General features: G+C 69.5%; 53 protein-coding genes (2 of these 53 only partly in view). 31 read left to right on the forward strand and 22 right to left on the reverse strand.

Features of this window, described 5'->3' with window-relative positions; all coding sequences use genetic code 11:
• On the reverse strand, positions 1-485 hold the 5' portion of the coding sequence (locus tag FLX08_RS21855) for a LysR family transcriptional regulator (protein ID WP_142620759.1). 406 nt of this gene lie to the left of the window's left edge; the window shows 485 of its 891 coding nt (coding positions 1-485); its start codon is at positions 483-485; the stop codon falls past the left edge of the window.
• Between the two features lie 86 nt (positions 486-571).
• On the opposite strand from FLX08_RS21855, the gene FLX08_RS21860 reads away from it, so the two are divergent.
• The 4 genes from FLX08_RS21860 (at position 572) to FLX08_RS21875 (ending at position 3785) form a co-directional block, all read left to right on the forward strand.
• Positions 572-1033: a VOC family protein gene (locus tag FLX08_RS21860; protein WP_244312803.1), complete on the forward strand. Its 462-nt coding sequence runs from the start codon at positions 572-574 to the stop codon at positions 1031-1033.
• Positions 1034-1123: 90 nt separating this feature from the next.
• The gene (locus tag FLX08_RS21865; protein ID WP_142620761.1) at positions 1124-2311 is read left to right on the forward strand and encodes a patatin-like phospholipase family protein; all 1188 of its coding nucleotides are present in this window, start codon (positions 1124-1126) and stop codon (positions 2309-2311) included.
• Positions 2308-3072 carry an NAD(P)H-binding protein gene (locus FLX08_RS21870; RefSeq protein ID WP_208761576.1) on the forward strand — a complete coding sequence of 255 codons (765 nt, stop codon included), beginning with the start codon at positions 2308-2310 and terminating at the stop codon, positions 3070-3072. Before FLX08_RS21865 ends, FLX08_RS21870 begins: the two co-directional genes overlap by 4 nt.
• A 122-nt stretch (positions 3073-3194) precedes the next feature.
• Complete coding sequence (locus FLX08_RS21875; protein ID WP_142620763.1) at positions 3195-3785, forward strand: dihydrofolate reductase family protein; 591 nt, start codon at positions 3195-3197, stop codon at positions 3783-3785.
• Positions 3786-3798: 13 nt separating this feature from the next.
• Here the strand turns inward: FLX08_RS21875 and FLX08_RS21880 are convergent, their stop codons facing one another.
• The 3 genes from FLX08_RS21880 to FLX08_RS21890 form a co-directional block, all read right to left on the reverse strand.
• A complete protein-coding gene (locus FLX08_RS21880) occupies positions 3799-4833 on the reverse strand; it encodes a LacI family DNA-binding transcriptional regulator (protein ID WP_244312804.1) in 1035 nt (344 codons plus the stop codon).
• A gap of 122 nt (positions 4834-4955) precedes the next feature.
• Positions 4956-5816: a helix-turn-helix transcriptional regulator gene (locus FLX08_RS21885; protein WP_142620767.1), complete on the reverse strand. Its 861-nt coding sequence runs from the start codon at positions 5814-5816 to the stop codon at positions 4956-4958.
• A gap of 15 nt (positions 5817-5831) precedes the next feature.
• Complete coding sequence (locus tag FLX08_RS21890) at positions 5832-6599, reverse strand: MFS transporter (RefSeq protein ID WP_341874342.1); 768 nt, start codon at positions 6597-6599, stop codon at positions 5832-5834.
• Between the two features lie 107 nt (positions 6600-6706).
• On the opposite strand from FLX08_RS21890, the gene FLX08_RS21895 reads away from it, so the two are divergent.
• Both FLX08_RS21895 and FLX08_RS21900 read left to right on the forward strand, forming a co-directional pair.
• Positions 6707-7957 carry an MFS transporter gene (locus tag FLX08_RS21895; protein ID WP_167530517.1) on the forward strand — a complete coding sequence of 417 codons (1251 nt, stop codon included), beginning with the start codon at positions 6707-6709 and terminating at the stop codon, positions 7955-7957.
• Positions 7954-8790, forward strand: coding sequence for a sugar nucleotide-binding protein (locus FLX08_RS21900; protein ID WP_142620771.1), 837 nt, complete (start codon positions 7954-7956; stop codon positions 8788-8790). Before FLX08_RS21895 ends, FLX08_RS21900 begins: the two co-directional genes overlap by 4 nt.
• Here FLX08_RS21900 and rph read toward each other — a convergent pair.
• Positions 8769-11342 carry a rifamycin-inactivating phosphotransferase gene (rph, locus tag FLX08_RS21905; RefSeq protein WP_244312808.1) on the reverse strand — a complete coding sequence of 858 codons (2574 nt, stop codon included), beginning with the start codon at positions 11340-11342 and terminating at the stop codon, positions 8769-8771. The two genes, FLX08_RS21900 and rph, sit on opposite strands and share 22 nt — an antisense overlap.
• Before the next feature lie 246 nt (positions 11343-11588).
• Here rph and FLX08_RS21910 point away from each other — a divergent pair, with 246 nt between their 5' ends.
• Positions 11589-12560 carry an ATP-binding cassette domain-containing protein gene (locus FLX08_RS21910; protein ID WP_142620773.1) on the forward strand — a complete coding sequence of 324 codons (972 nt, stop codon included), beginning with the start codon at positions 11589-11591 and terminating at the stop codon, positions 12558-12560.
• A complete protein-coding gene (locus tag FLX08_RS21915) occupies positions 12557-13417 on the forward strand; it encodes an ABC transporter permease (protein WP_142620775.1) in 861 nt (286 codons plus the stop codon). Before FLX08_RS21910 ends, FLX08_RS21915 begins: the two co-directional genes overlap by 4 nt.
• 6 nt (positions 13418-13423) lie before the next feature.
• Here FLX08_RS21915 and FLX08_RS21920 read toward each other — a convergent pair whose 3' ends face one another.
• The gene (locus tag FLX08_RS21920; RefSeq protein ID WP_142620777.1) at positions 13424-16534 is read right to left on the reverse strand and encodes an AfsR/SARP family transcriptional regulator; all 3111 of its coding nucleotides are present in this window, start codon (positions 16532-16534) and stop codon (positions 13424-13426) included.
• 29 nt (positions 16535-16563) lie between these two features.
• Positions 16564-17340 (reverse strand): fumarylacetoacetate hydrolase family protein, encoded by a 777-nt coding sequence (locus FLX08_RS21925; RefSeq protein WP_244312805.1) that lies wholly within the window; start codon positions 17338-17340, stop codon positions 16564-16566.
• A gap of 210 nt (positions 17341-17550) precedes the next feature.
• Between FLX08_RS21925 and FLX08_RS21930 the strand changes: the two genes are divergently transcribed.
• From FLX08_RS21930 to FLX08_RS21960, 7 genes are all read left to right on the forward strand, one after another.
• Positions 17551-19932, forward strand: coding sequence for a glycoside hydrolase family 3 N-terminal domain-containing protein (locus tag FLX08_RS21930; RefSeq protein ID WP_208761578.1), 2382 nt, complete (start codon positions 17551-17553; stop codon positions 19930-19932).
• A 94-nt stretch (positions 19933-20026) separates the two neighbouring features.
• A complete protein-coding gene (locus FLX08_RS21935) occupies positions 20027-21049 on the forward strand; it encodes a LacI family DNA-binding transcriptional regulator (RefSeq protein WP_142620781.1) in 1023 nt (340 codons plus the stop codon).
• 234 nt (positions 21050-21283) lie between these two features.
• Positions 21284-23434 (forward strand): alpha/beta hydrolase, encoded by a 2151-nt coding sequence (locus tag FLX08_RS21940; RefSeq protein WP_208761579.1) that lies wholly within the window; start codon positions 21284-21286, stop codon positions 23432-23434.
• A 196-nt stretch (positions 23435-23630) separates the two neighbouring features.
• Entirely contained in the window at positions 23631-25037 is a 1407-nt protein-coding gene (locus tag FLX08_RS21945) for an extracellular solute-binding protein (protein ID WP_142620785.1), read from the forward strand.
• A gap of 145 nt (positions 25038-25182) precedes the next feature.
• Positions 25183-26058 (forward strand): carbohydrate ABC transporter permease, encoded by an 876-nt coding sequence (locus FLX08_RS21950; RefSeq protein ID WP_208761580.1) that lies wholly within the window; start codon positions 25183-25185, stop codon positions 26056-26058.
• On the forward strand, positions 26058-26933 hold the full coding sequence (locus FLX08_RS21955) for a carbohydrate ABC transporter permease (RefSeq protein WP_142620789.1): 876 nt from the start codon (positions 26058-26060) through the stop codon (positions 26931-26933). Before FLX08_RS21950 ends, FLX08_RS21955 begins: the two co-directional genes overlap by 1 nt.
• 44 nt (positions 26934-26977) lie before the next feature.
• Positions 26978-28705 (forward strand): IlvD/Edd family dehydratase, encoded by a 1728-nt coding sequence (locus FLX08_RS21960; RefSeq protein WP_208761581.1) that lies wholly within the window; start codon positions 26978-26980, stop codon positions 28703-28705.
• 88 nt (positions 28706-28793) lie between these two features.
• On the opposite strand, the gene FLX08_RS21965 is transcribed toward FLX08_RS21960, so the two are convergent.
• The gene (locus tag FLX08_RS21965; protein WP_142620791.1) at positions 28794-29249 is read right to left on the reverse strand and encodes a hypothetical protein; all 456 of its coding nucleotides are present in this window, start codon (positions 29247-29249) and stop codon (positions 28794-28796) included.
• Between the two features lie 82 nt (positions 29250-29331).
• Here FLX08_RS21965 and FLX08_RS21970 point away from each other — a divergent pair, with 82 nt between their 5' ends.
• The 6 genes from FLX08_RS21970 to FLX08_RS21995 all read left to right on the forward strand — a co-directional run bounded on the left by FLX08_RS21970 (position 29332) and on the right by FLX08_RS21995 (position 35933).
• A complete protein-coding gene (locus tag FLX08_RS21970) occupies positions 29332-29712 on the forward strand; it encodes a YccF domain-containing protein (RefSeq protein WP_142620793.1) in 381 nt (126 codons plus the stop codon).
• 266 nt (positions 29713-29978) lie between these two features.
• The gene (locus FLX08_RS21975; RefSeq protein WP_167530518.1) at positions 29979-32435 is read left to right on the forward strand and encodes a helix-turn-helix transcriptional regulator; all 2457 of its coding nucleotides are present in this window, start codon (positions 29979-29981) and stop codon (positions 32433-32435) included.
• Positions 32436-32513: 78 nt separating this feature from the next.
• Positions 32514-33185 (forward strand): shikimate kinase, encoded by a 672-nt coding sequence (locus FLX08_RS21980; RefSeq protein ID WP_142620797.1) that lies wholly within the window; start codon positions 32514-32516, stop codon positions 33183-33185.
• Between the two features lie 157 nt (positions 33186-33342).
• Positions 33343-34248, forward strand: a complete 906-nt coding sequence (locus FLX08_RS21985; RefSeq protein ID WP_142620799.1) for an alpha/beta fold hydrolase — start codon at positions 33343-33345, stop codon at positions 34246-34248.
• A gap of 35 nt (positions 34249-34283) precedes the next feature.
• Positions 34284-34982 (forward strand): TetR/AcrR family transcriptional regulator, encoded by a 699-nt coding sequence (locus tag FLX08_RS21990; protein ID WP_142620800.1) that lies wholly within the window; start codon positions 34284-34286, stop codon positions 34980-34982.
• A 273-nt stretch (positions 34983-35255) separates the two neighbouring features.
• Entirely contained in the window at positions 35256-35933 is a 678-nt protein-coding gene (locus tag FLX08_RS21995; protein WP_142620802.1) for an HAD family hydrolase, read from the forward strand.
• A gap of 115 nt (positions 35934-36048) precedes the next feature.
• On the opposite strand, the gene FLX08_RS22000 is transcribed toward FLX08_RS21995, so the two are convergent.
• From FLX08_RS22000 to FLX08_RS40755, 4 genes are all read right to left on the reverse strand, one after another.
• Positions 36049-36387: a MerR family transcriptional regulator gene (locus tag FLX08_RS22000; RefSeq protein ID WP_341874341.1), complete on the reverse strand. Its 339-nt coding sequence runs from the start codon at positions 36385-36387 to the stop codon at positions 36049-36051.
• Positions 36320-36913, reverse strand: a complete 594-nt coding sequence (locus FLX08_RS22005) for a transposase family protein (RefSeq protein ID WP_167530519.1) — start codon at positions 36911-36913, stop codon at positions 36320-36322. The genes FLX08_RS22000 and FLX08_RS22005 overlap by 68 nt, the downstream gene beginning before the upstream one ends.
• 81 nt (positions 36914-36994) lie before the next feature.
• On the reverse strand, positions 36995-37855 hold the full coding sequence (locus tag FLX08_RS22010) for a hypothetical protein (protein WP_142620808.1): 861 nt from the start codon (positions 37853-37855) through the stop codon (positions 36995-36997).
• 109 nt (positions 37856-37964) lie between these two features.
• Positions 37965-38141 carry a hypothetical protein gene (locus tag FLX08_RS40755; protein WP_167530520.1) on the reverse strand — a complete coding sequence of 59 codons (177 nt, stop codon included), beginning with the start codon at positions 38139-38141 and terminating at the stop codon, positions 37965-37967.
• 46 nt (positions 38142-38187) lie between these two features.
• On the opposite strand from FLX08_RS40755, the gene FLX08_RS22015 reads away from it, so the two are divergent.
• The gene (locus FLX08_RS22015; RefSeq protein ID WP_142620810.1) at positions 38188-38469 is read left to right on the forward strand and encodes a site-specific integrase; all 282 of its coding nucleotides are present in this window, start codon (positions 38188-38190) and stop codon (positions 38467-38469) included.
• 297 nt (positions 38470-38766) lie between these two features.
• Here FLX08_RS22015 and FLX08_RS22020 read toward each other — a convergent pair whose 3' ends face one another.
• The 4 genes from FLX08_RS22020 to FLX08_RS22035 form a co-directional block, all read right to left on the reverse strand.
• Entirely contained in the window at positions 38767-39432 is a 666-nt protein-coding gene (locus tag FLX08_RS22020; RefSeq protein ID WP_167530521.1) for a 4'-phosphopantetheinyl transferase family protein, read from the reverse strand.
• Positions 39433-39500: 68 nt separating this feature from the next.
• On the reverse strand, positions 39501-40673 hold the full coding sequence (locus FLX08_RS22025) for an MSMEG_0565 family glycosyltransferase (protein ID WP_142620814.1): 1173 nt from the start codon (positions 40671-40673) through the stop codon (positions 39501-39503).
• The gene (fdrA, locus tag FLX08_RS22030; RefSeq protein WP_142620816.1) at positions 40673-42220 is read right to left on the reverse strand and encodes an acyl-CoA synthetase FdrA; all 1548 of its coding nucleotides are present in this window, start codon (positions 42218-42220) and stop codon (positions 40673-40675) included. Before fdrA ends, FLX08_RS22025 begins: the two co-directional genes overlap by 1 nt.
• Positions 42217-43170, reverse strand: a complete 954-nt coding sequence (locus tag FLX08_RS22035; RefSeq protein WP_142620818.1) for a carbamate kinase — start codon at positions 43168-43170, stop codon at positions 42217-42219. Before FLX08_RS22035 ends, fdrA begins: the two co-directional genes overlap by 4 nt.
• 74 nt (positions 43171-43244) lie before the next feature.
• On the opposite strand from FLX08_RS22035, the gene FLX08_RS22040 reads away from it, so the two are divergent.
• The 3 genes from FLX08_RS22040 to FLX08_RS22050 all read left to right on the forward strand — a co-directional run bounded on the left by FLX08_RS22040 (position 43245) and on the right by FLX08_RS22050 (position 45678).
• Positions 43245-43919, forward strand: coding sequence for a hypothetical protein (locus tag FLX08_RS22040; RefSeq protein WP_142620820.1), 675 nt, complete (start codon positions 43245-43247; stop codon positions 43917-43919).
• A gap of 132 nt (positions 43920-44051) precedes the next feature.
• On the forward strand, positions 44052-45212 hold the full coding sequence (locus FLX08_RS22045) for an MSMEG_0568 family radical SAM protein (RefSeq protein WP_142620822.1): 1161 nt from the start codon (positions 44052-44054) through the stop codon (positions 45210-45212).
• Positions 45181-45678 carry an MSMEG_0567/Sll0786 family nitrogen starvation N-acetyltransferase gene (locus tag FLX08_RS22050; RefSeq protein ID WP_142620824.1) on the forward strand — a complete coding sequence of 166 codons (498 nt, stop codon included), beginning with the start codon at positions 45181-45183 and terminating at the stop codon, positions 45676-45678. Before FLX08_RS22045 ends, FLX08_RS22050 begins: the two co-directional genes overlap by 32 nt.
• Positions 45679-45710: 32 nt before the next feature.
• Here FLX08_RS22050 and FLX08_RS22055 read toward each other — a convergent pair whose 3' ends face one another.
• Positions 45711-46673, reverse strand: coding sequence for an AIR synthase related protein (locus tag FLX08_RS22055; protein WP_167530522.1), 963 nt, complete (start codon positions 46671-46673; stop codon positions 45711-45713).
• A gap of 181 nt (positions 46674-46854) precedes the next feature.
• On the opposite strand from FLX08_RS22055, the gene FLX08_RS22060 reads away from it, so the two are divergent.
• From FLX08_RS22060 to FLX08_RS22085, 6 genes are read left to right on the forward strand one after another with little or no spacing between them, the layout of a single operon-like run.
• A complete protein-coding gene (locus tag FLX08_RS22060; RefSeq protein WP_208761582.1) occupies positions 46855-47613 on the forward strand; it encodes a phosphosulfolactate synthase in 759 nt (252 codons plus the stop codon).
• Positions 47610-48527 carry an XcbA family protein gene (locus FLX08_RS22065; protein WP_142620828.1) on the forward strand — a complete coding sequence of 306 codons (918 nt, stop codon included), beginning with the start codon at positions 47610-47612 and terminating at the stop codon, positions 48525-48527. The genes FLX08_RS22060 and FLX08_RS22065 overlap by 4 nt, the downstream gene beginning before the upstream one ends.
• Positions 48524-49726, forward strand: a complete 1203-nt coding sequence (locus tag FLX08_RS22070; protein ID WP_142620837.1) for a class-II fumarase/aspartase family protein — start codon at positions 48524-48526, stop codon at positions 49724-49726. Before FLX08_RS22065 ends, FLX08_RS22070 begins: the two co-directional genes overlap by 4 nt.
• Positions 49717-50709 carry a 1-aminocyclopropane-1-carboxylate deaminase/D-cysteine desulfhydrase gene (locus tag FLX08_RS22075; RefSeq protein WP_142620839.1) on the forward strand — a complete coding sequence of 331 codons (993 nt, stop codon included), beginning with the start codon at positions 49717-49719 and terminating at the stop codon, positions 50707-50709. The genes FLX08_RS22070 and FLX08_RS22075 overlap by 10 nt, the downstream gene beginning before the upstream one ends.
• Positions 50699-52255 (forward strand): argininosuccinate lyase, encoded by a 1557-nt coding sequence (locus FLX08_RS22080; protein ID WP_142620841.1) that lies wholly within the window; start codon positions 50699-50701, stop codon positions 52253-52255. The genes FLX08_RS22075 and FLX08_RS22080 overlap by 11 nt, the downstream gene beginning before the upstream one ends.
• The gene (locus tag FLX08_RS22085) at positions 52242-53681 is read left to right on the forward strand and encodes a YlbE family protein (protein WP_142620842.1); all 1440 of its coding nucleotides are present in this window, start codon (positions 52242-52244) and stop codon (positions 53679-53681) included. The genes FLX08_RS22080 and FLX08_RS22085 overlap by 14 nt, the downstream gene beginning before the upstream one ends.
• A 72-nt stretch (positions 53682-53753) precedes the next feature.
• Here the strand turns inward: FLX08_RS22085 and FLX08_RS22090 are convergent, their stop codons facing one another.
• The 5 genes from FLX08_RS22090 to FLX08_RS22110 all read right to left on the reverse strand — a co-directional run.
• Positions 53754-54167, reverse strand: coding sequence for an OsmC family protein (locus FLX08_RS22090; RefSeq protein WP_167530523.1), 414 nt, complete (start codon positions 54165-54167; stop codon positions 53754-53756).
• An 81-nt stretch (positions 54168-54248) separates the two neighbouring features.
• Entirely contained in the window at positions 54249-55082 is an 834-nt protein-coding gene (locus FLX08_RS22095) for an amidohydrolase family protein (protein WP_142620847.1), read from the reverse strand.
• A complete protein-coding gene (locus FLX08_RS22100) occupies positions 55082-55573 on the reverse strand; it encodes an MSMEG_0572/Sll0783 family nitrogen starvation response protein (protein WP_142620849.1) in 492 nt (163 codons plus the stop codon). The genes FLX08_RS22095 and FLX08_RS22100 overlap by 1 nt, the downstream gene beginning before the upstream one ends.
• Positions 55574-55648: 75 nt before the next feature.
• Positions 55649-55903, reverse strand: coding sequence for a hypothetical protein (locus tag FLX08_RS22105; RefSeq protein ID WP_142620851.1), 255 nt, complete (start codon positions 55901-55903; stop codon positions 55649-55651).
• 1 nt (position 55904) lies between these two features.
• A protein-coding gene (locus FLX08_RS22110) for an FAD-dependent oxidoreductase (protein ID WP_142620853.1) crosses the window boundary here: on the reverse strand, positions 55905-56738 show its 3' portion. 504 nt of this gene lie beyond the right edge of the window; 834 of the gene's 1338 nt are visible here — the last part of the coding sequence; its start codon lies beyond the right edge, outside the window; the stop codon is at positions 55905-55907.

A 56738-nucleotide genomic window follows, 5' to 3' on the forward strand; every position in this document is an offset into this window, starting at 1 on the left:
CGCAGCAGGACCGGCCCGCGGGCCATGCCGTCGAAGGGATAGGAGGCGATGAGGACGTCCACCGAGCCGTCGACCAGGCTCGCCCGCGAGTTGGACAGCTGCACCTCCTGGACCTCCACCTCGCAGTCCGGATGGCGCTCGCTGAACAGGGCGACGGCCCGCAGCAGCACCGGCGCCGTCCACTCGCCGAGGAAGGCCACGCGAAGCCGGCCGGTGACCTTGCGGCCCGCCTCGACGGCCCGGCGTACGGCGGCCTGCATCTGGGCGGCCAGGGGCGCCAGGTCGTCGGCGAACCGCCGCCCGATCGGCGTGAGGCGGACGACGCGGCTCGTGCGCTCGAACAGCGGCGCGCCGATGCGCCGCTCCAGCTTCTTGATCACATGGCTGACCCGGCCGGTCGTGACCCCCAGGCGCTCGGCCGTACGGCCGAAGTGCAGTTCCTCGGCCAGCGTCAGGAAGGTCTCGATCTCGTGCCGTTCGAGCATGTGGGGTCCGATCGTTGAAGATGAGTCAACGATCGTAGCGTGATCAGGGCTTGGTGCCGGCCGCCGCGACGAGCATCGTTGGATCCATGAGCACAACGAACATGCGGGTCAAGGGTTTCGATCATCTGGTGCTGACCGTGGCGGACGTCGAGCGGTCGCTGACGTTCTACTGCGACGTCCTCGGCCTGGAACCGGTGCGGGTCGACGAGTGGCGGGCCGGGAAGGTGCCGTTCCCCTCTGTGCGGGTGTCGCCGGACACCATCATCGACCTGCTGCGCGGCGAGCGGGGTGAGCCGAACGTCGACCACTTCTGCCTGGTCGTCGAGCCGCTGGACTGGCAGGAGGTCATCGACTCCGGCGTCTTCACCGTCATCGACGGACCCGGCCCCCGGTTCGGTGCCCGCGGCGTCGCCACCTCGGTGTACGTGAAGGATCCCGACGGCAATGTCATCGAACTGCGCTGGTATCCCCAGGACAGGGAGCAGGACAGGGAGCAGGACGGGGAGCAGGACAAGGAGCAGGACAAGGAGCAGGACAAGGAGGAATGAGAGTTCGGTCGCAACGGTGCGGCGCCGGGGCCCCGGCCGTCCGAACGCGGTAGATCCGGGTGAGGACGGCCGGAAGAAGGGCGGGCACCGATGGCGGGGGCGGACAACACGGCGGACAACAGGGCGGACAACAGGGCGGACAACAGGGCGGACAACAGGGCGGACAACAGGGCGAACAGCGGGACGGACAAGCGCGCCGACCTGGTGCTGGAGGGCGGTGGCGTCAAGGGCGTGGGCCTGGTCGGCGCGCTGCACGAGCTGCACGCCGCCGGCTACCGGTTCGGACGGGCCGCGGGCACCCGCGTCGTCGGCACCTCCGCGGGAGCGGTGGTGGGTGCGCTGGCCGCGGCCGGGATGCGGCCGGAGCGCATGCGCGAGCTCCTGTTCGGCGTCGACTATCGCAGGTTCAGGGACGCGTCCGCCGTGGAACGCGTCCCGCTGGTCGGCAGAGGGTTCTCGCTGCTGTCCCTGCTGTTCGAACGGGGTGTGTTCGAGGGCGACTACCTGCGGGAGTGGCTGGGCAACGAGCTGGCCGGCCTGGGCGTCGAGACGTTCGACGACCTGGCGCTCGACGACCCGGCGCCCTGGATGGGCGAAGACCAGCGCTACAGCCTGGTGGTGACGGCCACGGACGTCACCCTGGGCCGGCTGGTGCGCCTGCCGTGGGACTACCGGAGCGTCTACGGCGTGGCGGAGCCGGGCAGGCAGCGGGTGGCCGACGCGGTCCGCGCCTCGATGTCGATCCCCTTCTTCTTCGAGCCCGTCACGATCACCAATCCCGGCACGGGGCTGGTCTCGACCCTGGTGGACGGCGGGGTGCTGTCCAACTTTCCCATCGACACGCTCGACCGGACCGACGGGGAGCAGCCGCGCTGGCCGACGTTCGGGGTCAAACTGCTCCCCGCGTTCCGGGAGGACACGCTCAGGCTGCCGCTCGCCGGGGCTCCCCACCTGCCCGCGCTGCGGCTGCTGGCGTCGCTGGTCGGGACCGCGATCGTCGGCCACGACCAGACCTATCTGGACCAGCCCTGGGTCAGGGCCCGCACCATCCAGGTCGACACCGAACGCGTGGGGGTGGTCGACTTCGACCTCGACGAACGGCAGAAGCTCCACCTCTACCTCAACGGCCGGACGGCCGGGGCGGCCTTCCTGTCCACCTGGAACTGGGACGACTACCGCGCCCGCTTCCGTCCCCCGGCGAGAACCGGTGGGCGGAAAACCAGTGGGCGGAAAACCGGTGGCAGGGCCGAGACGGCCGGGAGTCTACTTGGCCCATGATCGTTATCTCGGCCGCCTCCGGCGCGCTCGGCCGTCTTGTCATCGAGTCCCTACGCACCCGTACGGAGGTGGTGGCCGCGGTGCGCGACCCCGGGCGCGCACCCGAGGGCGTGCCGGCACGCCGTGGTGACTACGACGACCCGGCGAGCCTGCGCGAGGCGTTCGACGGGGCCGCCCGTCTCCTCCTGATCTCCTCTCCCGAACTCGACACTCCCCGCAGGATCCGGCAGCACCTGAACGCGGTGACCGCAGCCAAGGAGGCCGGCGTCGGCGCGGTCGTCTTCACCAGCTTCCTGGGAGCCGGTGCCGGCGCGACCGGCATGACGGAGGCCTATCACGCCACCGAGCAGGCCCTGATCGGCAGCGGCCTGCCGTACACGTTCCTGCGCCACCCCTTCTACAGCGACGCGTTCGTCCCGCGGGTGGTCGACGGCGAGATCACCGGCAGCGCGGGCGGCCGCGGGCTGAACACGGCGTTCCGGTCGGATCTCGCCGAGGCGGCGGCCAACGTGCTGACCGGTGAGGGGCATCTGGGCCGGGCGTACGACTTCACGGGGCCGCTGTGGAGCCACCCCGAGGTGGCCGAGGAGCTCGGCGTGCCCTACCGCGAGGTGCCCGACGCCGGACCGGGCCCGATGAGCTGGATCAACGCGCAGATACGCGCGGGGCTGCTGGAGCAGCAGACCGACGATCTCGAACGGGTGCTCGGCCGGCCCCCCGTCACCGTCGCCTCCCATATCCGAAGCATTGCGTTGTCTTGACAATTTTATTTTTCGGTGCGACCGTGGGAACCACGACGGAGCCGACAACGGCGCCGGCAGGCAAACGGCAGACACGCGGAAGACACGCGGAAGACACGCGGAAGACACAGAGGAGCAGCGCCATGCGCATCGTGGTCATCGAGTTCATGAGCCTGGACGGCGTCGTACAGGCGCCGGGCGGTCCCGAGGAGGACACCGACGGCGGCTTCGCGCACGGCGGCTGGACACACCCGTTCTTCGACCCGGAGACCGTCGGCGGCGCCTTCGACGCCACGGTGAGCAAGGCGGAGGGGCTGCTCTACGGCCGTCGGACCTGGCAGAACATGGCCGCCGCCTGGCCCGGGCGGGCCGGTGACCCGTTCGCCGACAAGATGAACGCAATGCCGAAATACGTGGTGTCCGACACCCTGGGCGACGACGAGATGACCTGGAACACCACGCGAATCCCCGGCGACACCGCCGTCGCCCGCATCCGCGAACTGCGGGACACGGGCGACGGTGACCTGGTCGTCATGGGGAGCCCGAGCCTCGTGCGCACCCTCCTGCACGAGGACCTGGTCGACGAGCTCCGGCTGATCGTCTCGCCGGTGCTCCTCGGCGGCGGAAAGACGATCTTCCCGAACGGCGGCCTGCGGCGCAGGTTCGAACTCGTCTCCGCGGCCACCGGCGGCACCGGCGTGCAGGTGTGCACCTACCGCCGGGCCGTCGAGTGAATGCCGGAATCCTTCAGGGCTTCGGCGGGGCGGTGCTCTCCCGTACGACGAGGGTCGTGGCGAACTCCTTGCGGTGATGGGGGAGGGGTTCGCCCCGGGCGAGCGTCACCAGCATGGTGGCCGCCGCCCCGGCCATCTCGGCCAGCGGCTGGTGGATCGTGGTCAGCGGCGGGATGGCCCATCGCATGGGAGGCATGTCGTCGAAGCCGACGACGCTGAGGTCATCGGGGATGCGCAGCCCCAGTCGGTTGGCCGCGTGGTAGACCCCGATGGCCTGGCCGTCGTTGGAGGCGAAGACGGCCGTGGGCGGGTTGGGCAGGCGCAGCAGCCGGTGGGTGTGCGTCAGGCCGTCCTCGATCTGGTAGTCGCCCTGGCAGATCAGGTCCGGGTCGACGGGCACCCCGGCCGTGTCGAGCGCGGCGCGGTAGCCGTCGAGACGGGCCCGGCTCGACAGCGCGTGCGGCGGTCCGGTGATGATGGCGATCCGCCGGTGGCCCAGTTCCAGCAGGTGGCGGGTGGCGGTGAGCCCGCCGTTCCAGTTGCCCGCGCCCACCGAGGGGACGCGGTGTCCCGGGTCCCCGGTCGGGTCGAGGAGGACGAGAGGGATCTTGTGCGTGGCCAGCCGCTCACGCTGGAGGTCGGTCAGGCTGGAGAAGACCGCGATGACGCCGGCGGGGCGGCGGCCGAGCACGTCCTCAAGCCAGTCGGCGCCGGGGACGTGGTTGCCCTGCAGCTCGGAGATCGCCACGGCCATGTGGTGCTCGCGCGCGACCTGCCCCACCCCTCGGGCGATCTCCGTCGGGTAGTCGCCCGCCAGCTCGTGGAAGACCAGCTCCAGCACGGCGGCAGGGCTGGAGCGCCGCCGCTGCCTGCGGAAGCCGTGCTCACGGATGAGGCCCTCGATGAGGGCGCGGGTCTCCGGCGCCACCGCGGATCGGCCGTTCACCACCTTGGAGACCGTCGCCTTCGACACTCCGGCGAGTTCGGCAAGCTGCGCGAGGGTCAGCGGCTCTGGGACGGATGCGGACGGCTCGTCGACAACGGTCACGAACCGCAGTCTAACGTCGCTGTGGGGGCGAAACCCTGAATGTTTCGGTGATAAGCCGAATAATTTCAGTGTGTCATCAGGTTCGCGCTGCATGCCGAGTGCGAAAAGTTTCGGAAACCGGTTTAGACAGCCGGTGCCGGCGTGCTGAACGCGCTGGTAGCGGTGAGGGATGCGAGGCGCTCCGCGTCCTCGGTGCCGGGCTCGGCCGTGTAGACCATGATGCGCAGGTCGCTGCCCGTCACGGTGAGCACGTCGCAGTCCAGCGTCAGGGGACCGGCCTCCGGATGGTCGATGATCTTGTGCCCGGCCTCGTGCCGGCTGACGGCGCCGGAATCCCACAGCTCGGCGAACCGGCCGCTGTTCGCGCGCAGATCCGCGACCAGCCGCCGCAGCCGCTGGTCGGCCGGGTAGCGGTCGGCGGTCGCACGCAGGTCGGCGACCAGGGCCGCCTCGAACGCCCGCAGGGACTCCGGAGTGTGCCGGGTCCGGCCGCCGGGGCCGAGGAAGTGCCGCCAGACGGCGTTGCGCTGGTCGCCGCGCCACTCCGACGGGTCGCCCATCAACGCGGCGTACGGCGGGTTGGCCAGCAGCAGCGTCCAGCACGCGTCGAAGACCGCGACGGGCGTGCCGTCCAGCCGGTCGAGCAGCCGCCGTACGCTCGGGGTGATGTGCGCCGGCACCGTCTTCGGGCTCGGCGGCGCCAGCCCCGCCAGCCGGAACAGGTGCGCGCGTTCGGTGTCCGTCAGCCGCAGGGCCCGGGCCAGGGCCTCGACGATCTGGGCCGACGGATGGGAGGCCCGGCCCTGTTCGAGGCGGGTCACGTAGTCGACGGAGATCCCGGCCAGCAGGGCAAGCTCCTCGCGGCGAAGACCGGCCGTGCGCCGCTGTCCGCTCGCGGGCAGCCCCGCGTTCTCGGGCGCGACCCGGTCGCGCCAGCGGCGCAGCGCCTCGCCCAACGCTCTTGTCGTTCCCCCCGTCGCCATGCCCACCAGTCTGCATCACCGGTGCCGGTCGAGCTCCTCGAAGAGGGCGGCCGCCCGTACGGCGGTGCCCTGAGCCCTGCGCCCGGTGCTCAGCAGCGCGAGGACCAGGATGCCGGCGCCGAGCCCGAGCACCAGCCACCACACGCCGTGCACACCGGCGACGGCGACGCCCAGAGTGGTGCCGGTCTGCCGGCCGGCCGAGGCCAGCGAGGCCGCCACCCCGGCCATGGATCGGGGCATGCCGGAGACCGCCGTGTTGGTGATCGGCGGGTTGACGGTGCCCAGGAAGACGCCGAACAGCAGATAGGTCGCGAGCACGGCCGGCAGCGGGGTGGCCGGTCCGAGCCAGAGCGACACGCCGCCGCCCAGCGCCAGCGCGGTCCCGGCGACCACCAGCGGCAGCCGGGGGCCGCGCGTGCCGACCAGCCGGCCCGTGAGCGGAGACAGCAGCAGGACCACCCCTCCGACCGGGAGCAGGCACAGCCCGGTCGCCAGCGCGGACAGGCCGCGTACGTCCTGGAGATACTGCGTCGTCACGAACAGGAACACGCCGAACCCGCACAGGGCGAACAACGCCGTCAGCACCGCGGAGCCGAACGGCACGCTGCGGAACAGGCGCAGCTCCAGCAGCGGATCGGCCAGCGGATCGGCGCGGCGCGGCTCGTACGCGAGGATGCCCAGCGCGGCGACGACGGCGACGGCGATCAGCCAGCCGATGCACGGCGCCAGGCCGCACAGCTCGAGGTCAAGCGCGGCGGCGGGCGGTGTGGCCGCCTCGTCCAGTCGCCTCGTCCAGTCGCCTCGTCCGGGCCGGCCTCACCCGGTTGAAACGCATCCTCGAATAGGGGTTCATTGCGTGCATGCGCAGTCGCTTGAGGAAGCTCAAAGGCATGACTGGCGCCGCGGGCGGGTCTCTGGCGCGTAATCGCGAGTTCCGCCTGCTGTGGCTCAGCTTCACGATGTCCGTGGCGGGCGACCAGATCTTCCCCGTCACCGTCACCATCGCGGCCCTCAACGCGGGCGGCACCGCCTCGACCGTCGGCGCGATCTTCACCTGCCGGTGGATCGCGTTGATCGTGTTCGCGCTGCTCGGCGGGCTGTGGGCCGACCGGCTGCCCCGCCGTACGGTGATGGTCGCCTCGCTGGCCTTCCAATGCTGCGTCGCGGCCGTCGGGTTGAGCGGCGTCGCCTCGCCGTGGCTTCTCGCGCTGCTGGTCTTCCTCGTCGGAGGGGCGGAGGCGTTCCACCGGCCCGCATACCAGGCGTGCCTGTCCTCGGTCCTCACCCCCGCCCAGCGTCCGGCGGGCGCTGCGCTGACGGCCGTCTCCTGGCGGCTCGGCGCCATGATCGGGCCAGGTCTCGGCGCGTACGTCGTGACGGAGTGGTCCGCGAGGATCGGATTCCTCGCCGTGCTGACGGCCTATCTGCTCGGTCTCGTCCTTCTCCTGCCGTTACGCGAACCCGTCGTCACGCCGGGGCGGCGGGCGTCCGCCGTACGGGAGATCGCCGACGGCCTGTCCGAGGTCGTCCGGCGGCGGTGGGTCCTGGGGATCATCGTCGCCGTCGCGCTCCAGCAGATGTTCACGATCGCGCCGGCGCAGGTCCTGCTGCCGATCGTCTCCCGCGAGACCTTCGGCGGCGACACCGTGTATGGCTCCGCCCTCGCCCTGCTGTCGGTCGGCGGCCTGGCGGGCGGGCTCGTCAGCATGAGGTGGAAACCCGGCCGGCCGGGGCTCGCCGGCGTCGCCGGGCTCGCCCTCTACGGCCTCGTGCCGCTCGCGCTCGCCTGGCCGGTGTCGCCGGAATTCGTGTACGCGTGCTACGTCACGGTGGGCCTGGGGCTGGAGATCTTCGCCGTTCAATGGGTGGTGAACCTCCAGAGGGAGATCCCTCCGGAGCGGCTCGCCCGGGTCACCTCCGTGGACTGGCTGGCCGCCTCGGTCATGACGCCCCTCGGCCTGACGCTCACCGGCCCGGTCGTCGCGGCGATCGGCCGCCCGGCGCTTCTGGCCATCGGCGTGGTGGCCGGATTCGCCGTGCCGATCGCCACTCTTCTCCTCCGCGGCATGACCCGCTTCCAGAGCGACGCCCCCCGCGCTCGGCCTGAACTGAGATCGCCGAACTATGGTCGCAGCCCATGAGGATCCTCATCGTGGGCGGCAGCGGCTTTCTCGGCGACCCGCTCGTACGGCAGGCCGCGGCGGAGGGCCATGCCGTGGCCGCGACCTATCTGACCAGGCAGGGAACGGCGGCGGGGGCAGACTGGCTGCCGCTCGACGTCCGCGACCGCACCGCCGCACTCGACTTGATCGGCGCGTTCGGCGCCGACGTGGTCGTCAACACGGCCTCCGGCGGATCGGACTGGATGACGACGGCTGTCGGCGCCGCTCACGTGGCCGTCGCGACCGCCGCGCACGGGGCACGCCTGGTGCACGTGTCCAGCGACGCCGTCTTCTCGGGTGAGGCGATCACCTATGCCGAGGACCGCGTCCCCGATCCGGTCACACCGTACGGAGCGGCGAAGGCGGCCGGGGAGGCCGCTGTGCAGGCGATCATCCCGACCGCGGTGATCGCACGGACCTCCCTGATCATCGGGGACGGCGGCTCCGGGCACGAAGGACTGGTGCACGCGCTCGCCTCGGGCGGCGTGAAGGGGATGCTGTTCACCGACGACGTGCGCTGCCCCGTGCACGTCCGTGACCTGGCCGCGGCCCTCCTGGAGCTGGCGAGCTCCGATCGTGCGGGGGTCCATCACGTGGCCGGGGCGGACGCGGTGAGCCGATATGAACTCGGATGTCTCGTCGCGCGGCGCGACGGCATCGATCCGGCCCGGCTCCCGTACGGCAGGCGCGCCGACACCGACCTGCCCGGCCCGCTCGACGTGCGGCTCGACTGCCGCCTGACGCAGCGGCACCTGACCACCAGGCTGCGCGGTGCGCGGGAGTTCCTGACTCAGCCGAGGATCTCGACGTAGCCGTCGGTGCCGTGGACGCGGATCCGCTCCCCGTCCCGGATCAGCCGGGTGGCCTGTTCCACGCCCACGACGGCCGGCAGGCCGTACTCCCGCGCGATCACCGCGCCGTGCGTCATGAGGCCGCCCACTTCCGTCACCAGGCCGGCGGCGGCGACGAACAGAGGGGTCCAGCTGGGGTCGGTGTAGGCGGTGACCAGGATGTCGCCCGCGTCGAGGCCGGCCTGCGCCATGTCCATGACGACGCGGGCACGGCCCTCGACGGTGCCGGCCGAGACCGGGAGGCCCACCAGCGCGCCGGGCGGGGCGTCGTCACGCCGATAGCGGCCGGTAACGACCTCGCCGTCCGACGTGAGGACCCGGGGCGGGGTGAGCGCCTCGTACGACCGGAACGCCGCGCGCCTTTCCAAGATGAGCTCGGCGTCCACGTTGTTGGTGCGCACGACGTCGCGCAACTCCTGGAACCGGAGGAAGAAGATGTCGTCCTTCTCCCGCAGGACGCCGGAATGCACAAGGCGCTCGGCCTCCCGCAGCAACGCCTGCTTGTAGACGAAGTAGCGGCTGACCATGCCATATTTGGGATACTCCCGATATCCGGCGAAGGCGCGAACGCGGTCGATCATCCGCTTGGTCTCCTCGGCCTTGCGCTCGCCGTCGGGCAGGACGCGCAGGCGCGTCAGCAGGTCCCGCTCCTTGCGTAGCGACTCCTGGCGTCCCTGCTCGAAGCGCCGCTTGCCGGCGCCCGGCTCGAAGTTCTTGATGTTGCCGAGGATGGTGGGCACGAGCGTGGCGGGGTTCTCGCTCCAGCGCGTCCTGGTGATGTCGATCTCGCCCGCGCAGCGCATGCCGTACGCGTCGAGGTAGCCCCGGACGGCGTCACGCGCCTCCCGTCCGCCGGGCAGCCCCGACAGTTCGCCGAGGAAGCCGTCGCCCTCCCGGCCCTCGTCCACGACGCGCTGCAGGAACGCCACGACGTCCGGGTACGGCCGGATCGCGTCGGCGACGTCGAGGAGCGCCAGCCCCATCTCCGACGTGACGTTGTGGGGGACGGACTGCGCGAGCACGTCGGCGGCGTTCTTCTCGCCCAGCCACGCCTCGATGTGGTCGTTGAGCCACCAGGTCGCCTCCATCCCCGCCATGATCACCTGGGTGCTCACCGGGTCGAACAGGACGCGCTTCAGCTCCGCGATGTCGGCCAGGATGAAGTCGAGCAGCGCCGGCCCGGAAAGTCCCTGGATCTCGTGCCGGAGGGCGGCGACGGACGCCTCACTGTTCTGGATCAACCGCGTGACGACGCCCGGATCGATCTCGATCGGGGCAGGCGCGTCACCTGCAGGTGCGGAGCCGGCGGATGGGGGGCGGGCGGGTGGGGGGCCGGCGGGTGCGGGGCCGGGATCTTCGTCGGGGAGCGTGCGGATGACGTCGCCGCGGTCGAGGAGGGTCTGCAGCGCGTCCCGGATCAGCGGGTCGGACCTCCCCAGGGTCCCGACGAGCCGCTCGCGACCCGCGGCCGTCGCCAGGATGGGGGCGACGTCGACGAACAGCCGTCCGCCCGCCTCGTGCATGGGCCGCGGGGTCGTGAGCTGCCACAGGGAGAGCCCGAGAGGCTTCATCGCGTCGGTCATCATCTGCTGGTGACCCACGGAGACGTAGACGTGGTTCTCCTGGTCATCGGTCGCGGGAACGGGGAACAGGGTGGTGATCGCCCGGCTCTGCACGATGTGGAAGTCGTCGCCGGCCAGGCACCATTCGATGTCCTGGGGCCGGCCGAAGTGCGCTTCGATCCGCCGGCCCAGCCGCACCAGGCGTACGGCCTGCGCGTCCGTCAGAACCGGCTCGCCAGCGGTGACCGTTCTGGAGACGACCTGGTCGTCGCGCACCGTGTAGCCGTCCCCGGAAACCCGGCCGGAGACGAGCGCCTCGCCGAGCCCTCGGACGGCCTCCACGGTGGCGGTCTTCCGGTTCGAGGTCACCGGGTCGGCGGTGAACAGGATCCCCGCCGCGTCGGGGAACACCATCCGCTGCACGACCACGGCCATCCGCACCTTCCGGTCGTCGAAGCCGTTGCGGCGCCGGTAGGTCACCGCCCGTTCGGTGAACAGCGAGGCCCAGCACCGCCGTACGTGCCGGAGGATCTCCTCCAAACCCACGACGTTCAGATAGGAGTCCTGCTGGCCGGCGAAGGACGCGGTCGGCAGGTCCTCGGCCGTCGCGCTGGAACGCACCGCGTAGGAGTCCTGCTCCCCGAGCCGTACGAGCGATTCGCGGATCTCCGCCACGAGGTCGTCCGGCATCGCGACGTCTTCCACTGCGCTGCGGATGTCCGCGGTCAGGGCGCGGATCGCCGCGTGGTCGTCCGCCTCCACGCGCGACAGCAGGTCGAGCCGAGCGTCGATCGACGGCGTCTCGGACACCACCCGCTGGAAGGCGTCCGTCGTGACGCAGAAGCCGTCCGGCACGCGGACGCCGTCGATCCGCGAGAGCTCGCCCAGGTGCGTTCCCTTGCCGCCGACATCCGCGAGATTCGTCGCGTCGATCTGCTCGAAACCCATCACGTAGCGCAATTCGGTCGCTCCATCGTTCGCCGGGCCGGTTCGCAACGGGCAAGTATGGAGCACTTTCCGGCGCCTCATGAGGCGCCCGCATCCGCTATACAGTGAAAGTGGAGGGGTGAAACCGGGGGAGCCCGCGTGAAGCCCCCTGGAGCCCCCGTGAAGCCGCACTGAAGCCACCGTGAAGCCGCACGCGCGGAAGCTCTTCTCGAACGCCGGGAGACACCCGGCGGAGAGAGGAGACGCGCCATGGCGGACCTCAGTGCCGTCCGGGCCGACGGTCTGGTCAAGAACTTCGGCGACTTCCGGGCCGTGGACGGCATCGACCTGCACGTACGGCAGGGCGAGATCTTCGGGGTCCTCGGCCCCAACGGAGCCGGGAAGACCACGACGCTCCGGATGCTCGCCACCCTGCTCCCGATCGACGGCGGCCGCGCGGAGATCTTCGGCGTCGACGTCCGGCGGGAACCCCACCGCATCCGGCAACTGGTCGGCGTCACCGGCCAGTACGCCTCGGTGGACGAGGACCTGACCGCCCGGGAGAACCTCTGGCTGTTCGCCCGTCTGCAGGGCGTGACGAGCGCCCGGGCCAAGAGCATCGCCGGTGACCTGCTCGAACGCTTCGGCCTCCAGGAGGCGGCCAACCGTCCCCTGTCGCAGTTCAGCGGTGGCATGCGCCGCCGCCTCGACCTGGCGTCGAGCCTGATCACCCGCCCGCCCCTGATCTTCCTGGACGAGCCCACGACCGGCCTCGATCCGAGGACGCGGGGTCAGATGTGGGACACGATCCGCGAGCTGGTGACCGACGGTTCCACGATCCTCCTGACGACCCAGTATCTGGACGAGGCCGACCAGCTGGCCGACCGCATCGCCGTGATCGACCGGGGCCGCAAGGTCGCCGAGGACACCCCCGACGCGCTGAAGACCCAGGTCGGCGAGTCGACGCTGCAGCTCCGCCTGGCGGAGGGCGCCGACACCGCCCTGGGTGCGGACGTCGTCCGCCGGCTGCTGGGCGAGGAACCGGTCCTCAGCCCGGAGTCAGGACGCATGAACATCCCCCTTCCCGACCCCGACCGGGCCGCGGACGTCCTGATCGCCCTGAGGCAGGCAGGTCTCGGCATCTCCTCGGTGAGCGTCGCCAAGCCGACGCTTGACGAGGTCTTCCTGGCGCTGACCGGCCACGGCGCCGACGTCGAATCCCAGATGGAGGCGGCCCGATGACCACCACGACCACCGCGACGACCGTCACCACCGGCACTCCCGGCTCCCGGCGGGTCGACCCCGCCGCCGCGGTCGCCCGCACCACGCCCCGCAGCTCGCTGCAGGAGGCCTGGGTCCAGACCCTGTCGATGGCATGGCGCGCCCTGAAGAAGATGCGCCGCAAGCCCGAGCAGTTCTTCGACGTGCTCATCCAGCCCTTGTTGTTCACCGCGATGTTCGCGTTCATCTTCGGCGGCGCGATCTCCGGCAGCGTGTCGAACTACCTCCCGATCTTGATCCCCGGCATCCTCGCCCAGACGGCCCTGACGGTCTGCATGGCGACGGGCGTGCAGTTGCGCGAGGACATGGACAAGGGGGTGTTCGACCGCTTCAAGTCGCTGCCGATCGCGCGGATCGCCCCTCTGGCCGGCCCGATGATCGCCGACCTGATCCGTTATGGCATCGCGTCGGTGCTGACGGTCGTCACCGCCCTGATCATCGGTTATCGCCCCGGCGGCGGCGTGCTCGGTTGTATCGGCGGTGTCGCGCTCACCATCATCGCGGGCTGGTCGCTGGCGTGGATCTTCACGTGGCTGGGCACGATGGCGCGCTCGGCGCAGAGCGTCCAGGGCATCTCCATGATGATCATGTTCCCGCTCACCTTCCTGTCCAACGCCTTCGTCCCCGCCAAGACGCTGCCCGGCTGGCTGGAGGCGTTCGTGAAGGTCAACCCGGTGTCGCACGTCGTCTCCGCGGTGCGCGATCTGTTCAACGACGGCGCCGTGACGGCCGAGGTCGGCTGGGCGGTCGTCGGCTGCGCGGTCGTCGTGGTGGTCTTCGCGCCACTGGCGGTCCGCTCGTACTCCCGCAAGATGTAGCCGGTATCAGACGATCCGCTCCAGGACGGCATGAGCCTCGGCCAGCAGGCCGGGGCCACGCCGTTCGCCGTATTCGGCCTGGATCCCGGCCATGACGCCGGGGGCGACCCGCTCGGCGTGCGCGGACAGCTTGGGCCAGTGCATCGTCGGGACGAACCGGTGATAGGCGAAGCGGTCGGCGAGCACGAGCAGCCGCACGGCGTCCTCGGCCGGCAGCGCCCCCTTCAGCAGGCTCCAGATGCCCAGCGCGGCGAGCACCATCCCCATCACCGGGTAGTCCTTGTTGGCGGAGTCCTGGCCGAACACGGCCAGGGCCTTGTCGCGCAGTGACTCGAAGAGGTCCGCGCCGTCGTCGCCCTCGCCGTACTGCGCGAACGCACAGAGCGCGACGACCTCGCCCAGGACGGCCCACGGGGCGGACTCCTCGGCCATTCCCGGGACGCGCCGCTGCCGGAGCACCTCGGTGGTCTCGCGGTGCCGCCGCAGCCCCTCGGCGATGTCGCCGTCGGCGAGGGCCAGCTCCGCCCTTCCGGCGGCGACCACCAGGGCCTCGCCGTACGTGCCCTGGGTGGCGATCGACTCCATCTCGTCGAGCATCCGCGCGGCCTCGTCGCGGCGGCCCTCGGCGAGCGCCGTCATGGCGAGGGAGGCGCGGAGCTGGATGACGTCGTCCATCGCCCCGAGGCGTTCGAGCACCGGGAGCGCCTCGGTGGCATGCCGGAAGGCCGCCGCGGAGTCGCCGAGGTGCGCGTACAAGCCGGCCAGGTGGGTGTGCAGCAGCGCCCGATGCCAGGGACCGCCGTCGTCGCCGACGAGTTCGAGGGCGGCCAGGGCCGTGTCGACCGCACCGACCGGGTCGCCGGTGTTCTCCCGGCCGTGGCTCAGCCAGTGGAGCACGACCTGGCGGATCAGCGGGTCGGGATCGGCGACCAGCTTGTCCAGGCCGTTTTCGGGATCCGACACCATGGTGAGCAGGGCGGTCACCAGCGCCCGTATGGCGGGGTTCGCCGAGTCGGTCCCCAGATCGGACAGCAGCCGCGTCAGGGGCGCCGACTCCTCGATGGAGACCATGATGCTGTTGAACAGCGCGATGCTCACGGCCAGCCGGGTCCGGTCGAGGAGCGGGGGCGGCGGCGTCCAGCCGCTCAGGGCCGCGGTGACGGCGGGGGCGAGCACGATGCTGCGCGGGTGGTCGCCGCAGATCGTCCAGTAGGCGCCCAGTGCGGAGAACAGCACCACGACCGCTTCGGGGTCGGGGTCGGCCAGGGCCTCGCGCAGGACGTCGGCGAGGTTCGTCTCCTCGGCACGCAGCCGGTCCATCGCGTCGATCTGCCCCGGCGAGTACAGCCGCCTGCCGGCCCGATCGGCATAACCGACGGCCCAGGCGCGTACGGCGGCCCGCGCCTCGCCGGTCTCGCCGGCCGACTCCAGTTGCACCCGGCCGAACTCGCGCACCGTCTCGAGCATGCGATAGCGGACGCCGTCGGCCGTCTCCACGACGGTCAGCAGAGACTGCTCCACGAGCTCCTCGACGTCGCCGAGAGCGCCGTCGCCGAGCACCTCCTCGGCCGCGTCGAGGGCGAAACCGTCGGGGAAGGCCGACAGACGGCGCAGGGCGAGGCGCTCCCGCTCGCCGAGGAGGTTCCAGGACCAGTCGATCACCGCCTCCAGCGTCCGATGCCGCGAAGGGGCGCTCCGGTCGCCGCCGCGCAGCAGCGAGAACCTGTCCTCCAGCCGCCGGGCGATCTCGGCCGGTGACATCACCCGCACCTTCGCGGCGGCCAGCTCGATCGCGAGCGGCAGTCCGTCGAGGCGGGCCACGACCGTCCGTACGTCGTCCTCGTCGAGGTGCACACCGGGCCGCGCCGCGGTCGCCCGGTCGCGGAACAGCTCGACGGCGTCGCCCACGCCCAGCTGGGGGAGCGGATAGACGCGTTCGGCTGCGATCGCCAGCGGCGAGCGGGTCGTGGTGAGGACCCGCAGCTCCCGTGTGGTCGCGGTCAGATAGGCGACGAGGTCGGCCACCGCCTCCACCAGATGCTCGCAGTTGTCGAGCACCAGCAGCACCGGGGCCAGATCGAGCTGCTGGGCGATCCGGGCCCGGATGTCGGCGCGCTGCCGCGGCGTGAGCGCACGGCGGCCGGTGACCGAGTCGCGGACCCCGAGCGCCGACCCGACCTCGCCGACCAGGTCTTCGGGCGCGGTCACGCCGGCCAGCTCGACGAAGTGCACCACCGGCTGCGGGGCCTCACGTGCCACGGCATGGGCGAGCCGGGTCTTGCCGAGCCCGCCCGGGCCGAGGATCGAGACCACCCGTGAGGTGGCGAGCAGCGCCCGCACCCGCCGGAGGTCGTCGCCGCGGCCGAGCAGCGGGGTCGTGTCGAACCGCACGCCGACGCGTACGGGACTGTCGAGCGCCAGCAGCTCACGGTGCACCCGCCGCAGCTCCGGGCCGACGTCGGCGCCGATCCGGTCGCGCAGGTCCGACCGATAGCGCTCGAAGCGGTCGAGCGCGGCTCCCGTGCCGCGCACCGCCGCCTCGCTGTGCAGGAGGTCGGCGAGCAGTCCTTCGTCCTCGGGGTGGGCGCGCACGGCCTCCTCAAGCTCGGGCAGGGCGATGTCGTGGTCGCCGCTCCTGCTCCTGGCCCGGGCGAGCACGACCCGTGCGGACGCCAGGTCGCGTTCCGCGCGCCGGCGCACCTCGGCCAGCGGGCCGTCGCCCTCCGGAGGCGACGCCCCGGCGCCCAGCGCGAGCGCCTCCTCCGCGGCAGCGCCCGCCGCGGCCGGATTCTCGGCGAGCAGCGCCGCCGCCCGGGCCGTCAGAGCATGCAGCCGGCCGGTGTCGACCCGGCCGGGCGGGACGTCGAGCCGATAGCCGCTCCCTTCCGTGACCAGCGCCTCCGGCCCGACGACCGCCCTGGTCCTGGACACCAGGACCTGCAGCGCCTTCGCCGGATTGGCCGGTTCGCTGTCCCCCCACACGTCCGCGACGAGCCGCTCCGCGTGCACCGTCCGGGAGGCGAGCGCGAGGGCGGCGAGCAACGCCTGAGCCCTCTCGCCGACCACAGGCTGCCCCCGCCACCGCACACCGTGGAGCAGGCACAGGTCGATCGGCATGCCGCAAGTCTAGGCTCCGGCGAGCCGCGTCACGGGGCCGTGAGAAACGTGAAGTGGTCCTTGCCCACGACAACCGGATTGCGGAGTTCGCCGATCTCGTCGATCGTCACGGTGATCACGTCGCCCGCCTGCAACAGGAAGTCGAGATCGGGCACGACGCCGGTCCCGGTGGCGAGAACGGCCCCGTGGGGATGGTTCTCGGAGTGGAAGAGGTAGGCGGTCAGCTGGGCGAACGGGCGCCGGATCTGCTTCGTCGAGGTCGTGCCGTTCCAGACGACCTCGCCCTCGCGGGTGATCGTCAGCCGGATGGCGAGGTCGGAGGGATCGACCTCCCATGCGGGTCTGATGCCGGGGGAGAGGGCGCACGCTCCGGCGTACACCTTGGCCTGCGGTAGGTAGAGGGGGTTCTCACCCTCCACGGAGCGCGAGCTCATGTCGTTGCAGACGACGTAGCCGACGATCTCCTCGAAGCGGTTGACGACGAGGGCCAGCTCGGGCTCGGGAACGTTGAGCTCCGAGTCGGAGCGGATGCCCACGGGTTCGCCGTCCACGACGACCCGCCAGGCGGGCGACTTGAAGAACAGCTCGGGCCGCTCGGCGTCGTAGACCAGCTCGTAGACCGATTTGAGACTGCTCTCTTCCACCCGCGCGTCCCGGGAGCGCAGGTAGGTCACGCCCGCGGCCCACACCTCCATGGCGCCGTCCGCGGGGGCGAGCAGACGTACGTCACCGAGCGAGCGATCGGGGACGGCGTCGGCGCACATCCGTTCGATCTCCTCGATCCGGTGGCTCAGCAGCTCGGACACGCCGGCGACCGGGAGAGGGGACAGGACACCCTCGTTCAGTACGGCGACGCGTGGTTGGGAATCGCTGTCACTCCTGTATCGAACGATGTGCACGCGAATCCTCGCCTTCGAAAATCTGGACAAAGCGAACAAGATCGGTGACGGTGTGATTGTAATCGTTATCGATTACGTTTGCGAGAGTAAGACCACGAGAGTGATCGAGGTGAGCGGGTGACCACGGTGAGGCGGGAATCCGGAGCGGCGTACACCGATCCGGTCGTGCCGGTGGGCGAGCGCGTGGCGGATCTGCTGGGTCGGATGACCCGGGAGGAGAAGCTCGCGCAGTTGGGGAGCGTCTGGGCGTTCTCCCTGATCGAGGGAGGCCGATTCTCGGCGGAGCGGGCGCGCCCGGTCCTCCGCCACGGCCTGGGCCACGTGACCCGTGTCGCGGGAGCCACGAACCTCAAGGCGGCGCAGGTCGCGCGGGTCGCCAACGAGATCCAGCGATTCCTGGTGACGGAGACCCGGCTGGGGATCCCGGCGATCGTGCACGAGGAGGTGTGCTCCGGGGTGATGGCGCGGGAGGCGACCATCTTCCCTCAGGCCATCGGGGTCGCGAGCACCTGGGAACCGGAGCTCAACCGGCGGCTGGCGGACGCCGTACGTGCGCAGATGCGCGCGATGGGCAGCCATCAGGGGCTCTCGCCGGTGCTCGACGTGGTGCGTGACCCGCGGTGGGGCCGCACCGAGGAGACCTACGGGGAGGACCCCCACCTGGTGGCCCGCATGGGCGTGGCGTTCGTCCGGGGCCTTCAGGGCGCCTCGCTGACCGAGGGCGTCATCGCGACGGCCAAGCACTTCGTCGGTTACGGAGCGTCCGAGGGCGGGCTGAACTGGGCGCCGGCGCACCTGCCGCCCCGTCTGCTGCGGGAGGTGTATCTGCACCCGTTCGAGGCGGCCGTCCGCGAGGCGGGTCTCCAGTCGGTGATGGCCGGTTATCACGAGCTGGACGGCATTCCCTGCCATGGCAACGGCGAGCTGCTCGGCGACGTCCTGCGCGGCGAGTGGGGTTTCGAAGGGACCGTCGTGTCGGACTACTTCGCCGTAGACGATCTCCACTCGTATCACCACTTCGCAGGGGACAAGCGGCAGGCCGCGGTGCTGGCGCTCACCGCGGGCGTCGACGTCGAGCTTCCGGCGACGGACGCGTACGGGGCCGCGCTGACCCAGGCCCTCGACCAGGGCGAGGCCGGTGAAGCGGAGCTGGACCAGGCGGTCTCACGGGTTCTGCGGCACAAGTTCGAGCTCGGCCTGTTCGAGAACCCCTACGTCGACGAGGCGGCGGTGACGGTCGACGCCGCGCCGCACCGGGAGGTGGCGCTGGAGATCGCCCGCCGCAGCCTCGTCCTGCTCAAGAACGACGCCATGCTGCCGCTGCGGCCGGGCACGGGAACGGACGCGGGAACGGAGGCGGGAACGGTCGCGCTCATCGGCCCGAACGCGGACGACGCGCGGCACCTGCTCGGCGACTACTCCTTCGCCGCGCACGTCGAGTCGCTGATGCAGGCGCGGGAGCGGAAGGGCCTGCTCGGCCAGACGATGACGATCCCGGACGACCTCGAGATCGAGGAGAGCACCGACGGGGTGCCGACAGTGCGCGACGAGCTCGCGGCCCGCCTGGGCGACCGGCTGCGGTACGCGCGCGGGTGCGACGTGGTCGGCACGTCGAGGGACGGTTTCGCCGAGGCGGTCGCGGCCGCCGCGGCGGCCGACGTCGCGGTGCTCGTCCTGGGGGATCGCTCGGGATTGACGACCGAGGCCACGACGGGGGAGTCGCGTGACCGGTCCAGCCTGGAACTGCCCGGTGTCCAGGAGGACCTGGTGCGTGCCGTCGTCGCCACCGGCACCCCGGTGGTGGCGGTGCTCGTCGCGGGCCGGCCCGTCGGCGGCGACTTCCTGCACGAGAACTGCGCCGCGGTGCTGCTGGCCTGGCTGCCCGGGCAGACCGGGGCGAGGGCGATCGCCGAGGTTCTGCTCGGCGAGGTGAACCCGAGCGGGAAACTGCCCATCTCCTATCCGCGCAGCGTCGGCCAGATCCCCGTCTTCTATGGGCACAAGGTGTCCGGAGGGCGGTCGCACTGGCACGGTGACTACGTCGACTCGCCCGTCAGCCCGCGATACCGCTTCGGCCACGGGCTCGGGTACGCCCCGTTCGTGGTCGAACGGGCCACGCTCGACCGCACGGAGGTCACGGCGGGGGACGGCGTCACGGTGGAGGTCACCGTGGCCAACACCGGCGACCGGGCCGGCGAGGAGGTCGTCCAGCTCTACATACGCGACCCGCAGGCGTCGGTCACCCGGCCCGTGCTGGAGCTGAAGGGCTTCGCCCGCGTGTCCGCCGGCGCCGGGGAGCGAACGACCGTCCGTTTCGACCTGCCCACAGACCGGCTCGGCTTCTACGACCGGAACATGAACTACACGGTAGAAGACGGACATATCGAGGTGTATGTCGGCTTCTCCTCCGACGGCCACACCCACGCCGGCACGTTCACGATCACGGGGGGCGGCCCGGCCTATTTGGGGCGCGCTCTAAAGGGCGTACGGTCGTTGTAACAAGACGCCGACAGGCCTTGTGTTTGCTATCGGTGTCGCTTACGTTAAAGGCCGGAAACGTAACCGATAACGATTGCAATGCGGAGAGGGCGGCATGGCCGAGGGCGGTGCGCCGGTGACGATGAGCGATGTCGCACGACTGGCGGGCGTCTCCACCGCGACCGTGTCGCGCGTGGTCAACGGACGTTACGGCGTCAGTGCCAGCACCATCGCGCAGGTTCGTTCGGCCATCGAGCGGCTGGGCTACGAGTCGAGCCTCGTGGCGGCGAGCCTGCGGCGCACCCGCACCAACGTCCTCGGTCTGGTGACGCACCGCTTCCAGTCCTACACGGCCGAGGTGCTCAAGGGCGTGATGGACGCGTTGACCCAGTCGGGCTTCGACCTGATCATCTACGCGAACAGCGACGTCTACGGCACCTACTCGGAGGGCTGGGAGCAGCGGCATCTGACCCGTCTGTCGGGCACCCTCACGGACGGGTGCATCGTGGTCACGCCCTGGGGCGAGGTGCGGGCCAGCACTCCGATCGTGGTCATCGATCCGGTCAGGGACTCGGCGGTGCCGTCGGTGACCGCGGACAACCTCACGGGCGCGACCACGGCGGTCGAGCACCTGCTCGGCCTGGGCCATCGGCGTATCGGCTTCATCGCGGGCCGTTCCAGCCTGGCGGCGGCGTGGTCGCGTGAGGAGGGATACCGCAAGGCGCTGGCCGAGGCCGGCATTCCGGTGGATCCGGCGTTGATCGGACGAGGGGATTTCAACCCCGAGTCCGCGGCCCCGCTGGCTCGCGCCCTGCTCGAAAGGCCGGACCGGCCGACGGCGATCTTCGCGGCCAGCGACGGGATGGCGCTGAAGGTGCTGGAGGTCGCGAAGGAGATGGGGCTCGACGTCCCCGGCGACCTGTCGGTGGTCGGGTTCGACAACATCCCGGAGTCGGCGTTGGCGGAGCCGAGGCTGACCACCGTGGACCAGTCGATGTACCGGCTCGGGCACGAGGCCGCGCACATGCTCAAATCACTGGTGACCGGTGAGTGGGAAGGCCCCCGCCAGATCCTGCTGCCGACGCGCCTGCTGGTCCGTGGCTCCACCGCCCCGGTGAGGGCCGTGACGAGACCATGACACAGACCCTCATCTGCGACGTCAGTTGCCGCTGACGTCGCAGATGAAAGGCACCCCCCTACGAACGGAGGTACATAAACCAACCAGCGCACATCCGCAGACGATTACGGCTGGCCGATCGGACCCCATCCGCAGCCAGCCATCCTAGGAGTGCTCAGTATGAATTTACCGTATCACGGCAGCTTACGCCCCACGGGCGTACGACGGCTCTCCGCGGCCATCGCCGCCGGAGTCATGGCGATGGCGGCGGTGTCGCTCGCACCGCCGCTGCCGGCGGCGGCGGACACCCCCTGGCTGGACCTGTCCGAGGACGGCTATGCGTCGTTCAGCGTCCCGGCGGCCTACGTGCAGGCCAACGCGGGCCAGGTGTCGCAGGTGGTCATCGAGGGGAACTTCGGTCCCTCCTTCACCTGGGCGGAGTTCGGGCTCACCCGCCGCGGCGACGTCTGGTCCGGAGTCCTCGGCCCGCTCAAGCCGGGGCTGTACTCCTACCAGGTCACGGGTGACGACACGAAGGGTCTCAAGGATCCGACGAACGCCAACAGCGTGACCTCCGCGCCCCTGAGGAGCACCTTCCTCGTCGCGGGCGACTCCGCGCGCCTCCTGGCGGACGCGCCTCAGGGACAGGGCGGCAAGGTCGAGACCCTGACCTACGAGGTGAAGAAGAAGGAGCGGACGGCGCTGGTCTGGACGCCGCCGGGCTACCAGGTCAAGGGGCCCGGCCCGAAGGAGCAGGGTCCCGGGGGTCCCGGACCCAGGGATCCCAAGGGCTACCCGGTGCTGTATCTGCAGTCCGGCGACAGGAGCGCCACCGACTGGCTCGACCTCGGCCGGGCCAGGCAGATCCTCGACAACCTCTCGATCCAGGGCTCCGCGGAGCCGATGGTGGTCGTGATCAGCGACGGTGAGGGGACGGCCGGCGACAAGGATCTGAAGGACCTGCGCAAGGCGGTCGGGGACAGATACAACGTCCTGCGCGACCCGGCGCACCAGGCGATCGCGGGTGTGGGCGAGGGCGGGACGCAGGCGCTGCGTGCCGCACTGACCGGGCCGGCTCAGTTCGCCTATGCCGGCTCGTTCTCCGGCCTTCTGGAGGACGGCGTCGCCGGGGCGGACGCGAAGGCGGTCAACCGCGAGGTCAAACTGGCGCGTCTGTACACCGGGAACGTGACCGACCCGGCCTACAACGCGACCGTACGCCTGACCAAGGCGCTGGACCGCGCCGGCATCAGGTATGAGTTCGACGGCGTCAATCCCGACGCCGGGGCGAACTGGAACGCCTGGCAGGAGAATCTGATCGATTTCGTGCCGCGGCTGTTCCACAACGTGTCGGATCACGGTCCGAGCGCCGGTCACGGGCCGCTGAAGGGCGAGTTCCACCCGCCGGCGGCGGGCACGACCCCGACGCCGTTCCTGAGCGAGGACGGTTTCGTCACCTTCGAGACCACGACCGACTTCACGGACGCGCAGCACGTCACCGTGTGGGCCAACGTGGCTCCCGGCGGGAGCTGGCTGCGTCTCCCGATGTCCCGTGAAGGCGACCGGTGGCGGACGACCGTGGGCCCGCTGGACCCGTGGTTCTACTACTACCGGCTGATCGTGGATCGGGTCGCGGTCAAGGACGCGTCGAACCCGACGAAGGTGACCTCCGAACCGGCGTGGAGCACCTTCCTCGTTCCCGGTGAGAGGTCGCGTCTGCTCTCCGACGTTCCCGCCGGTCAGGGCGGAAAGGTCGAGAGCCTGACCTACCACAGCAACGTGGCGAACCAGGACAGGACCGCGCTGGTGTGGACGCCGCCCGGTTACGACCCTGACCGCGCGGAGCCGTACCCGGTCTTCTACCTCCAGCACGGCAGTGGCCAGAGCTACACCGACTGGGTGGAGATGGGCCGGGCCAAGCAGATCCTCGACCACCAGTTCCTCGACGGCGACCTGGTGCCGATGGTGGTCGTGATGGGCAACGGCAACGTGTCCAACTTCAACAAGGAGCTGCTGGAGAACATCGTTCCCGCGGCTCGCGCCCACTACAACATCTCCGACGACCCGTCGCAGCAGGCACTCGCCGGCCTCTCGATGGGCGGTGGACAGACGATCGGAGTGCTCAAGGCCTATCCGGGCCGGTTCGCCTACATCGGGGCGTTCTCGGCCGGGTTCGGCGGCGGCGCCGGCGTCGACGTGGCGGCGATCAACAGCGGGACCAAGCTGTTCCGTGTGTACGTCGGCGACGTGACGGACTTCGTGTACCCGTCGTTCATGGCGGGGCTGACCACGATGAACGACCTCGGTGTCCACTACGAGTTCGACGGAATCACCCCCGGACCCCACGGGTGGGACGTATGGCAGAAGAACCTGATCGACCTGGCACCACGCTTGTTCAAGCGCTGATCAGCAAATAGCGTCAAAGGCACCGGGTCACCGGTGATGGACGTTGTCACGGACGTGGGCATGTTAACGCTCACATGAGAAGTCGGCCCGAAGGGCGGGGCGCGGATCGTGGGGTCCGCGCCTCGTCCTCCGGCCGATCGCCCGGCCGCAGCGGCGGCGCATGACCCTTGTGCGCAGTGATCCCGGAGGGGACGTTATGTCAACGAAGACGAAAAAACTGTTTGCCACCGCAGCCACGCTCGCCGCCGCGTGCGTGCTTGCCGCCTGCTCCCCCGACGCGGGGAGCCAGAGCAGCGCGAGCGCGACCAACACCGGAAGCGACACGGCCGGAAACAACGCGGCCGGAAACAACGCGAGCAACTGCACGAACACGATCACCAAGAAGGACCTGCCGGTCGTGACCTTCTGGGGCTGGTACCCCAACATGCAACTCGTCGTCGACAACTTCAACAAGCAGAACAACGAGGTGCAGGTCTGCTGGACCAACGTCGGCCAGGGCGGTGACGAGTACGACAAGTTCCAGACCGCGATCTCGGCGGGCACCGGCGCGCCCGACGTCATCATGATCGAGGCCGACCGGATCCCGACCTTCCAGATCCAGAAGGCGCTCGTCGACATCAAGAACTACGGCTTCGACGCGGTGAAGGCGAACTACAGCGAAGGCGCGTGGAAGGACGTCTCGATCGGCGGCGCGGTCTACGGCGTGCCGGTCGACGGCGGCCCGATGGCGATGATCTACCGGAAGGACGTCTTCGACAAGTACAAGATCACGCCGCCGAAGACGTGGGCCGAATACGAGCAGGCGGCACAGAAGGTGAAGGACGCCGGGGGCCCGCTGTTCGGCGACCTCGGCGCGAACGTGCCGGCCGTCATGATGGCGCTGCAGATCCAGAAGGGCGCGACTCCGTACTCCTACGACCCGACCCAGCCCGAGACGATCGGCATCGCGCTGAACGACCAGGCGTCCAAGGACGTGCTCGACTACTGGGGCAACCTCGCCAAGAAGGGCCTGGTCGGGACGCAGGACCAGTTCACGCCGGAGTACATCGCCGGTGTGGTCAACGGTAAGTACGCGACGTACATCTCGGCGGCCTGGGCGCCCGGCTACCTCACCGGCGCGGGCGTCGGCAAGGGCAAGGACACCGGCAAGTGGGCGGTGGCGCCGCTCCCGCAGTGGGATCCCGCCAACCCGGTGCAGGTGAACTGGGGCGGGTCGGCCTTCTCCGTGACGAGCCAGGCGAAGAACCCCGAGCTCGCGGCGAAGGTGGCGTACGGCCTCTACGCGGACGACGAGTCGCTCACCGACGGCTGGACCAACCAGATCATCTTCCCGCTGAACCTGAAGGCGCTCAACAGCCCCGACTTCGTGAACCTGAAGGTGAAGTTCTTCGACGGCCAGCAGGCGAACAAGGAGGTCTACGTCCCCGCGGCGAACGCCTACACGGGCATGACCTACGCGCCGTTCGGCCAGTACTACTTCGACGCCATGACGAAGCAGATCAGCGCGGTCATCGACGGCTCCGTCACCGGTGCGCAGGCGGCCGACCGGATCCAGGAAGACGTGGTGAACTACGCCAAGGAGCAGGGTTTCACCGTCAAGTAGCCAACCCGGGTGGGCCACGCCGTCCTCGACCGGCCGGCCCACCCGCCACTCCCCAGCATCGACCCCCTCGGAGCCCAAGATGACCCTCCTGATCGAGGAGAGTGCATCGAGCACTCAAGAAAAAACGCGCAAGGTCCGCGGAAATGTGCGCCTCCGCGAGCACCTCATGGGGTGGCTCTTCGTCGGGCCATTCGGGATCGTCTTCCTGGCGTTGCTCATCGCGCCGCTCGGGTACGCCCTGTATCTCAGCCTCTGGCAGAAGAAGCTGATCGGGGGCACCAGTTTCGTCTTCCTCGGCAACTACGTGAAGGCGTTCACCGACCCGACCTTCCTCTCCGGGGTGTGGTTCGTCGTCCGCTTCTCCCTGGTGGCCATCCCGCTGCAGATCCTCGTCGCGCTCGCGATGGCCCTCATCGTGGACGCCGTGATCTCGCTGTTCACCCGGTTCTCCCGCCTCATGATCTTCCTCCCGTACGCCATTCCCACGGTCATCGGGGCGGTCATGTGGGGGTTCCTGTACAGCAAGAGCTTCGGGCCGCTCACCGACATCTTCGGCCTGTTCGGCGCCCCCGCCCCGGACTTCTTCAGCAAGAACCTGATCTTCTACGGTCTGATCAACGTCGTCACCTGGCAGTGGGCCGGTTACTACATGATCATTCTGTACGCGGCGCTCCAGGGCATCGACCCGTCGCTCTACGAGGCCGCCCGCATGGACGGCGCCAGTTCCTGGCAGATCGCGCTCCGGATCAAGATCCCGCTGATCGCCCCCGCGCTACTCCTGATCCTGGTCTTCTCGCTCATCGGCACCCTGCAGTTCTTCAACGAACCACAGATCCTGCGCTATCTGGCGGCCGGAACGATCGCACCGGGATTCACCCCCAACATGTACGCGTACCAGCAGGCGTTCGGGCTCGCGAACTTCAACTACGGATCGGCGATCTCGTTCGCGCTCGGCGGGGTCGTGTTCGTCTGCGTCTACGCGTTCCTGTTCTTCACCCGCAAGCGTAGGAGCTTCTTCTGATGACCGGCAGCGCCGGCGCACGCCGCCGTCCCCAGCGCCACCTTCCCCTGCAGATCTTCCTCGGCTTCCTGGTCGTGTATTTCCTGGTGCCGTTCTGGTGGGTCATCGTCAACAGTTCCAAGGACGCCCCCGGCCTGTTCGGCGGGAGCAACACCCTGTGGTTCGCCGACCAGGTCGACTACTTCGGCAACCTCCAGCGACTGTTCACCTACGACGGCGGCATCTACGGCAGGTGGATCCTCAACTCCACGCTGTACGCGTTCGCGGGCGGGATCGGCGCCACGATCCTGTCCGTCATGGCCGGATACGGATTCGCCAAATATCGGTTCGCCGGCCGGCGTTTCAGCTTCTCGGTCCTGCTCGGCGCGTTGATGGTGCCCGCGACCGCCCTGGTGATCCCCACCTTCATGATGTTCTCCGGGCTCGGCCTCACGAACACGATCTGGGCGGTGATCCTCCCGTCGCTGCTCAACCCGTTCGGCGTCTATCTGATGCACGTGTACGCGCGCGACGCCGTTCCCGACGAGATCCTCGACGCGGCGAAGGTCGACGGCGCGGGTGAGCTGCGGACGTTCCTCCAGGTCGCCTTCCCGCTGATGCGGCCGGCGGTGGTCACGGTGCTGCTCCTGTCCGCCGTGGCGTCCTGGAACAACTACTTCCTGCCGCTCGCCATGCTCTCCGACAACCGCCTTTTCCCCGTCACCGTCGGGCTCGGCCTCTGGCAGGGAATCGCCTCGGCGAACAATTCGGGCAGTACGTCCCTCTGGAGCCTCATCATCCTGGGCGCGCTCGTGTCGGTGATCCCGCTCGTCATCGCCTTCTTCACCCTCCAGCGGCACTGGCGCGGCGGACTGTCCGTCGGAGGCCTGAGATAGCCGGTCGTCTGCCAATTGATCAGCATTTATAGAGAGGTGTCCCGATGTCGATGACCAACCGTCCGCTGCGCAGCCAGGAGTGGTTCGGCGCGGAAGGACGCAACGGGTTCATCCATCGATCGTGGATGCGCAACCAGGGGTTCGCCGACGACGTCTTCGACGGCCGCCCCGTGATCGGCATCGCCACCACATGGTCGGAGTTGACGCCGTGCAACGCCCATTTGCGCGACCTTGCCGAGTCGGTGAAGCGCGGGGTGTGGGAGAGCGGAGCCCTGCCGCTCGAGTTCCCGGCGATGAGCCTGGGAGAGCCGGTGATGCGGCCGACGACCATGCTCTACCGCAACCTGCTGGCCATGGAGGCGGAGGAGCTCATCCGGGCCAACCCGCTCGACGGCGTGGTGCTGCTGTCCGGCTGTGACAAGACCACACCCGGGCTGCTCATGGGCGCGGCCAGCGTCGACCTGCCCACTCTGATGGTCACCGGTGGCCCCATGCTCAACGGCAAGTTCCGCGGCCGGGACATCGGGTCGGGCACCGACGTGTGGCGTTTCACCGAGGAGATGCGGGCCGGCCGGATGACCGCGGCCGACTGCGCCGAGGCGGAGATCTGCATGTCCCGCAGCCGCGGGCACTGCATGACCATGGGGACCGCCTCCACGATGGCCTGTGTCGCCGAGGCGCTGGGCGTCCAGTTGCCGGGGTCCGCGGCCCTTCCGGCGGTCGACTCCCGGCGGTACGCGCTCGCGCAGGCCGCCGGGCGCCGGATCGTGGCCATGGTGCAGGAGGACCAGCGGCTGTCCACCGTGCTCACCCGCGAGGCCTTCGAGAACGCCATCCGGGTCAACGCCGCCATCGGCGGCTCCACCAACGCCGTGGTGCACCTGCTCGCGATCGCCGGGCGCCTCGGCGTCCCCCTGGCGCTGGAGGACTTCGACACGCTCATCGCCGAGGTGCCCATGCTGGTCAACCTCATGCCCTCCGGCACCTACCTGATGGAGGACTTCGCGTACGCGGGCGGACTCCCGGCGCTGATGAAGGAGATCGCCTCCCTGCTGCACCTGGACCACGTCACCGTCAGCGGAAAGAGCGTGGCCGACAACATCAGCGGCGCGCAGTGCTGGAACCGCGAAGTCATCGGCACCATGGAGAAGCCGTTCCAGGCCGCCGGCTCGGGCACCGTCGTGCTGCGCGGGTCGCTCGCGCCGTCCGGGGCCGTGCTGAAGGTCTCCGCCGCCTCGGCCCATCTGCTGCAGCACACCGGACCGGCGCTCGTGTTCGACCGTATCGAGGACTACGTCGCCGCGGCCGACGACCCGGACCTGGACGTCACCGCCGACACGGTCATCGTGGTGCAGAACGCCGGGCCGCGCGGGTACCCCGGCTTCCCCGAGGTGGGCAACATGCCCATGCCGCGGCGGCTGCTCCAGGAGGGGGTCACCGACATGGTCCGGATCTCCGACGCCCGCATGAGCGGCACGGGGTACGGCACCTGCGTCCTGCACGTGGCCCCGGAGGCGTCCGTGGGCGGTCCCCTCGCACTCGTCCGCACGGGCGACCTGGTTCGTGTCGACGTTCCGGCGCGGAGCCTGGACCTGCTGGTCGACGAGGCGGAGCTCGAACGCCGCCGCGCCGCCTGGCGGCCCCCGCAACCGCCCGCCACCCGGGGATGGGTGCGGCTCTACAGCGAGCACGTGATGCAGGCCGACCAGGGTGCGGACCTCGACTTCCTCGTCGGCGGCAGCGGCAGCGCCCCGCCCCGTCACTCCCACTGACCGGCCACCAGATCGCGGGTGGCGAGCGGAGACGGCTGGTGTCGAGGATCGGCACGCTTCATGGCGGCCAGACCTCGACATCGGCACGTCAGCCGGCACTGCCCTCGCCGGAGGCTTCGTTGTCGCGGCCTTGCGGGATCATCCAGGGCGGCGTGTGCTTCCGCTGGCGGGGGAACATGGTGAGCTCCTCCGCATAGGCCCACGGGGGCACCTGAAGGTCGTCCCCGAACGGGAACTCCCTGGCGAACGTCTGCATCGATGCCGTGTACGCCCTCCTGCGACGGCTGTATTCAAGCCGGCACCTGAACCAGGTCCCCTCCCCAGGCTGGTATTCGGCCCGCTTGAGCTGGTGAAACAACTCGTCCAGGCCGTCCACGTCCTGCGTCTGCTCGGAGCCGTCGGCCACCGTGTAGGTGGTCAGCGTGGTGCCGAAGGTGCCGAGCTGGCGTCGGAGCACCTCCGCGTTGCGCCAGCGCTTGGGCGCTCGGGCGGCCACCAGTTCTCCGATCTCGACGCAGAGCTCATGCGTCCGATAACGCGACACCGGTCCTCAGTCGCTCCTCACGCGTGGTCCTCGACCGTCAGGCGGTCACCGGCCGAGCCGGTCAGATGGGACAGTGGGCACTATGAAGACCATTCTCAACGTCATCTGGCTGATCTTCGCCGGTCTGTGGCTCGCGTTAGCTTACGTCGCGGCGGGGATCATCTGCTGCGTCCTCATCATCACCATCCCCTTCGGCATCGCGGCGTTCCGGATCGCGGGCTACGCGCTGTGGCCGTTCGGCCGGACCGTCGCCGACAAGCCGTCCGCCGGCGCGTGGTCGACGATCGGCAACGTCATCTGGCTGCTCGTCGCCGGGATCTGGCTGGCGCTCGGGCACGTCGTCACCGCCATCCCGCTGTTCATCTCGATCATCGGCATCCCGCTGGGGATCGCGAACCTCAAAATGATCCCGATCTCGCTGATGCCGCTGGGCAAGGACATCGTCCCCGTGAGCCGCGCTTAGGTGACCGTGACCGGCAGTTTGAGTTCAGATAGAGGCCTTACATTCGCGCGCCGGTGACGGCTTTCCGGCAAAGGGGATGTCACGAGGACGAAGACACCGCACGCTTCTCCGGCCCGCGCTTGACATGGCTGGCGGCCCGGGTGATTGATGGATTTATGGGTCATTTGGCCGATGCTGATCGTGAAACTGGGGATTGGTCCGGTTTTTGCCGATCATCGTGGCCGGGTTGGCGGGGCCGCGCCCGGGAAAGACGGCTGGAGAAGCGAGTGGCTCACGAACCCGTGCTTCTCGCGTTGGACGACCTGCACTGGGCCGATCCGATAACCCTGCTGGCGTTGCGGGCGATGACCAGAGAACTCGCCTCCTATCCGCTCGTCTGGATGCTGACCCGTACGATCGGCAGCGGTGACTGGTCCCGCCTCAACTGCCTGTTCCACGTCCTGGAACGTAACGGTGCGACCCGGATCACGCTGGAACCGTTGGACGAGAGGGCTGTAGAGGACGTCGTCACCGACGTCCTCGGGGCCAAGCCCGAGCCGGACGTGCTGGCCTTGGCCGGCATCGTGGACGGCAATCCCTTCCTGCTCGTCGATCTCCTGGAAAAGCTCAAAAGCGAGGGTGTTTTCCAACTCGCCGATGATCGCGTACGGATGGTTTCCGCGCGCCTGCCGCAGGTGCGGGCGATAGGGCGAGAACGCCTGGAGGGGTTGCCCGTACGGACCAGATATCTGCTGCAGTGCGCCGGAATCCTTGGCCATTCGTTCTCGGTGAGAGATCTGGCCGAAATGCTTGGCGAACCGGCCAGCACTCTGTTGCCGATGCTGGAGGAGGCGATTTCGGCGGGCATCATCAAACCCGCTGGAGACGAACTCTCCTTCCGGCACGATCTGCTGTGGCAGGCGGTTATAGGGACCATCCCCGACTCCGTTCGCCGGGCCATGCACCACGACGTGGGGGAGATGCTGCTCAAACGTGGCGGGTCGGCTGTTCCCGCCGCGGCGCACCTCCTTCACAGTGCCACTCGCGGTGATGCGTCCGCACTGCTCGGGCTGGATCGGGCGGCGCAGGAGGTGCTGCGGTCCTCACCCCAGACCGCCGTCGATCTCGCCATGCGGGCGCTGGAGCTCAGCGACCCCGCCGATCCTGAGTGGTTCGGTCGCGCCGCCACAGCGGTCAACGCGCTGACGGTCATCGGGCGGCTGTCGGAGGCGGCCGATCTCGCGCGTTCCGCGCTCGGCAGGGCCTCGTCTCTCCACGCGCCTCGCCTGCGGTGCGCGCTGTCGCACATACTGCTGTGGAGCGGCCGGCCGGCGGATGCGGTGTCCGAGGCCGAAAACCTGCTCGCCCAGCAGGACATCCCAAGTGATCTGCGCGGCATTGCCGAATGGACGATGTTCTGGGGCCTCATCTGGCAAAACGACCTCCGGAAAGGGCGACAGCGGGCGGAAGCCGTCCTCGCCCACCGTGAACGGCACACCGATGCCGCCGTCGTCGGGGCACTTCTGCTGCTCGCTCGGTTCGCGATGGTCGACGGGCGGGGCGCCGACTCGTTCACGCATCTACGCGAAGCCCTCCTGATCACGGACAGCGGCACCGTCGAAGCCGTCCAGCGTCCGTACGCGCGCCTGCTGCTGAGCCTCCAGTACCGGTCCATGCGACAGTTCGACGCGGCCGACATCGCCATCCAGGCCGCCGAGGAGGAAATCGAGAGCCTCGGGCTCACCGTGCTCGCCCCGCAACCCGCGCTGTTCCGTTCGGTTCTGCATCTGATCGCCGGACGATATGACGACGCCGCCGCCGAAGCCCAGACCGGGAAGACGATCGCCGAAGAACTGGGCACGCACGGATTCATCCGCGTCGGGTTGTCCGTACTCGCGTTCATCGCCATGCGGCGGGGTGACATCGACGCCGCGGTCCGGTACATCGAGCGCTTCCAGTCCACACACGCCGCGCCCGGGATGTTGTTCGGGCCGGTGTGGGAGAAGTGGGTGATGGCGGTGGTGGCCGAGGGCCAAGGTGATCCGGGACGGGCGATCGACATACTGCGCACGATCTACACCGACGAGGAGGAGCGGCGCTGGGCCCTCCTCACGATGCCTCTCACGGCCGCCTGGATGACCCGGCTGGCCCTGGCCGTGGAGAACCGTCCGTACGCACAGGCCATGGTCGACACGGCCGAACACCTGGCTCGGAACAACCCGGACTTCCCCATGTTCGCCACTGCGTCCGCCCACGCACGTGGCATTCTCTGCGCCGACCCCGATGCGCTGGCCTCCGCTATCGATCAGCCGGAACCATGGATACGCGCCTCGGCCGCCGAAGACCTCGGCGCCTTGCTGGCCGCCACGTCCGGCACCGACGCCGCCGCGAAGGCCGTCGACAAGCTGGATCAGGCGCTCGACGGCTACGAACAGATCGGTGCGCTCTCGGACGCGGCCCGCGTACGGGCCCGGCTGCGGGCGCTTGGGGTGCGGCGCCGGCACTGGAACCAGCCCCAGCGGCCGACGTTCGGCTGGGAGAGCCTCACCGAGACGGAACGGGCCGTCGCCGGCCTGATCGCCAGGGGGATGACCAATCGCCAGATCGCCCAGCGGATGTTCCTGTCGCCACATACGGTGTCCACCCACCTTCGCCGGATGTTCGGCAAGCTCGACATCGCATCCCGCACCGAACTGGCCCGCATCGTCGCCGAGGAATGCCCTGAGCTCGTCAAGGGTGCTTGAGCCCGGAAAGCCGGGTTGCCGTGGCGGCGCCGTTCCCGATGTCCTGGGCCTGCGCAGGCACTCGACAGGAGCTGACGAATGCACTCTGAACTGCATGAAGGTGCTTCTCCCCCGGCCCGGAGGGAACGGTTGCGCCACGTCTACTGGATCGGCGGTGGGAGTGGAGCCGGAAAATCCACCATCGCCCGGCGCATCGCCGAGCGGTATGGGATGCGTCTGTACGACACCGACGCCGCCATGCCCGGCCACGCCCGCCGCATGCCCGTGGAACAAGCTCCTTACCTGGGCGAGTTCGCCGCCATGGACATGGACGAACGCTGGGTGACCAGAAGCCCGCGCGAGATGCTCGATACCTTCCACTGGTATCACGGCGAAGGATTCGAGTTGATCGTCGAAGACCTTCTCGCCCTCCCCGCCGACCGGCCGGTGCTCGCCGAAGGCTTCCGGCTGCTGCCCGGCCTCGTCCACCCCCTGCTCGCCGAAGCGGACCATGCCGTGTGGCTGCTGCCGGCTCCCCGGTTCCGCCAGGCGGTGTTCGACAGCCGTGGCGGACCGGCATGGGGATTCCTGGCCAAGACCGGTGACCCGCAGCGGGCGCTGCAGAACCTGCTCCAGCGCGACGCGCTGTTCACCGACCGGCTCAGCGAGCAGATCGGTGATCTTGGCCTCAACGGGCTCAGGGTGGCTTCCGAGGACACCGAGGAAGATCTCGAACGGCGAGTCTCCTCGGTGTTCGGTCTCGAGGCGTAAGCGGTCGACGAGGGTTCAGCGGCACAGAGTGTGGCCGAGTGACCGTGAGTCCCCTGATTCCCCGGCAGGTTGCCGACCGTACGGGCACGCAAGCCCTCGCGGCCTCGTCGGCTACTCGTTAGGATACAACTGTATCCATTCGGGAGATGAGGTCGCCATGCGCGTTCCTGACCGGCCGTCCGCCTTCAGCAGTGACTCTGCCCGTGACAAGTACTACGCCGTATACGACCGCGTGCTCCGCGAGCTGTGGCCGGTGCCGGTAGACACCATCGACGTGGAGACTCGCGCCGGCAGCGTGCGGACCTATCGAGCCGGGCCCGCGGAGGGGGATCCCGTGGTCCTCCTGGCCGGGGCGGGCGGGAACGCGCTGGCCTGGCACCGCTACATCGAGCCGCTGGCGCGTACGCGCCCGGTCCTTGCCGTCGACCCCCTCGGCGAGCCAGGCCGCTCGGTTCAGAAGCGGACCCTGGCGACCGGTGCCGAGGTCGGCGGCTGGGTCACCGACGTCCTGGCCGGGGCCGGGGCCGAGCGCGCACACCTGGCCGGCTTCTCCTCCGGCGGCTTGGCCGCGGTATGGACGGCGGCGGAACAGCAACGCGGCGGGGGCGGCCGGGTCGCGGCGCTGACGCTGGTGGACCCGGGCGGCTTCGCGCCGATAACGGGGCGTTTCGTCCGATGGGCCGGTGCCGGCGCCATCGCCTCCATGCTTCCTGCTGCGTTGCGACACCGCATGGCCGGCGTCGTGGGCAACGGGCTGCTGCGCGAGGATGGCCTGGTGAGGCTGATGCGGGCCGGCTTGTCCTTCCGCCGGCACGTGCTCATCCCGTCCGCCTACACCGACAAGCAGATACGTGAGGTGTCCGTGCCCGTACAGGTGCTGCTGGGCGCTCGAAGCACGCTGCACGACGCGCGGGCGGTGGCCGCGCGGCTGGCCGACATCGCGCCGTCCTGGCGCGTGGAGATCGTGCCGGACACCGGGCACTCGCTGTGCGTCGAAGCTCCGGACCTGGTCGCCGAGCGGATCCTCACCTTTCCCGGCCAGGAGCGTCCCTGGGGACCATGACACCGAAGCACAGCACGAACAGGTAGGAAAGGGGCATGCCCCGACAGGTGGATCATGACGAGCGGCGGCGCCGGCTGACCGAGGCGCTGCTGCGCATCGCCGGCACCCGCGGCCTGCAGGCGGTATCGATGCGTGAGATCGCCGCCGAGGCCGGGGTCTCGCTGCGCGTCGTCCAGTACTACTTCACCAACAAGCAGGCCCTGCTCGAGTCCGGCCTCCTGGAGCTGGGTGCTCGCGGCCGGCGGCGGGTTCGGCAGCGGGTTGCCGATGCGGCGGACACGCTGTCCACGCGGGGTGTTCTCGCCGCCGTCCTCGGCGCGATCGTGCCCTTCGACGAGCAGAGCCGCCTGGACTCCATGGCCTGGACCGCCTACTACACCGCCGCCCTCACCGACCCGGCGCTCGCCGCAGCCGGGCTCACCCTGCCCAACGCACTGGAAGACTTCCTCACCGTACGCTTGACCGCAGCGCAGCAGGCCGGGGACATAGCCCCTGATCGTGACCCGCGGGCCGAAGTCGCCGGCCTTCTGGCGCTCGCCAACGGCCTGACCTCAAGTGTCCTCAGCGGGCAGCGCAGCTACGAGGCCGCTACCAAGCTCATCGACTACTACCTGGACCGCCTGTTCGGGCCGGACCGTGCGCCTCGGAGTCAGGCGAACGAGATCGGGGCAGGTGCGGACGCAGCCGCGAGCCGTGGCGCAAGTCCAAGACGATCTGCACGAGATCGTCATTGATCCGATGGGATCGGCTGATCGCCGCTGATCGCCGTTCAATCTGGCACGCATCCGGCACGCGACCGAGCGGCAGCAACGGGCACGGCAGGCGGTCAAGGCATCTGCTCAGGCGCCAGCGGGCACCGGTCTGCCGGTGCTGAACCCAATCGAGGAAGCGGACGGCTTCGGGCCTGGGGGGAATCGGGACGGCGTCCGCCGAGGACCAGCGCCGATGCTCAGCAAGCTCTGGATCCTGCACGCCGGGAACCACCGTGATCGGATTAGGCTCTCCAGATGGTCACTCCGATTGAGCTCGTGATTTTCGACTGCGACGGTGTGCTCGTCGACAGCGAACGCATAGCCGTGCGCATCCATGTAGCCGTGGGCGCTGAGCTGGGCTGGCCGCTGACCGAAGCCGAGGTAATCGAAAAGTTCATCGGCCGGTCGCCCCTCGCCAACGGCGAACACATCACTGCCCGAGTGGGGCCGAGCCTGGGCGCGCTCTGGCAGGAGAGGTTCAAGCAACTGCACCGCACCGCCGTCGATGCCGAACTCGTCCCGGTCGACGGCATCCTCGAAGTCCTCGACACCCTCACACTTCCTAGCTGCGTCGCCTCTGGTGGCAGCCATGACACGATGCGCCACACCTTGGGCCGCACCGGGATCTACGCGTACTTCGAAGGCCGCATCTTCAGCGCAAGCGAGGTCCTCCACGGCAAACCGGCCCCCGACCTGTTCCTGCACGCCGCCAAGCAAATGGGCGTCCACCCCTCGGCCTGCGTCGTCGTCGAAGACAGCAAATACGGGGTCCAGGCGGCCCGCGCAGCGGGCATGCGCGCTCTTGGCTACGCCGGTGGACTCACGCCCGCGGAATGGCTCGAAGGACCGGGCACCACAGTCTTCGATGACATGCGCGAACTTCCGACGCTTCTCGCACAAACCTGCCCCGTGGAGACACCCGATCCCCGATGAGGGGAGAACTGAGCCGTCGTCCAACGCGGCCAAGGGCGGGGATCATGTGATCGCTGACTGCATCGGGCTGGATCGCGGGGCCCAGGCTCGGGGGCCCAGGCTCGGGGGCCCAGGCTCATACGTAGTCGCACTCCGGATTCGGCCTCGACGTCGCGTCGATGATGTCGTCGAGCCTGTCCCGGGCGACAATCAGCTCGGCGATCTGCGCGTTGATCCGGTCCCGCTCCGCCGCCAGCCGTTCCCGAGATTCCGGCGTGCTCACCTTGGCGTCGACGCACGGCAAGAGCTCCGCGATCGTCTTGCTGGACAGTCCCGCGCCGTACAACTGCTGAATCAGCCGCACGCGGTCGACGGCCGCGCTGTCATAGAGCCGCTGCCCGCTTTCACTACGCGTCGAGGTCAGCAACCCCTGCTCCTCGTAGTACCGGAGCGCCCGCACACTCACGCGCGTCATGCTCGCCAGGTCCCCGATTCGCACAGTGATCCGCCTCACAATATTGACCTGCCGCTTTGGCGTGCCGGCCGGCCTTTCGGCGCTGGGCGGACTTGCGGCCGACGCGGGTCTTGGCAGCCAGCGCGAGCAGCAGGCGGCGCTCCAGCCATCGCCCGAGTGCCCCATCCAGGGCGTCGCCGTCCACCTGCCCGCACAGACGGCGCACCGTCTTCTCGTCTGGGCCGAGGTAGCGGCCGCTCGCCGGGTCCTGCCGTGCCCCGAGCGTCTTCAACGTCTTCTGCCCGGCATCGGCGATCCACCGCCCGATCGCATAAAACGAGCTGCTCCCGGCCAGTACCGCCGCGATCGCCATCGCCAGGACCGCGGGCAGCGCATGCCGTACGCCTCGGGCATCACGCGGATCCGGCACCTGCGACAGGGCTCTGAGCAGGCACTCCTGGCCGGTATGGCCCAGCTGGACCACCTGCGGCGAGCTGTCGGACTGGCCATGAACACGATCGATCAGCGAAGATAGCGGCGCGGGCACGGGACCCCTCATGATCTGTTGGCGTAGAGAACCACAAGATCATCGGGGCCGTGTCCGTCTTGTCAAATCCCACCCCGGCCATCACTCATCGCACCCGCGAGCCCAGGTTCGACTTTGCCGTGCCCGTGGGTGGTGGCTCGGGCAGTCAGTGGCGGGCGAGTTGTCCAGTGCGGTGAGGAGGGTGTTCAGATTGCTGCCTTTGAGGATGCGCGTGGACTCGAGTGTCGCCTCGTTGATGCCTGTGAGCTTGTGTGAGGTGCGGTAGACGCATACGCGCAGACCTTGCGGTGCTGGATTCCATAACGGCCGTGCCGAGGCTCGTCGTGTCCGTGATGATTTCGGCTGGAAGAAGGAAAGGAACAGGTCCCTGATCTCGTCACCGCAACCGGCTCGGAACTCCTTCTCGCTTTCGATTCTGCGAACGGGTAGCTGTTTGGTGAGCTGGTACGACAGACGGTCGAGAGCGTCGAGTGCGGAGGGGAACGGCTTTCCGCACACGCTGGTCGGCACGTCCGGCAGCACCGCCCTGCCGGAGGAGTCCACCAGGACGAAGTAGTCGAACGTGTACCCGATAGCCGGGCATCTTATCCCCTCGAAGAACCATCGCAGTTTGAGCAGTGGACTGGCTTGGGCTCGCGCTGGCGGGCGGCGCAGCTCGGTCATCAGTTCGGTTGCCGGACCCGTGGCGTGCTCCTCGTTGAGGACTTCCCAGCGGCCTTTGCCGGGCAGATACTGGGAAATCCAGCGGCAGCGTACGACCTCGATCGGGACGAAGCCGTAGGGGAGCGCCTGGCGGGGCATGGAGAGCAGGTCCGGGCTTGACCTTCCGGGGCAGGAGGCGGTGACGACATGGTCTAGTCGTGGGGCCTCGTCCATCCTGTTATCACTTCTGATGAGGATCATGACGGCGAGCACGACGAGGACGATGCGCAGAGCATGCACCGCTGCACCTTATTGACGCGTGTCGTCTATTGTTGCCGGTTTGCTAATAAGGCGACGACGTCGGACCGGCTGGGCGGTCGACCCCTGGTTCCCTCTATCCCGCAGGAAGTCAATCAAGGAGATCGGGGCGGCGTGCGGTTAGGGCGCGGCGGGAGGTCACATATCTCTCGTAGAACTCCTCGGCGAGGGCTTCGCGGCGGTACCGCTGGCGTAGGACGGGGTCAAGGTCTCCGGCTCGGTTGACGAGGTCGGTGAGGGACTTGCGTTCGATGTCGAAGGCGGCCATGCATTGCTCGACGGCGGAGTCAAGGTCTCCGCGTCGGGCGTGGACGATGCCGAGGTCTATGTGGGCGCCGCCGACCGCATGGGGGCGCCACATTCACGACCTGCGGCACACGGGCAACACCCTGGCGGCGGCCACCGGGGCAACCTTCCAGGAGCTGATGAGCCGCAGGGGTCACTCCAGCACGAACGCGGCCATGGTTTACCTGCACGCGGCCAAGGACAGAGACCGCGCGATAGCCGATGCCATGGAGGAGATCGTCAAGCAGGAGCTCGCCTCCGCCAACGACAAAGATGAGGAGCGGGCGGCGACGGAAGCAAAGATCAACTGATCTGGCACGAATCTGGCACGCGAGTGAGGAAAGTCCGTAGAGATGATCAAGGCCCGGGCCGGGATCATCTTCCTGACCTGGGCCTTCGTGTGTGGAGCGGGTGACGGGAATCGAACCGGACCAGTAACAGGGTTCTCACCTGCGAGTTTGCTGTTCGCGCTGGTCGCGCCTATCGGGTTGAGCCGGGTTCTGCCGCGTTCTGCCCACTCCTGCCGGTCCGGTGTGCCCACGTGGGCACACCGTTGATCTCTTCCATGGGGGTTCACGTCAGTGCGTCATTCGGCGTGGGGTCCAAAATCAGCTCTCGTTGAGCGGGTTGCTCCAGGTGATGGTGATCAGCCATTTGCCGCCTACGACGCAGCGTCCAAAGGTGGTGGGCAGCGGCTCGCGTGGGTGGTAGCGGATCTCGCTTCCCCGGAAGTCCACCTCGACATCGTGGAAGCCGATGTCGTGCAGCCCGCCCGCGGACCGGTACCACTTGTAGTAGGACTCCTTGGCGCTGAAGATCAGGCGCGGCTCGAGCCGCCCATGGTGAATACGACCGATCGAGATCCGTGCCTGCTCGCCATCGGTCAACACGCTTCGCCAGACGGCTTGCGGCAGCTCCTGCGCCGGTTCGAGGTCGATGCCCAGGCCACCGACAGCCGCGGCGCTACCGACGGCGACGATGCATAGCCGCGGTTTGTGGCTGATGCTGCCGCGCACGTCCGCTGGCCAGTCCGGAGAACCGTCAGGGCGGACCAGCAAGGGCCCGGCCTCCGCGCCGATCTCGCGAAGCGCGGCGCGAGCACACAGCCGGCCGGCGATGAACTGCCGCTTACGCAAGAGGTCGCTGCGCGGCACCAGCGCGGCCTCGGCCGGATGGAGGGAGCGGCCGCCGATCTGAGGCAGGCAGGCGCCGGCCTGGGCTGGATGGGGCGAACGAGTATCGACCTGGGCGGGATCGAGCGCGGTGAGGCGCACACCGGGAGGAAGCAGACGTCGCAGATATTCGACCTCCGCCGGTGGTATGGGATCGCCCGTAAGCGAAGTCAGCGTGCGGCCAGGGGAACCTCCGCGTACAGCTCGAGATGCCGCCGGGCGCTGGCCGTCCATGTGTAGTCCTCCGCCAGGCGCAGTCCGGCGGAACGCAGCCGGGCGCGCAGGTCCTGGTTGTCCAACGTGTCGGCGAGGGCGTCCGCCAGCGCGTCCGCGTCGCCGATGGGGACCAGCAAGGCGTCGCGGCCGGGGACCAGCCACTCGCGGAACACCGGCAGGTCGCTGGTCACCACGGGAACGCCGGCCGCCATCGCCTCCAGCGCAGCCAGCCCGAACCCCTCCTTCACCGAGGGGAACGCCAGCACGTCGGCCGCCGCGTACCAGGCCGCCATCTCCTCCTCGGGGACGGTGCCGAGCTCGACGATGTCCTTGCCGAGGGTGAGGTCGAGGGAGTCGAGACTCGCCAGGACCCTGTCCCGGTAGGCCCGGTGGTCCTGGAAGGAGTGGCCGCCGACCACCGCCAGCACCGGCGCCGGGGTGCGGTTCCTGATCAGCTTGGACAGGGCGGCCACGAGCGTGTCGGTGCCCTTGCGCGGCTCGATCCCACCGACGGCCAGCAACATCGGGCGGTCGCTCGCATCGACACGTGCGCGCAACCGCGCCACCAGCTCCGGTGCGGCCTCGCGGTATCGGAGCAGGTCGACCCCGTTGGGGACGACGGCCGCGCTGACGCCGTACTCGTCGCGCAGGATTCGTTCCCAGGTCCTGGTCACCACCAGGATCCGGTCGGGTTCGAGGATGGCCCGGGTCTGGCAGTCCATCAGGGACGGGCTGTCGAAGTCGTCGACGTGATGGACGGTCCGCACGACGCTGCTGGGAACCCCCGCGTCCCGCACGCGCGCCGCCGCACGTGCCGAAATGCAGTCCTGGGTGTGCAGGATGGGGTACTTGGCAGCAATGCCCGCCAGGGCGGCCTCGATCGCATCGATGTTCGCCGCCACCTTCTCCTCCAGTCCTCCGGAGGTGGTGGGAGCAGGGATGACGTAGGTCGGGGCGGCGACCGGCCGGAAGAATCCCTTCGCCGGGTCCCCCAAGCCGACGATCACGACGTCCTGCCCGAGGGCGTTCAGCGCCTCGCCCAGCGCCAGCGTATGCGCGACTCCGCCCCGCGGTTTCGTGCTGTAGGTGACCAGCGCGACGGGCGGCAAGAGTGGGTGCCCGGTCATCAGTGCACCTCTGCCAGTTCGGGCCGACGGCTCGCGATGGCCGCCGCCGCGTACGCGGCACGTGCCGCGGTCTCGGTCACCAGGCAGCCGACCTGCTCGAGCGCGGCGCGTTGCCTGGCGTAACCCTGCGGATCCGTGTCGGCTCCGAGGACGTAGGCGACGACGCGGGGGCCGCCGTCCGCGCTGATCTCCTCCATCACGGATGCGAGCTGCCCGGCCGGATCCTCATGCGAGCCATAACCGAGCACGACATCGAGCAGCACCACCGCGACCTCCGGATCGCGGGCTTCGCGCCGCATGATCTCCAGGCGAGTGGTGGGGTCGATCATCGGGTGGGGCCGGCCGACGGTGTACTCTTCCGCGCCGAGATCCAGCAGCACGTGCGTGCCGGGAGGAGCCGGGAGCGTGTGATCGTGTAGGAGCGGCTCGTTGGAGTAAACGTCTCCGAGCAGCTCTCCGATGATCAGTTGCGCCTCATAGCAGAGCGTCCCGCCGGAGTAGTACCCCCGGACGGTACGCCGCTCCTCTCCCAGCGCGGCGATCGCGTCCTCCACCTGCCTGCGTACACCCTTCGACGTCGCCGTCGGTGTGACGCCGACCAGCCGGGCGGCGGCGAGCGCACCGTCCTCCAGTGTGCGGGCCAGCCGCACGCCGGAGGGCGTCTCCATGTCTCCAAGGCCGAGGAAGGTGGCCACCGTAGGGGTGGACGTGCACTGGCCCAGCACTTCGCGGGCGACTGTCTGGCTCGGCGGCTTGGAGACCAGGAGGATGGCCTTGGTCGCCGGGTCCTTGTCGAGCATGCGCACGGCAGCCTTGGCCATCCGCCCTCCGATCTGCTCGGACAGGTCACGACCGCCGACGCCGATCACGTGCGAAACGCCGACGCCCCAGCGATCCAGCAGTGCCGAGACCTCCTGCGCGCCGGTGCCGGCGGCGGCGACGACGCCGACCGGCCCCCTGCGTACCGAGTTCGCGAACCCCAGCCCGGTGCCCGAGATCACCGAGGTGCCGGCGCCGGGCCCCATCACCAGCAGGCCGAGCTCGTTGCCGCGTTTCTTGAGCTCCGCCTCCTCCTCGATGGAGACGTTGTCGCTGAACAGCAGTACGTGCAGTCCTTCGGAAAGCGCGTGGTGGGCTTCCAGCGCAGCGTATTCCCCGGGGACGGAGACGATCGCCACGGTGGCGTCCGGCATCTGCTCCACGGCCTGTCGAAGGGTCCGTGGCGGCGCGACGGCGTCGCCCTCCGACTCGGCCGGGGCCTGCGCGTACACGGCCTCCGTGCCGGAGTCGAGAGCGGTCTGCGCCGCGGCCTCGCCGCTCGTGCGTACGGCGAGAACGAGATCGTTCGACCCTGCAGTGCCGATGACTTCCTCGCCGAACCCCTCGGCGGCGAGGTTCTCCAGCCCCGAGGGGGTGGCCATGACCGCGCCGGCCCAGGAGACGTCCTCCCGTTCGGACATCACCGAGGTGGCGACAAGCAGCCGCAGCGAGTCACAGTACGTGTCGCGGACGATGCGGACTCGGGCGATGTGGTTCGTTGTACTCATACGATGCTCTCGACTGGTTCCGGGATGATACGGGTACCGATGCCGGTAGACGGGTCGAGCGCACCGAGCATGTGCTCGGCGCATGTGATGACCGCCGTCCCACCGCTGTCACGGACGAACTCGATCGCCGCCTGCATCTTCGGTCCCATGCTGCCTGGGGGGAACTGGCCTTCCGCCAGATACTTCTGTGCGATAGCGAGGGGCATCTCGTGGACGACGCGGGCCTGTGGGGTGCCGAAGTCGATGGACACCGCGTCCACCCCCGTGACCATGATCATCGCTCCCGCCCCGACAGACCGGGCGAGGCGGGCGGCCGCCGAGTCCTTGTCGATCACGGCGTCGACGCCTTGGTAGCGCCCGCCCTCGCGCGACACGGCCACGCCGCCGCCCCCGGCCGCCAGCACGATCTTGTCGGCAGCGAGCAGGGTCTCGACGGCGGACGACTCCAGCATCTCGATAGGGAGTGGAGACGCGACCACCCGCCGGTACCCCCGCCCCGCGTCCTCTCTCATGTCCCATCCGCGCTGCCCGGACAGGGCGAGCGCCTGTGCCTCCGTGAAGAAGGGGCCGATGGGTTTGACCGGCGTCTGGAACGCCGGGTCTCCGCGGTCCACGGTCATGTGCGAGATGACGGCGACAGCCGTACCGGGGCCGAGGATCGAGTCGATCGCGCGTACGAGGACGCTGCCCAGTTGTCCCTCCGACATTGCGTTGAGGATGTGCAACGGCTGGGGTGGCACGAGATCGCCTCCCCCCTCCTGCTGGATCGACAGGTTGCCGACCTGAGGGCCGTTACCATGAACGACGACCACCCTCCATCCCGCTCTGTACAGGTCCGCAATCCCTGTTGCCATCTGGATGGCATTGCTCTCGATCTGCTCGGAAGTGCCCTCCTGATCTGCTCGGGTCAGGGCGTTCCCGCCGAGTGCCACCACAGCGACATGGTTCACGAGCCGTCCCCACCTCAATGTCCGATAATAGATGAGACGTTTACGATAGTGAACTGTTCGGAAGGAGTTGGTCAATGACCGAGCCTGACCCGACACCTGCCGCGGGTCCTCGGGAGGCAGCCGAAGAGCTCTCCCGCCAGTGGGCGGCGACCTCAGAGCGGGCGTTCTCTGCCGGTCTGCATCAGCCAGACATCTACCTCAGGACCACACGGCTCGCCGGCGCGGTCGCGGAGGAACTCCGTCGGCGCGGGCGGGGCATCGGATCCCTGCTCGACGCATGGCGCGAGCACGGCGACCTGGTCCGCCGGGTCGCCCGGTCCAGCGAATCCCTTACCGCCGAGGGCTTGGACATCGAGGCGATCGCCGGCGCTGCGTTCACGATCCGTTATCGAGAGGTCCTGGAAGAGGTCACGTGCGACGATCGGCTGGCCGCCCTCGCGGCTGCGCCGACGGACACGAGGTGGGTGGTGCTGGAGGAGTCCGGCTATCGTCCCGGGGATCCGTTCGTTCCCTACCGGCGGCTCGAGGCCGATGCCCGCACTGGACGCGCGCTGCTGGTGACGACGCGGCCGGATGATGCGTTCACGGGCTGTGTTCACGTCGTCGAGCAGGGGTTCATCGACATCGATACCGGACGGCTGACGGCAGGCGACCCTGCGCGGGACGTCCATGAGGCGCGCTCCGCCGCTGAGCGGGAGGCATTGGTCGAACGTCTCCGGCCCTCACTCGAGGGTGATGCCACTGGCTGAGACTGTGCGGGGTATGTTGCCACTTCCTGGGTCTTTCCTATAGAAGTACAGAGAAGTTTCCTATAGTAGATGAAGATTTCAGGGAGTGCAGGGCAGGCACCGTGTGCGAGCGGCCCGGCAAGGAGCTGTGACATGACCCAGGCGAATGACCGAGTAGCCGATGCGACGGAGACCGCCGAACTGATCGTCAAACTCCAGAGTCTGGGGCTGCGGACCGACGGGTCCATCGGGGCGCGCAAGGGCGGCGCCGGCCCCGCCGACGCGGGGATGCTGTGGATCAACGGAGCACCCGTCACCGTCCCGACCACGGCCGGCTACGTGCAGGACTCGCCGTACGCGCTGCGGCAGGAGGACGACGGCTTCGGCGTCTACGAGGGCTCGGTCCGGCTGGCTGACGCGTCGCTCGCGCCACGGCCCAAGTACTACGACATGGAGACCGCAGGCGGCGTCCCATACTGGAAGATCGCCCTGTTGCACCTCGACTCCCTGGCGAGCACGGTCCTGCAGACCTGCGCCTACTGGGGGAACTCGGACCAGTGCAAGTTCTGCGGCATCGGGGTCTCCCTCGACGCCGGCCGTACCATCGCGAAGAAGACGCCCGAGATGCTGGCGGAGGTGTCGGTGGCGGCGCGGGATCTCGACGGCGCGGTCGACGCAACGCTGACGACCGGCAGCACCGCCACCCCCGACCGCGGCGCGCTCTATGTGGGCAAGTGCGCGAAGGCGGTGAAGGAGGCGTCCGGACTGCCGGTGCAGGTCCAGTTCGAGCCGCCCTCCGACCTCGACGTGATCAACCGCGTCCGCGACATGGGCGTCGACTCGGTCGGCATCCACGTGGAGACCTTCGACCCCAAGGTGCTCGCGGAGATCGCGCCGGGTAAGGCGCGATGGGGCATCGAGGCATACTTCACCGCCTGGGAACGTGCTGTCGAGGTCTTCGGCGCGGGCCAGGTGTCCACCTATGTGATCCTGGGCATGGGGGAGGACCCCGAGATCACGGTCGAGATGTGCAAGCGCGCGGTGGACATCGGGGTCTACCCGTTCATCGTCCCGCTGCGCCCGGTGCCCGGCAGCCTCATGGAGGACGCGCTTCCGCCGTCCTCGGCGTACGTCGAGGGGATCTATCGGCAGATCGTCCCGCAGATGTTGCGACGCGGGCTCACCGCGGCCGGGACCAAGGCCGGCTGCGCACGCTGCCAGGCCTGCTCCGGGATGGCGGCCCTCGAACGTGTCGGTTCGGGTTCGACGAAGGGTCTGGCTGATGGGCGTACGGCTCTCCCGCTCGTCGTCTGATCTCGGCGAGCCGGCGCTCGTCTGCCGTTCTGCGGTCACACCGGACGAGCTGGCGCAGCACGTGAGGATTCGGCAGGCGGTCTTCGTCGAAGAACAGGGGCTGTTCGAGCAGACCGACCAGGACGAGTTCGATCGCGATCCCACGACCCACCACGTGGTCGGATACGCGAACGGCGTCCCGATCGGCACCGTCCGGTTGTACCGCGTACCCTCGCCGGACGGCGACGAGGTGCTGTGGAAGGGAGATCGGCTGGCGGTCCTGCCCGGGCATCGTCATCTGATGCTGGGCGGGCCGCTGGTCAGGTACGCGGTCGCGACCGCGGCGTCCGCGGGCGGCGACCGCATGCTCGCCTTTGTGCAGCTCACGAACGTGACCTTCTTCCGAAGGCTCGGCTGGTCGAGGGTCGGTGAGCCGGTACCGTACGTGGGCGTGCCTCACCAGCAGATGAGCATCGACCTCACGTGACGACCTCGTACGGCAGGCGGGGCCGTGCCGCCTCAGCGAGCCAGCCGGGTCACCGACTCCCGCTTCAGGTCGAAGACGACCACCGATCCGGAGGCGTCGCCGATGCGCACTTCACCGGTGTCGTCCAGCGTCCCGATCCGCTGCGCGGTGAGGCCGCGGGCGGTGAACGCCTCAAGGCATTCCCCTACCTTCTCGGCCGGCGTCGTCAGCAGGAACGCGAAGCAGGGGAAGCAGGACAGCCAGTCGCCGATCGGCACCCCCGCGGGCACCGGAAGCACGTCCAGATCGACCTGGACGCCGAGCTTGCGCGCCTCCAGGAGCATGGCCAGCGAGCCGATCATTCCGGCCATGCTCACGTCCTTGGCGGCCGCGGCGGCACCCCGCTCCGCGACCTCGGCCAGGGTGCGGACGTCACCCGCGAGACGTTCGCCACGCTCCTCGAACGATGGGAAGAACAGGAAGTCCTCCCGCATCCTCCCGTCGAGGCAGCAGGCGAGGACAAGTGCCTGGCCCGGCTCGGCGTGGATCGCCGAGAGCACAAGGTCCGCGGCGCCAAGCCCGAACGCCGACAGGCTGGGCGGCCCGTCCGTCTCGGTGAGGTGCCCGCCGACGATCGGCACCTCATACACCTCGGCGGCCCACTTCAGGCCCTCGAGGATGGCCTTGGCGACGTCGCGCGGGCCCGTCACCGTGTCGACGATCGCGAGTGGCCGGGCCCCCATGGCGGCGAGGTCGTTCACATTCGCGAGGACCGCCGCGATGCCCGCGCCGTACGGGTCCTTGGCGACGAAGGCGGGCAGCATCGCCTCACCCCCCACGATCAGATTGCGTCCCCGGTCGTGCACGACCGCTCCGTCGTCACCGGGCCCGGCCCACCAGTCCCCGCCGCCGAAAACATCGGCGACCACGCCGATGGAGTTCTTGGCCGCGACACCCGGCAGGCTCCGGAGCCGGCGCGCCAGTTCTTCAAGATCATGAGTGTTGCGTGTGAACAAGGCGGCTCTTCCGTTTCGGTGCAAATTGGGGCGAAAGTTAATATTGGGGCCAAAGGCCGCAAATGGCGTCATATCAGCCAGTGAGGAAGCCGTTTCCGTGATAGGACAACCTACCCGAGACCGTACCTCCGATCGGGGCCTGACCTCGGCGGTGCCCGACTTCCTTGCGTTACCGCCCCGCGTGGAGAAGCCTCGCCGGCACGGCGTCTCCCACGTTCTCGACAACGGCATGTCCGTGGCCGAGGTGGAGCAGCGACTGGCGGCCGCTGCCGCGAGCATCGACCTGTGGAAGTTCGGCTGGGGAACCGCCTACGTCGACCCGTCGCTCGGCGAGAAGCTCGACCTGCTGGCCGCGCACCAGGTGCTCGCCTGCACGGGCGGCACCCTGCTGGAGATCTCGTGGCGGCAGGGCGTGCTGGACAGGTTCATGGACTGGGCCGAGGCCGTGGGCTTCCCGTGTGTCGAGGTTTCCTGCGGCTCGGTGGAGATGTCGCGGGCGGACAAAGACAAGATCATCGAAGCTGCCGCCTCCCGGTTCCTCGTCCTGTCCGAGGTCGGACTCAAGGATCCCGCCCCGGCGCCCTCGGCCAGGGAGTGGGCCGCGGATGCGCGGGCCGACACGGAGGCGGGCGCCACCTGGGTGCTGACGGAGGGGCGCGAGAGCGGCACCGTCGGCCTGTTCGACGCCGAGGGCAGGGTGCGCGCCGACATCGCGGACGCCGTGGTGTCCGCAGCCGGCCTCAGGGCCACCCTGTTCGAGGCCCCGCGCAAGGCGCAGCAGGCGTGGTTGATCAGGCGCTATGGCGCGAACGTCAACCTCGGCAACATCCAGCCCGCCGATGCGCTGGCCGTCGAGACGCTCCGGCTGGGCCTGCGGTCCGACACTATCGAGACGCTTTCCAGGTGCGGAGAGGAGCGCGCAGGAGTGGAGAGATCATGATGATCCCGCATCAGTACCGAACCGTGGCGTTCACCGACGTGGCGGTGGATCTCGACGACGACTCCCTGCGGACGTTCTTTCTCAGCCGGCAGGTCTACCGCAGGACGCGCTTCGTGGTGGCCCGGAGCCGGGACGCGTACGCCGTGGTCGAGCTGACCAAGGCCGGCGAGGTCGAACTGTTCGTGGGCGTCACCGACGCACGTGTGCTGGCCGGGCCGGCCGAGACGGTGTTCGTCGACCGGCCCGACATCGACACCGCCGTGCCCAGCCAGTTGCTCCGCGCGGCGCGCGAGCTCCCCGGGACGCCGCGCTGCGTGATCGTGCGCGGGCGTTACGAGCACGTCAACTTCATCCTGGACCCCGCTCCGCGCCGGGTGCATGTGCTCGACGTGGCACCCCCGTGGCCGGCCAAGCTGTACGACCAGGTCCAGCGGATCGCGGACACAGCCGAGGAGCTACCCGCGACCGAATGCGTGCCACAAGTCGTCGACCTGGAGAAACTCGCCGCCACCGAGCCGGCCGAGCACTACCTGCTGCCCTGCCGCGGAGGTGGCATGTCGGTCGCGGGCGCCGAGATCTCCTATCTCGACGAGGTGCCGCCGCAGGCGGACTGGGTCCTGCTCGGCTGTGCCCGTTCACGTGCCATCCACGACCACTTCTATCCGGATCAGGCGGCGAACCTGCGCCAGATCGACATCTGTCCCGCCGCCCTGGCGGCCACGCTGCCGCTTCCCCCCGGCGAGGCCCGGCTCACCAAGTGCTGCCTGCTGGAGGAGAACATCGAGACACGCGGCGACACGGTCGTGGTGCCCTGGGGAGCGTCGTTCACGCTGGTCGCGGAGGGTCTGGCCACCGCGTCGGAGCTGGCCGGGAAGCTCGGCTCAGGTACGGAGCGGAACGGAGGGGCGTCGTGACCGCGCGGATCACGGACTCGTCGGCCTACGCCCACCTGTGGGGCACGGACGAGCTGCGGCAGATCTTCGAGGAGCGGGCCCGGCTGCAAGGGTGGCTCGATGTCCTCGCCGCGCTGGCCAGGGCGCAGGCGGCGGAGGGACTCATCCCCGCCCACGCCGCCTCGGTCATCACCGACGAGCTGCGCGCCGACCGTCTCGACCTCGACCGGATCGCGCGGGGCACTCGGGAGACGGGGCACTCGACCCTGGGCCTGATCCACGAGCTGCGTCGCGTGCTGCCCGAAGCGGCGCATGAGCACGTCTACGTCGGGGCGACCGTACAGGACGTCACGGACACCTGGACGTCGATGGCGGTCCGCACCGTCGGCGGCATCGTCTGGCGTGACCTGCGCCGCATCGAGGAGCGGCTCGTCGAGCTGGCCGTCGAGCACCGCGAGACGCCGATCGCGGGACGGACCCACGGTCAGCCGGGGGCGCCGGCGACGTTCGGCTGGAAGGCGGCGTCCTGGGCGGACGAGATCCGGCGGCATCTCGACCGGCTGCGCGAGGGCGCTCCGCGATGGCTGGTGGCACAGCTCGGAGGCGGCATCGGCACCCTCGTCGCCTACGGCGACCGCGGGCTGGCCGTCCGGGCACGGTTCGCCGCGGAGCTGGGGCTCGCCGACCCGGTCATCTCCTGGCTGAGCGCCCGCGACAGGATCGCCGAGTTCGGCGGCCTGCTGGCCCTGATCACCGGCACGCTCGCCCGGATCGGTGAGGAGGTCTACGAGCTCCAGCGTCCGGAGATCGGGGAGCTCGGCGAGCCGCGAGCAGCCGGAGTGGTCGGCAGTATCACCATGCACCACAAGCGGAACCCGGAGGGCAGCGAGCACCTGAACACGCTCGCCCGCCTGGTCCGCGCCAACGCAGGCGTTCTCCTGGAGTCGGTCGTCAGCCAGCACGAGCGCGACGGGCGGGCCTGGAAGGCGGAGTGGGTCGCCCTGCCGGAGGTCTGCCTGCTGGCGGGCAAGGCGCTCGCGCTCGGCGTCGAACTGGTCGAAGGCCTCGAGGTGCACTCCGATCGGATGGCGGCCAACATGCGCACGTACCTCGGCGACACGCAGAACCCGTCGGACCCGGGTTTCGCCGTCGAGATGGTGGACCTGGTGGTGGCCCGCGCCCGGCGCGCCAGGGCCGAGGAGTCGCCCTCATGGCCGTGAAGCCCGATTACACGGGAACGACCCCTCTCCGCGCCGGCCTCGCCGCACTGCCCACGCCTCTCCATGAGGCGCCGCGGCTGGCGGAGGCGCTGGGCATGCGCGGCCGGCTGCTGCTGAAGCGCGACGACCTCACAGGCTTCGCGGTCGCCGGCAACAAGGCACGCCAGCTGGAGATGCTCATCGCCGACATGTGCTCGTCCGGAGCCGACGTCCTGGTGACCGGGGGGATGCCGGGTTCGAACTTCTGCCAGGCGGCGGCCGCGGCCGCCGCCTGGGCAGGCCTTCGGTGCGTGCTCGTCTACGCCGGCTCACCTTCGCCTGTCCGGCACCCCAACCAGGCCGCGGCGGTCCACTGGGGCGCCCGGGTACGGTGGACGCACGACGCTGACCGCGCCTCGGTGGACGCCGCGATGGAGAAGGCCGCGGCCGAGCTGATCCGGGAGGGCCGGACGCCTTTCGTGGTGCCGCGCGGCGGCGCGACCCCGCTCGGCTCCACCGGGTTCCACCTGGCGGCGGCAGAACTCGACGCCCAGCTGGACAGTCACGCCACCGTCGTCGTGGGCACCGGTTCCGGAGGGACGCTCGCCGGCCTCGTCGCCGGGGCGGTGGCGATGGGGCGGCGACTGCGGATGTGCGGGGCGTCGGTCAGCCGGCCGCCGGAAGAGACCGCTCGCCGGGTCCTCGAACTCAGCAGGGGGTGCGCCCGGCTGATGGGCACCGAGCTCCCCCGGGAGACGGACGTCATTCTGGACGACGCCCGCGGTCCCGGGCATGGGCGCCCCTCAGAAGAGGGCGAGCGTGCGGCCCGGCTCGCCCTGCGCACCTCGGGGATCGTCCTCGACCCGGTGTACTCGGCGAAGGCGCTGGGCGCGCTCACGCGGATCCTCGGAGACCGGCGCTCCGACCCCGACCACACGACAGTCTTCTGGCACACCGGCGGCCTGCTCGACGCCGTCGCGGGATGGAGTCAAGATGATCAATGATGAACTGCCGTCCGCCCCTTCGGGACATCACCGAGGCGGGCCCGATCGGCTGGGGCCACCGGTGGGCGGTCCCGCTCAGGAACTGATCGACAGCGGATTCATGCTTGAGAACGCCGACGCGCCGCTACTGCACGCCGGCCTCAACCTCGCCGACATCGCGCATGTCATCGATCTGCACGAGCGCGGGGTCATCCCCCGGGCCGCCGCGAGGAAGCTCATACGGGTACTGCTCCGGTCCGTGCGCACCTCCGCCGACGACTTCCCCTACGACCCCGCGTACGGCGAGCCGTACAACTCGCGGGAGCGGCACTTCACCGCGCAGATCGGGGACGACGCGGGCTGGCTGCATGCAGGGCGGCCCAGGCGGGAGGCCGTGCGCATCGCGCTCCGCCTTCACGTACGCAGCGTCCTGGAGGATCTGGTCGAGGACGCGGCGGAGCTCGCGCGGACCATCGCGGTCGTGGCGGGGCGGCACAGCACGACCTGGCTGCCCGACCAGACCTACCTCCAGCACGCGCAGCCCTCCACGTTCGGTCACTATCTCGCGAGCTTCGCCTACCCGGTCCTGCGGGACGCGGAACGGCTCATGGACGCCTTCGCGTGGGTCAACACGAGTCCGGGCGGCGCGGGCTGCGTCAACGGGAGCCGCCTGCTGGCCGGCCGGAGCCGGGTCGCCTCCCTGCTGGGATTCGAGGGCTTCATCGAGCACACCCGCGACGCGATGTGGCAGATCGACGGCCTTATCGCGGCGCTCTCCCACGCGTCCAGCCTGCTCACCACCCAGAGCAAGCTGGCCGAAGACCTGGAGATCTGGGCGAGCAACGAGTTCGACTACGTGACCGTCGCCGACGGGTACAGCCGCTCCAGCGTGCTCATGCCGCAGAAACGCAACCCGTACGCCCTGTCGATCATCCGCGGCGCCGCCGGCACGCTGATCGGCCGCCTCACCGGCTTCCTCGCGGTCAGCAAGAGCCCGTCGGCGCGGAGCGACAACCTGATCTACGCGTATGGCGAGATCCCGCGCGCACTGGACCTGGCCCACCGCACGACGCGGCTGACCAGCGGGGTCATCCGAACCCTCAACGTCAACGCCGACAAGATGTGGACCGCCCTGGAGTCCGGCTTCAGCCAGGCGACGGACCTGGCGGAGTTCGTCATGCAGACCTGCCATGTGGACTACCGGACCGCCTACCAGGTGGTCGGCATGGCTGTGCGCGAGGCGAGCCGGGAGGGGCTGCGCGGGATCGACCTCGACGGGTCGCGGTTGGAGGCCGCGGCCCAACAGTACGCGGGGATCTCCCTGGGGCTGGACGGCCGGGACCTCAGCGAGATCCTCGATCCCCGGCGCATCGTCGAGACGCGGACGTTGGCCGGTGGTGCGGCCCCGTCCGTGGTCGAGGCCATGGCCGCGGAGTGCGTCAAGACAGCGGAGTCGCTCCGGGATCGTGCGAAAGCCCGGCGCAGCTCGTTCGAGCGGGCGGAGGCCGCACTGGTGGCCGAAGCCGAGGAATTCGTCGAAGAAGGAAAGAGCGATGACAACAGCTGAGATCGTCGCCCCGGTCCACGTTCCCGAGAAGGTCAACGTGGTCAACGTCGGGCTCCCTTTGTTCGCGGAGGCGATCAGGCAGCAGGAACGCCCGGTCGTCCAGGTGGACTGGCGCATTCCGGGAGGCGGCGATCCCGTGGTGGTCGCCGCGCTCCGGCGGCTGTACGGCCCGCACGCGCGTACGATCGACGCCGCCAATGAGGAGGTCTTCCGGCGGCTGGACCGCGGAGCGCCCCAACTGGTCGCCGTGCGAACCGCCGCCGACGTGATCCCGGTGCTGGCGCAGGGAAGGGTCCTGCTGCACTGCGGGCCGCGGATCTCGATCGAGAACACCACGGACCCGCTGCGCCGTTCGATGCGGGCCGCCGTCTGCGCCGAAGGGTGGGCGCGAACCCCCGAGGAGGCGGACGCCCTGCTCCGGGACGGCACGGTGCGCCTAGAGCCGGCCAACGCCCACGGTACGGTGGTCCCGATGGCGACGTCGATGGGGCCCACCACGCCTGTCTGGGAGGTCGAGCTCGCCGAGGCGGGCATCCGTACGTACGCCCCGGTCGGCCAGGGGTCGGGGGACGTCGCGTGGTTCGGCCGGGACACGCCGGGCGCGATCGCGCGCCTCGTCCTGCTGCGGGAGGCGGTCGGTTCCGTGTTGGCCGCCGCCGTCCAGGAGTACGGATCGGTCGACGTGATGTCCCTCGCGGCGCAGGCGGTGGCGATGGGCGACGACGTCCATGTCCGAACCCAGGCCGCGACCAATCTACTGCTGCGTAACCTGCTGCCCGCGCTGGTGGCGGGAGACCATCCGCGTCGGCACGAGGCGGCGACCTTCCTGTCCGGCAACCACCTGCTGTTCCTCAGCCTGGCCATGGCGGCCGCACGGGCGCTGACCACGTGGGCCGCCCAGGTGGAGAACAGCTCGGTCGTGACCGGCATGGCGCGTAACGGCACTGAGTTCGCCGCCTGGCTGGCCGGACGCTCCTCCGAGTGGTTCACCGCTCCCGCGCCGATGGTGGGGCGCGCGCTCTACCAGCCCGGCCGCAGCGAGGCCGACGCCGCCCCCGACATCGGCGACAGCGCGGTGCTGGAGCTGGTCGGGCTCGGGGGGGCCGCCGCGGCCGGTTCGCCGGCGGTGGCGCAGATCGTCGGTGGCACGATGGCACACGCCGCCGAGCTGACCGCGCAGTTGGACGAGGTGTGCGTCGGCAACTCCAGCCGCTTCGTGATCCCGTTCTGGGGAATGAAGGGGGCGCCGCTGGGGGTCGACGTACGCAAGGTCGTCGAACTGGGCATCACCCCACAGGTGACGACGGGCATCCTGCACAACGCCGACGGCAGCGGCCAGGTCGGTGCCGGGGTCGCGGAGGCGCCGATAAAGGTATTCGCCGAGGCCCTGCTTGCGCTGGACGCGAAGCTCAGCGGCGAGGCCTGATCGTTGTGGGGCCGGTGGACCCTTCCTGGTCCACCGGCCCCACACCACGCCGGTGCCCTTTCCGGTGTGCCCTCAGATGTCGGCGCCGGCCGTTTCCACCTCGACCCGGGGCGTGCGGGCGAGTGTGTTGGAGACATAGCAGACACGGGAGGCCGGGGCTAGCAGCGGCTGGAGCCGCTCCGCCGGCAGGCTGGAGCGTATGCGTAGCCGGATCCCGCTGAAGCTCGGTCCGTCGTACTCCCCGGTCGCCGAGACCGACAGGTCGGGCAGCTCGATTCCGCGCTTGCGGGCGCACCACGCCAGCGCCAGCGCGTAGCAGGACGCGAGCGATCCCAGGAAGTACTCGGTCGGCATCGGACCGGCGAACGTCCCGCCGACGCCCTCGGGCTCGTCAACGGTGAAGGAGAACGGTCCGGCGGTGACGGTTGCGCGCCAGCCGCCCTCCCATCGCGCGACGACTTCGTTCGAGTCTCCCGATCTTGCCAAAGCTCGCTCCCTTCGGTGCGGTTTCACCCCGGAAACCATGAATCCCAGGCGGGGGCGCCTGGGATTCATGGGCCAGCAGGGTCAGCCGTAGAGCCGTTCGTAGTTGTCGTGGAAGACCAACTCGGTCAGCTCTCCGCCACCCGTGGCGTCGACCATCCGGGCGTACTCGCCGGCGAACTCGCCCCACGGCTGGTCGGAGGCGAACAGCACGCGGTCGCCGCCGATGCCGCGCCGGTCGATCTCGCGCGCGAGCCACTGCGGCGCGAAACCCACCGACCAGGTCAGGTCGGTGTAGACTTTCTTCCCGGCCTCGATCCAGTCGAAGAACCGCTTGCCGATGAGCTTGATGTGGCCGCTCACCCCGCCCCCGAAGTGGACGAGGTGGATCGGCGTCTCATCTGCGTACCGCTCCACGAGCAGGCCCACCTTGTCGATGTCCGAGGCCGCACCCGGCGAGGTGTGCACGTGGACGACGAGATTGTTGGCCTTCGCGGTGGCGAACACCTTGTCGAGCTGAGCCTGGCACTCAGGGTCCTCCGCGGATCCCCCGAGCAAGAAACTGATCTTGATGGCCTTGACTCCGCTTTCGGAGGCGAGCGCGAGCGACCTGTCGGTCAGCTCGGCGTCCTGCGGCCGGGGCGAGGCCCAGAGGGCGGCGCTGATGCGATCGCTCTTGGCGGCCGCCTCGAGCACGAGCTCGTTGAGCGCGAAGGAATGGCTCGGGTCGGGGACTCCGTAGTTCGGAATCACCAACGCTCGCTCGGTGCCCTCCCTGTCCATGTCGGCGATCAGCTCTTCGATCGTGGCACGGGCGTTCACGTCCGGGTTGACCGGGGGGCCGCCGTAGAAGGGAAACGCGGGCAGCACACCAATGTGGCGGTGCGCGTCGATGTGGCGCGATGGCCCCTTGGCCATCACATGGTCCAGGTGTTGAGCTGGAAGTGGCGCTCCCGCCACGCGGTCAGCGCGGAATCGAGCACGTCCAGCGGGTTGAAGGCCTTCACGCCCGGGATCAGGTCGTCCTCACGCATGCCGTACAGGGCGCCCATGGCGAAGCGGCAGGCGTAGATGGTGGCGCCCTCATCGAGGAGGATCTTGATCTGCCTGTTGACCGCCAGGTTGCCCGGGAAGCCCTCCTTGCCGACGGCCGGGTAGCCACGGCCGGCAGCGGCCAGCAGCACGGCGGGCCCGTAGAGGACGATCGTCAGCTTGAACCCCTTGCGCTGGAGGCGCGTGGAGGTCATCAGGTTGACGAGGGAGACCGAGCCCTCGAACGGCACCGAGTGGATGAAGACCGTGGCCTTCTCACCTTCCTCGGCCCTGATGTCCTCGAATACCTTCTCGCTCGTGTCCCACAGGACATCCCCGTCCTCGGGGGTGGGGACGGTCACGGTCTTGGAAGACATGTCACTCCTTTGTGCTATGTGCAGTGCGGAGGGCCTGGTGTCGTCATCAGGTTCCGCGAAGTGCCGGATCCCGCGTCAGATCGCGGGACCCTTGGACGGTGGTTGGGGTGTCCAAGCCTGCTGGTGGCTTCCCGGCATGCGCGCGATGATCGAGTTGCGCAGCTTCAGGGGCAGCCGGTGAAAGACCGGGACGTAGACCCGGCGCCAGAAGATCTCGCCTCCGCGCGGCGGGTGGGGGCGCCTGCCGCCGAGGCGGGTGCCCACCCTGTCCTGCGCGTCGACCATCAGGTAGTACTCAGACCTCGCGCGAACCCAACGCGTCAGGCCCATCTCAGCCCCTCGCCTTCGCGAGCGCGTTCTGGGCGGCGAGCGCGATCGGCTCGTTGAGCGCGCCGATCGGGGGGCTGTAGACGTTCTCCATAGTCGCCAGATCGTTGATCGTGATGCCTGTGCGCACGGCCATGGCGAGGAAGTCGGCGCGTTCCTTGATGCCCTCGCCGCCGACGAGCTGGGCTCCGATCAGCCGGAGGTGGTCGGGTTCGGCGAGGAGCTTGACCTTGACCGGCTTAACGTCCGGGTAGTAGCGCGCACGGGAGATGCCCTGGGCGGTGCCCACGATGAAGGGGACGCCGAGCGCGGTGGCCAGCGTCTCACTGAAGGACACCCCGCCGATCATCCACTTGCCGGCGACCATGCCCCAGGGGACATAGACGGCGCGGTACTCGCGGACGCCGCTGGCGGCGTTCACTCCGGCGACCTTGCCCTGTGCGTAGGCGTGACTGCCGGACAGCCCCTGGATCGGGACGTTGGAGACGCCGTGCGGGATCTCGGTGCAGTCGCCCGCCGCGTACACGTCCGGAGCCGAAGTGCGCATCCTCCCGTCGACGATGATGCCTCCGCTCATGCCGGTCTTGATGCCGGCCGCGGTTGCGAGGCTGGTGTTGGGCGCCTTCTTCGTGGCCACCACCGCCAGATCCGCCGGGATGTCCCCCTCCGAGGTGGTTACCTTGGTAAGCTTGCCATTCTTCCCGACGAACCCTGTGACCTTGGTGTTGAAGTGCAGCTTGGCGCCCATCTCGACCCAGGACTCCTCGACCGGCTGCATGATGTCCGGATCAGTGGCCATGGACATGGCCCAGGGCGCGGGGTCGACCAGGTGGGTCTC

Origin of the sequence: Microbispora hainanensis, assembly GCF_006874475.1 — a bacterium.
In the GTDB taxonomy this organism is placed as follows: domain Bacteria; phylum Actinomycetota; class Actinomycetes; order Streptosporangiales; family Streptosporangiaceae; genus Microbispora; species Microbispora hainanensis.

Excerpts from the sequence above, each read along its gene's own strand:
- FLX08_RS21860 (WP_244312803.1), top strand. The coding sequence starts at position 572 with ATGAGCACAACGAACATGCGGGTCAAGGGTTTCGATCATCTGGTGCTG.
- FLX08_RS21865 (WP_142620761.1), top strand. The coding sequence starts at position 1,124 with ATGGCGGGGGCGGACAACACGGCGGACAACAGGGCGGACAACAGGGCG.
- FLX08_RS21870 (WP_208761576.1), top strand. The coding sequence starts at position 2,308 with ATGATCGTTATCTCGGCCGCCTCCGGCGCGCTCGGCCGTCTTGTCATC.
- FLX08_RS21875 (WP_142620763.1), top strand. The coding sequence starts at position 3,195 with ATGCGCATCGTGGTCATCGAGTTCATGAGCCTGGACGGCGTCGTACAG.
- FLX08_RS21885 (WP_142620767.1), bottom strand. The coding sequence starts at position 5,816 with ATGGCGACGGGGGGAACGACAAGAGCGTTGGGCGAGGCGCTGCGCCGC.
- FLX08_RS21895 (WP_167530517.1), top strand. The coding sequence starts at position 6,707 with ATGACTGGCGCCGCGGGCGGGTCTCTGGCGCGTAATCGCGAGTTCCGC.
- FLX08_RS21900 (WP_142620771.1), top strand. The coding sequence starts at position 7,954 with ATGAGGATCCTCATCGTGGGCGGCAGCGGCTTTCTCGGCGACCCGCTC.
- FLX08_RS21910 (WP_142620773.1), top strand. The coding sequence starts at position 11,589 with ATGGCGGACCTCAGTGCCGTCCGGGCCGACGGTCTGGTCAAGAACTTC.
- FLX08_RS21915 (WP_142620775.1), top strand. The coding sequence starts at position 12,557 with ATGACCACCACGACCACCGCGACGACCGTCACCACCGGCACTCCCGGC.
- FLX08_RS21920 (WP_142620777.1), bottom strand. The coding sequence starts at position 16,534 with ATGCCGATCGACCTGTGCCTGCTCCACGGTGTGCGGTGGCGGGGGCAG.
- FLX08_RS21935 (WP_142620781.1), top strand. The coding sequence starts at position 20,027 with ATGGCCGAGGGCGGTGCGCCGGTGACGATGAGCGATGTCGCACGACTG.
- FLX08_RS21940 (WP_208761579.1), top strand. The coding sequence starts at position 21,284 with ATGGCGATGGCGGCGGTGTCGCTCGCACCGCCGCTGCCGGCGGCGGCG.
- FLX08_RS21945 (WP_142620785.1), top strand. The coding sequence starts at position 23,631 with ATGTCAACGAAGACGAAAAAACTGTTTGCCACCGCAGCCACGCTCGCC.
- FLX08_RS21955 (WP_142620789.1), top strand. The coding sequence starts at position 26,058 with ATGACCGGCAGCGCCGGCGCACGCCGCCGTCCCCAGCGCCACCTTCCC.
- FLX08_RS21960 (WP_208761581.1), top strand. The coding sequence starts at position 26,978 with ATGTCGATGACCAACCGTCCGCTGCGCAGCCAGGAGTGGTTCGGCGCG.
- FLX08_RS21970 (WP_142620793.1), top strand. The coding sequence starts at position 29,332 with ATGAAGACCATTCTCAACGTCATCTGGCTGATCTTCGCCGGTCTGTGG.
- FLX08_RS21980 (WP_142620797.1), top strand. The coding sequence starts at position 32,514 with ATGCACTCTGAACTGCATGAAGGTGCTTCTCCCCCGGCCCGGAGGGAA.
- FLX08_RS21985 (WP_142620799.1), top strand. The coding sequence starts at position 33,343 with ATGCGCGTTCCTGACCGGCCGTCCGCCTTCAGCAGTGACTCTGCCCGT.
- FLX08_RS21990 (WP_142620800.1), top strand. The coding sequence starts at position 34,284 with ATGCCCCGACAGGTGGATCATGACGAGCGGCGGCGCCGGCTGACCGAG.
- FLX08_RS21995 (WP_142620802.1), top strand. The coding sequence starts at position 35,256 with ATGGTCACTCCGATTGAGCTCGTGATTTTCGACTGCGACGGTGTGCTC.
- FLX08_RS22000 (WP_341874341.1), bottom strand. The coding sequence starts at position 36,387 with ATGACGCGCGTGAGTGTGCGGGCGCTCCGGTACTACGAGGAGCAGGGG.
- FLX08_RS40755 (WP_167530520.1), bottom strand. The coding sequence starts at position 38,141 with ATGGCCGCCTTCGACATCGAACGCAAGTCCCTCACCGACCTCGTCAAC.
- FLX08_RS22015 (WP_142620810.1), top strand. The coding sequence starts at position 38,188 with ATGCCGAGGTCTATGTGGGCGCCGCCGACCGCATGGGGGCGCCACATT.
- FLX08_RS22025 (WP_142620814.1), bottom strand. The coding sequence starts at position 40,673 with ATGACCGGGCACCCACTCTTGCCGCCCGTCGCGCTGGTCACCTACAGC.
- fdrA (WP_142620816.1), bottom strand. The coding sequence starts at position 42,220 with ATGAGTACAACGAACCACATCGCCCGAGTCCGCATCGTCCGCGACACG.
- FLX08_RS22040 (WP_142620820.1), top strand. The coding sequence starts at position 43,245 with ATGACCGAGCCTGACCCGACACCTGCCGCGGGTCCTCGGGAGGCAGCC.
- FLX08_RS22045 (WP_142620822.1), top strand. The coding sequence starts at position 44,052 with ATGACCCAGGCGAATGACCGAGTAGCCGATGCGACGGAGACCGCCGAA.
- FLX08_RS22050 (WP_142620824.1), top strand. The coding sequence starts at position 45,181 with ATGGGCGTACGGCTCTCCCGCTCGTCGTCTGATCTCGGCGAGCCGGCG.
- FLX08_RS22065 (WP_142620828.1), top strand. The coding sequence starts at position 47,610 with ATGATGATCCCGCATCAGTACCGAACCGTGGCGTTCACCGACGTGGCG.
- FLX08_RS22075 (WP_142620839.1), top strand. The coding sequence starts at position 49,717 with ATGGCCGTGAAGCCCGATTACACGGGAACGACCCCTCTCCGCGCCGGC.
- FLX08_RS22080 (WP_142620841.1), top strand. The coding sequence starts at position 50,699 with ATGATCAATGATGAACTGCCGTCCGCCCCTTCGGGACATCACCGAGGC.
- FLX08_RS22085 (WP_142620842.1), top strand. The coding sequence starts at position 52,242 with ATGACAACAGCTGAGATCGTCGCCCCGGTCCACGTTCCCGAGAAGGTC.
- FLX08_RS22095 (WP_142620847.1), bottom strand. The coding sequence starts at position 55,082 with ATGGCCAAGGGGCCATCGCGCCACATCGACGCGCACCGCCACATTGGT.
- FLX08_RS22100 (WP_142620849.1), bottom strand. The coding sequence starts at position 55,573 with ATGTCTTCCAAGACCGTGACCGTCCCCACCCCCGAGGACGGGGATGTC.
- FLX08_RS22105 (WP_142620851.1), bottom strand. The coding sequence starts at position 55,903 with ATGGGCCTGACGCGTTGGGTTCGCGCGAGGTCTGAGTACTACCTGATG.